Source organism: Dyadobacter sp. HNCC25DJ185 (assembly GCF_056895195.1).
The window spans coordinates 57,672-115,342 of record NZ_JBXHAR010000007.1 but is presented as its reverse complement, the minus strand read 5'-3'; the positions used below and the strand labels follow the sequence as shown (position 1 = coordinate 115,342).

Below are 57,671 nucleotides of genomic sequence, written 5' to 3'. Positions count from 1 at the left end.
TCTGTCCTGAATTTTTCAAAGTAAGTCGGATAGGACTGTTGAATTTCTTTCCGGAACAGGTCCAAATACAGGTTCACCGAAGTATTGATCTTCTGCATAGAAGTTTCCAGCGCCTTTCTATTCTCATTCGCGACACCCGTGTTTGCATCGATAACCTGAAAATAATGGTCGATATGCTCCCTCAGAAGCGGTTCACCGGCCCCTCCGGCAACATCTGAACGTTGAAGACTTTCTTCTTTAAAATGCTGCAAAAACGGATGAGCCTCATACTCAAGAAAATCTCTTACTTTCATTTCATCGGTATTTGTCGCTTCGTTGTTGATTTCCTCAAGCCATTTCCTGCATTTGAAAATCATCTCGTCCGCCAGGCCGAATCCAAGGTTTTGTTTCAGGATCGTAAAGGTTTCTATCAATAAATTGAACTGCAGGTTTAGATCTTGTCGTAATGCATTGTTTCTTTCAATCGTCGAATTCCGGATATCGATCGCCCCGTACAGCGGGTAAACATCTTTGAACTGGATATTTTCGATCTGGGCGCTTTGGGGGTTCTGGGCTTTATCTCTCAGATAATGCCAGGCGGTTTCCCGAAAGCGCCACTGAACAGCCGGCTGCAGTGAGGTAAACTTCTCCCTGATCACACTATCAATGCCGGAGGTAAACTCATCGACATAATTTTTGAAAATCTGGGCAAGAAGCGGAAGTGCCGCATCCAGTTTGGAGAGGGCCATTTCGTTAACCGCATTGGGTATTCTTGAAAACACCTCCAATAAGCCTACTACCTTTTTGTCATAAAAGACAGGCAGCAAGGCATAAGAACGCACACCGTCATTGTAAAGCAGCTTGGCGAAATCCTTTTTATATATCTCCTCCTGCTTAAGTTCGCGGATCACCAGGGGTTTGGGCGCCTGCAGATATTCATCGGCCATTCTCAGGTACATTTCCTCGGCCATACCGTTTTCAGTCGCGGCATTCATCAGTTTGCTGTACAACACATTGCTTTTATTAAAAACAAGCTTGTTGTTGACGCGCAAAACCGCCATCGTTCCGAATTCGAACTGAGGACTACCTATCAGCATCTTAAGCGAGTCTGTAACCTGGTGGAAATACGTTCCGGTGTCAAAAGATGCCCTGTCCAGAATGGTGTTCTTGATATTTTCAACGGCATGCTCAGCGGTAACGTCCACCAGTGTGATAACCGAGAATCCTTCGAACCTGAATAAAGACAAAGGGAGCATCGCTGCTACTTTATTGACGTCAAAAGATTCCAATATCGCTTCCAGATCCAGTTGGGGCAATACGTCTTTGGGGAATATTTCACAAAAGCGGGTATCAATGTTAAGCCTGTAAAATTTCTGCAGGCCTGATTTATCGTCTTTCAACGAGATAATCAGCTCATGTTTGCGCATGGGAGGCAGGTGATAGCACTTTTCAAGAATGAAAGAGTACAGCATCTGCAATTTCTCGTGCTTGGTGTTCGCCTCATCCTGCATAAGGTCACACCTTACGCAACCCGTTTTGTGATCAAGCAGAAGGTTGTAAAACCCGGAAGTGCCATAAAAGACCACCGGATTAACGGGTGAGCTCATCGCCCAGCAAACGTCTCTTTCGTCGGCAACGGGCGGCATCAGCATCCCGTAAATCAGGCTCAGCTCTTCTTTGTATTTGCTGATATCTTCCAGCGGAACGTTAGCACTGAACTCGGGATTGGCTTTCAGCCTGGCAAGGACCATTTCAAAAAATGTTCTTTTTACCGTTGTTTCCTGGTCCGTTTTCCTCTCGAGAAAGTCTATAAAACTTCTGAAAGAAATAGAAGTGTCTATCTGCTGGATACCGGCGGGTGACTCGCTTGTTACATCAATTGTAATCGGTTCCATGTTTTTTGTGGTTTGCAATATCAATTCTACCGAAACTGATGGTTCCATTTTCATTCACATTTTTAGAATAAATGGAAAGAATTCAGGAACAATAAGTTACAGTGCGGCCCCTTCAATACGGAGCAATTGAAATCAATGTTTTTTAATAAACTGCTAACGTTAAACGTCGAAATTGAATTCCTTAAACGGACTCCACTTTTTCTTCTTTCATCGTTGGCTTGATGATCATTCTGAGAGACTGGTCCTTGGTAAAATAGGCCACCATCCAGTTATACAGGGTTTTGAGCCTGTTACGGTAATTGATCAATGAAATAAGGTGAATGAAAAGCCATGCAAGCCAGGCAATTACGCCTTTAAAATGCAATTTGGGAGAAGGCATATCTACTACCGCCTTTGCTCTTCCAATAATCGCCATTGATCCCTTGTCGTGATAGGCAAAAGGGCGCAAAGGTTGGTGTTCCGCGATGAGCTCAAAATTCTTTGCAAGGTTTTTACCCTGCTGAATAGCCACCTGAGCTACCTGTGGATGACCATTCGGAAAGTTCTTATCGGTTAACTGCAGACAGGAATCGCCGATCGCATAAATATTGTAGGCACTGTTGACCTTGTTGTACGCATCTACGAGCAATCTTCTTCCGCGGCCATACGCTTCGGGCGGAATGCCTTCAAACACTTTCCCTGTCACGCCGGCGGCCCAGATCAGTGTTTTTGTCTCAATCGCGTCTCCTTCGGTGAAAATTACCTTATCGTCAGCAAAGTCAACAACGTGGGTATTGAGTTTGATTTTAACGCCAAGTTTCCGCAGCGCTTCGTAGGTATCTTGCTGCGACTTTACGCTCATGGGCGAGAGCAGGGCATCGCCGCCATCGACAAGGTAAATTTCGCTGCCTTTACCAGCCAGTTCGGGATATTCTTTACGCAGAATACCGTTCCGCATTTCTGCAAATATTCCGGAGATCTCCACGCCGGTAGGCCCGCCACCGGCGATTACGACCGTCAGGAGCTTTTTCACTTCATCCGGATCCGTGCAAATCGTAGCTTTTTCCATCTGCGATAACAGCTTGTTACGCATTCCGATCGCATCTTCAAGTGTCTTCATCGGAGTAGCATGACGTTTGACGTTCTCCATTCCAAAGAAATTGGTTTCTGCCCCGGTAGCAAAAACAAGAAAATCGTAACTCATCTCCCCGTTGGAAAGAATGATCTTATTTTCCTCGGGAACCACTTTCAGGAGTTCGCCCAAACGGAAATGAAAGTTTTCTTTGCCCGCAAAAAGCTTTCGGAAAGGATAGCTTATACTCGACGGCTCCAGAAAAGCGGTGGCGACCTGATAAATCAGCGGCGGGAAAAAGTTATAATTGTTCTTATCGACGAGTGTAACGTCAAACTTCTTACTCCTGGCGAGCCCAAGAGCAAGGTTCACACCTGCAAATCCTCCTCCAATGATGACGATGTTCATGATTTCCTGTTATGTGTTAGGGCGTTGAGTCCGCTTGTTGATGTTACAATCAGGAAAACCCTCACGTATACATCAGTGACCACTTCCAATAGCGTGCCAAATAAAAAGTGCCGCGCGGGTTAACGGAATTATAATCATTTAAGAAAGGTGAAATGGTGTTCAGGCAACGCTGTCTGTCATTTTGCCGGATTTTTTCAAGTACCTGACATAACCATAAATAACGCCCAGCACGATCACAATACTACCGAATAAAATCATCCTCTTATTACTTTCCGGAATGAGTTGCGGGTATTTGAAGATCAATAAGGCCGAAATCCCGATGAGCCAGACCAACAGCGTATTGTACTCTTTCAGCAACCAGCGTTTGTAATTAAAATGCATCCCGGTAAGTGTGTCAGAAAAGCCTGCAAAATTGATCAGCCACCTGCTGACCCTGCTGCAATAAACATCAAACTGTGCCCCAAACTTATTCCGGAGAAAATTTTCCTCCGCCAGTACAATCGCCTGATAGATGAACAGGAAAAACGGCATGACGACCGCCACATAGATCAGCGAATTGGCGAGAATCCCCACACCGAGCAGCATCAGGATATTACCCACATAGAGCGGGTTGCGGCAATGCCTGAAAATGCCCTCGGTAACCAGTTTTTCGGCATATACTTTCTTATCCTTGCCTCCCCGGATGATATAAGCCAGGCCAATGGTTATGCCCCGAATGATCTCTCCCGCAAAAGTGACCAGCAAACCCAGAATAACCGGGAACAGATAGTATTTTTCTCCAAACTTCCCTGGTGCAAAAAGCATGGGCGAAGGCACAAAAAGGAGCAGGTATAGAAAAATAAACAGGTTGTTCCTGTACTTGAAAAAGAAATTTCCGATTGCGATCATGATTTTTTATAAGCTATCATCCCTGAAAAATTATACCATTTGAAAAAGACCTCACAGTCCGTAAAGCCTGCTTCCTTTAACAAGAGCGTGTTTTCGGATAACTTGTATGGGATCAACACATTCTCCAGGGCTTCCCGCTTTTGGGAAATTTCCAGTTCGCTGTAATGGTTACGACGTTTGTAGTTATAATAATACTTTATGAAATCGCGATTAAATTGAGAATGCTCTGTCAAAACTTTCTCGGCGAGCAGCAGCACCCCGCCCGGATTCAATCCTTTGTAGATATTTCTCAAAAGCCGTTCACGAAAAAGCGGGCGGACAAACTGCAATGTCAGGCAAAGAATCACCACAGAAGCATTTGAAATGGGAAGTGCTTCCTGGTGCAGGTCCCCTACCCTTAAATCATAAGAACGTACAAAGCCCGCCTCTTTTAATTTCAGGTCACACTTGTCGAGCATTTCAGGAGACTCGTCAATTCCTACAAATTTAATATCAGGAGGAACGAGCTTATCCACTTCGATCATAGTGGTTCCGGTTGAGCAGCCCAGATCGTATACAAGCGATCCCTCTTTGGCATGGTCGGCAGCAATTTCCGCCAGCATTCGCTGAATTTCATCATAAAAGGGCACCGACCGACTAACCATGTCGTCGAAGACCTTTACTACCGTCGTCCCGAACTTAAAATCGGAAACCTTGGTAATCTCATCTCGGAAGACCTGGTCTTGATTGACATTTCCCGCATTCGCCATAAAGTAAAGAGTTAAAGTGAGTTTCAAGTGAGTTCATTTTTCAGGGCGTCTTTCGGTTGAACCAAAGATCCTATCCCAAATATCTGAACTTACCCCATAACCTTTACTAGGATCTGAATAATGATGTTGCATATGGTGCCTTTTTAGCTTCTTCCAGAACGGAGATTTGAAATTGGCGTGATGCAACGCATAGTGGCTCATATCGTAAAACAGGTACCCGGTCATAAATCCCGAGAAGAATGCTGCCACATGGATCTCGTCCATAAAAAGCGTAAAAAGAAAGTAAAAACCAGCCGAAAGCGGAATGCTCACTGACGGCGGCATGACCAGCCTTTTCGCATCATTGGGATAATCGTGATGCACACCGTGAAAGATGAAATGGATTCGCTCCATGAATTTCCCACGCGGATTGAAATGAAAAACAAACCTGTGCATAAAATACTCGGTAAAGGTCCACACAAAAAGCCCCCCAAGAACGGTAAGCAAAAACTCGTACCAGCTTAGCCCGTCGGCGGCAATAGCTTTCCAGGAAAAATACAGGATTACCGGTACGAAAATGAAGAGCGGCACGCTAAAGTGCACTTTGGATAGGGACTCAAGGAGGTCGCTTCTGAACATCCTGGAAGAGTCAGTTGAGTTGGAGACATATTTTTTAGGCATGTCACGATGGTTTTATTCTCTGAATAATTGTTTTTCCTGTTGCGGTTTCGGTTCCTTTTAATTCAATGTAAAGCACATTGGGAGACCAGAATGTACCTCCGTCGATCCGGATAAAAACCCGGGTGAGGATACATTCCTTTTTATCGATGTTGGCATAAACATGATATTCATTCTTACTGTCCTTGCGGAGATATAGCGGCATTTTCGAGTAAGCAACGGATCTGAGTTCGAAGGCTGCATTACCTGTTGCTTTGGAATTAATGCCATAAGCAAACTTCCGCTGCAGATAATTCAGTTCCCTCCTGACGCCCCCGTCAGTGTAACGAATCCAGAAGGTGTGAACGGGATCTTTTTCGATTAACTGGCCCCGTTCGTCCAGGTTAAGCTGATAACAAATTGTATTCGTATTCGGGTCACGCTGAATATAAAATAGCAATCCGGGAATGTTCCTCGGTATTGGGAAATCGTCGGGTTCGGTAACTGTACCCTTCGGATTTTTATCAGTGGAATAGCTTCCTGAATACGAAACAAGCGTCAGGCAAAATGCCATCAGCATGCTAAGCACGTATTTCATACTATTTAATAACTATAAATAAATTGCCTGGGCAATCATTTCTCTATCACATTCACCATTTTGGAGCACATCCTCCACCATTTCCGCATTCCCGGAAAACGGGCCTGACGACTGGATTTTCAAGGTGGCCATGGCAGCGCCAAACTCCCCCGCTTCCTGTGCATCTGCACCCTTCACCTTTTTACTTAAATACCCTGCCATATAAGTGTCCCCACAACCAGTTGCGTCGATCACCGCCGAAGGTTTGTAAGCCGGTATCCTGAAAAAATGACTGTCCTTGTAAACCAGCGAGCCTTTGCTTCCCAATGTGATAATGACCTCTTTCACCCCAAAACCAGCAAGGATTTCGGCCCCCTCGCGCACATCGCTCGTGCCGGTAACTACTTCCATTTCAAACTCGTTGGCTTTCAGTATGGATACATGGGGAAGCGCCTCTTTCTTGTCAGCCCAATCGGTATAAAAAACTTTCTGGTCCTTCACATACCGGAGATACCCCTGGATATCCAGCGAAACCAGGCCTTTTGAGGCCAGCGATTTCACCAGATCGACAGAGATGTCATCGGACAGCAACGGCCCGAGATGAAAGATCTTCGCTTCTATTGCAGGCATCTGGGAAACCGTGAACGGTGCAGCCTTATGCAAAACATTCTGCTCCCGGTGGTCCTGATTGGCGCTATAGATATTTTCGAAATAGACTGTATAAGGGCTATTCTGGGAAAAAACCTCGATTTTCTCATTCCTCAAATCCGTAACAATATGGTTCTCCTGCTCCGCCAGAGCGGTTACCAGCATATAGTTGACATCAAACTCCCGCAGCGCCTTCGAAAAATAAAACGAAGTGCCGCCTGGCATGTATTTGACAGAATGGGCCGTAACTACCTTATCCAGTGTAATATGGCCAATGGTACATATGTCGTACATCATCAATTAAATTTAATTTTATCACGGCACCTACCATGATAAAAGTTGACAACTAACCCAGACCCTTAATTACTTCCGTGATCCGGGTAAAATCGGTAATCTCAACATCCGCCTCCGAAACCTTGTACTGGACAGCGCTTTCATCCCACCCTTTTACATTCAGCCAAACTGCCTTACATCCAAGCCGTTTAGCCGGAACGATATCTTTGGAGTAAGAATCCCCGACTACCACACATTCCGCAGGAGAAAAGCCCAGTGCGTCAATTCCAAGCTGGTAAATTTGCGGATCAGGCTTCCGGACGCCCGCCACAGCAGATTCTACCACAGCCTGGAAATAACTTCCAATGCCAAAGTCCTGCAGCACCCGATTGATATTCCCATAAAAATTGGAAACCATAACGACAGGGTAATTTTTTGCGAGTTCCGCCAGGGCAGGAGTCGCGTTTTTCACGGTAGTGTGTGCGAAATCATTGCATTGGCGTGCAATGGCTTCAATCGCAGTATTGCTGACGTCAAAACCATTTTCTTTCAGAAAATGGAACTGCTGTTCGACCTTCAAAACCAGTACATCATAAAAAACGTGGTGCGGTTTAATGATCGGGTTCAACGCCAATGCTCTTTCACCAAATGTGTACGCTTTTGCAAACGTTTCCCTATCCACATTTACTTTACTATACTGGTAGCTTTCCCACAAAACGTTGGCCCAATGCAGCCCATTCGTATCAACCGTACCTCCGTAATCAAGTAAAACTCCTTTAATCATTTTAAAATGTGGCTGTTAGCTTTTTTGCTATTAGCTTTTTTATTTTTTTATATCAAACACCGGGAACCAAGAAATCAAGACCCAAAAGCTAGCAGCTAATCGCCATACACTGTCAACTACTCACTCACAGCCAAAACCGCTTCTGCTGCCGGCTTCACTTTCCTGTTGATCAACGCCAGGCCGATCATGATCCAGACTATTTCCCGGATACGCATCACCACCCCAATAAAAATTCCCTGGGCTGCGGCCAGCCCCACGCTCCTCAGCGCAAGTACCAATCCGCCCTCCCTCGTGCCCAACTGCATCGGGAAGAAAAAGATCAGGTTGGCAAAAAGGGACGAACCCGAGCTGACGATCAGCGATTGGGATAGTGTCATATCCATTCCGATCGCGTGCGCAGTGAAATAAATCTCCAGGCAACCGATGACCCTCGCAAAAAATTCGAAGAACAACGATTTATAAAAAACACCCCGTCTTTCCGCATACAGAACCCGTATCTGCTCGTCGACTTCATACAGCGTTTCTGCATTTTTCAGTGCAAATGCGCGGGCCTTTGTTTTGATAAAGGGGACTTTCTCGAGCAACCTGAACGTGCTTACCGTAAACCCTTTTTTATAAACATTGATAAACCAGTAACCTAAAACCAGCCCAGCAACCAACAACATCCCGCAACCAGCCAGCATAGTGCTGCTCAACGGCACAACCGCAACAATCAGAACAATGGATGCCAGCCAGAAAATAACATGTGAAAACATGTGCATCAGGCTATACAATAGCACGGACGATGTCGCTTTCTGTATACCAAGAACAGGTTTCAATTCCAGTATCCGGTACGGCTCCCCGCCCAACGCCACGAACGGCGTAATGTAATTGATCGCGTAACCCGAAATGGTCAACCTCAAAACCGACCAGAACGACAGGTTGCTTTCGGGTAGAGCAGGTTCCCTGATAATAGACTGGAAAGCAATCGCATTCAGAATATAAATCAATAGCCAGCTGCCAATCACCGGTAAAAACCAGATACCGGTACGCTGAATATCTCTCCAGATCACGGCAAGCCCTGTACCATAAACCATGTAGCCCAGGGAAACAATGCCAATTATCAGGAAAAGAGCTTTATATATTTTGGAATTCATTGGCTTCCTTTTTCAGAATCTTCTGGTAGAAATATTTGCTCACTTTCTCCTGGTTCACGATCATATAAATCAGGATCGGATTCAGGACAAACATGTCGAAAAAGAAATAGATCCACGATTGGTCCAGAAACAACCATAAAAACAGGAACAGCACACGCGTATTGAACTGTACAATATTGGTATACTTCATCAGTGGCTTGTTGTGAGCCCTGAAATCGGTAACCAGGTCCATGGGCAATCCAGCTTTGTAATGTTGTCTTACAGCTCCAAGTAATTTTTGCAGGTTGGGTGAAAAACTTTCCTGCAGCTTGGTATAGTTCAGGTAAGTCCGTGCGATGAATTTCATGCCGAAATGCTCCGACCAGCTTAGGCTATCATATTCTTGCTGCAAATCCCGGCTATTGTCCAGCTCGCTTCCAGAGGTACCTTTGATGAAAAACAGATGAACGTTGCGGTAATAGTCTGCCATGGCAGACTGCACCACGTGCGAAGCACCGGCCAAAACACCCGGTACCCAGATCCATGCACTCCACCCTTCCTGCTGGCTTCGCAAACAGATCGCGATATGAATGGCGATAAACCAGAAGTCTCCCGCTGCCCCGTCCAATATCCTTCCCAGACGACTCTTATCATTGGTCATCCGGGCCAATTGGCCGTCGGCGCTATCCAATGAGTTGGCAAAAACCAGCAGCAACATACCAATCACATTAATCCACAGTGCCTGGTAGTAAAACAAGATACCCGCTGCAACGCCAAAAAAGATGCTGATAATGGTAACCGGATTGGGCCTCAACCCAATTTTGGCACAAAACAAGGCAATCTGGTAACCTATTGGGCGATAAAACCAAATGTCGATCTGCTCCTCGGTATCATTGGATTTTAAAGAATTTTCAAACGACGTAGTGCTATCCATGAACTGTTGCTGTAAATTTTTGATAAATCAAACCAGCGATCTGGCTTGCGGCCTGGTCACGACAGGGGGCGAAACTCGGCCAGTCGTTCAGGTCAATGATCCGAAAAGTGCCGTCTTTTCCTACGATGGCATCGCCTCCGTAAATATCAATCCCAACTACGCTGGCCGCTTTGGTAGCTACATTCTTCAACTGCGATGTGTCAAACGAATAGTAAGCCGAGCTCCCGTTGATCTGCTCGTAATCAGCGTATTTATGATGGTTGTTATCGTACGGATAAAACCAAAAGAAAAAATCCGTACCCCTCACGCCGTAAAATTTCACCAGGTCGCCCATCAGGTGCTGGGAGATCACCGCGTCGGGAATGTCGCGTAAAGCGTATTCCCGCAAAATTTCCTTGGCCTCCTCTTTTGACCTGGCATAGGAAACATCTTCCTTATGGATCGCATGAAAATCCCCACGCTTGATCCAGTAACCTTTGCCCTTGATCTTGTTAAAAACTTCATCATCCTGGTAACTGGTCGGAACGATATAGCTATCGGCAACCGGGATATCGTTCAGGTTCAATGCATGGGTCAGGTTGGTACGGAAACAGTTTTCGATTCCAAATGCGGAGTTAACCACTTGTTTCCCTGCTTTTTCAAGAAGCTGCAATTTGCTTACAACCTGCTTCTGCCTCGCCATGGTAAATATTTGTTCCTGAGGGACCGACTCCATTGCCAAAAAATCATCCTCGCAACAAATCGTAACATGGCATCCCAATTTTTCCAGCTCCTTCGCTGTCATCTGGAAAATGGCATCATCGTTACCAATATGGTTTGGTGAAAACTTCTTGTTACGGTGTACGCCGAGTAATTCTAATTCATTCATGCAAGCTGCGGCCGGTTACTTTTTCCGGCCTTTATAGGTTTGGTGTCCGTTTGTTTCTTCTGTGTCAATAATGTCCCTAAGCCACTTCTTCCGGTCTCAGGAACATTTCTGCTGTCCGGATGTCGCTTACGTGATCGACATCCACGATTTTGGTAAAATGGTAAGCCCGTAGCTCCAATCTATTTGCCAGCAATTGCCGTTGAAAGTTCCGCATACGGCTCACTCCTGCCTCCACTGCCTGGCCAACGTTTTCAATCGCCTTTTTACGAAGACAATAAATTCCACCTGACACAAATGGAGTATGGGTGGTATTCTTGTCGGTAAAGGCTGTAATTACATTATCATGATCAACCGTTACAAACAATGGGCTTTCATCGTCAATGAAAGACGTAACCGCCATTTGGCCTTCCACCTGGGTATTTTGCTCAAATTCAGATAGGAAAGCACTGAACTCTTCTTCTTTGAAAACGGTGTCGGTGGTCGTAAGACAAACCGACTTGAGTTCCGGTTCTGACTTCAGAAGTTCATAGGCGCTGTGCAGCGAGCTGGGTGTCGACTTTCTGACTATTTCGATAGGAAACTCATCAGCCAGTTTCAACAAGTGCTCTTCCAGTTTCGGCGACTCCTCATTAATGATGATCATGATCTTCTCTGCATTGTTCCGCATAAAAATACCGATCAGCCTGTCGATCAGCATTTCGCCATGCAGGGTTACCATTGGTTTGGGAAGTGTAAAACCTTCCTTGGCCAATCGTGAACCTTCCCCCGCTGCTATGATCGCATAATTCATATCATTTTTTGTTTTCAGTCCTTCGATACTAAAAATCAAGCTTGAACCTCGCCCTCACGCCCCATTCCGAAACGTTTGGGTTATTGAGATAAGTAAACCTTTTTACAAGGTCCACACGCAACAGCTTAAAAATATTGGCTATACCCACGCTACCTTCGATGTAGGGCTGGCGGGACAGCGTGTAACTGATTGGTTTGCCCTGCTCATCCACCGGAAAACGGAACAATGAGGGGTTATAAGCCGGATTGTTCTCGTCACGCAAGCCTCCCATTAAGCCTTTGAAACTAAACACCTCCCTCAGCTTCAGTTTTTTCAGCAACGGGATTTTGTTGAAAAGGAACCCATTCATATAGTATTGCACATCCAGACTCGCATAATGGTCACTGACGAATTCCAGGAAGTTCATCAGGTTATACGAATTCAGCTGGTAAGCGTAAGTCTGGTTGGCGCGGTGCACGGTCAGCAATGGGAAGAGTATTTGGCTGCCGAAGGTGTAGCCGCCCTCCGTCGTTATGTCCGTATAGCCAAATTGTGAGAGGTAAAACCTTTTTGTAATATTGGCTGCCAGGTTGTGGTACCGGTTTTGACCTTCAAAAACGCCTTTCAAACCCGCGTTGTAACGCAATGTGAAAATCGGATATTTGTTGATGATCGGTGTGCGGTACAACTTTCCCTGATAAAATTTCTCGTTTGGCGCATAACGCAGCTCCAGGTTCGCCTCCGTATTATTGAGAACGCCCACATTCTGGTATACTCCATCTTCATTCGCCGTCTCATAGCGGAGAATACCAGCGGCAGTCTGCTTCCATTGCGTAAACCCAACTTTATAAGAGAGGTGGTTTTCAAACTCCCGGACGTATTCCAGCTTGTAAATGTCATTGTAGAGCCAGCGATTGTTATCACCCCTTTTGAAAGACAAAAGGAAATTATCTTCCTGTACAAACTGCAGTTCCTGGCCTGGGATCTTGGTGTCACGCTGGAAACTCGCCCGGATATAGTTCAACGGAAAATGATAGACCGACTTATTATTGAATGAATAGGTACCGCTCAGGAAATACTTCCATTTCTGGTCTTTGAAACCATAAGCTGCATAAGATTCGAAATAGACACGCTTGCTCAGCTCCGTTGTCGTTCTGCCACCAAAACGCAGCCGGAAGCCTTCAATCGGATTAAAGCTGTAAAATGTATTGAAAGGTCCGATCTCTACCTTGCCCAGGGACTTATAACCCGCCAGGAACAAAGTCGCGATATCCATCGTCCTGCGGAAAGAAGGAATGGTCTGAAGGGTATCGATATTTCTGTAAATATCCAGCTCGGTTTTTTCCAGGGGTATGTGCCTGGCACTGTCCCAGAAGGACTCACCTGCTTTCACTTCGGGATTATAGGCAATTTCCTGGTTCGGGCCTTTGTAAACGCTGTCTGGCCTGCTTTCATTGATTTTGTAGTCCTTAAAGTTAACCACCCGATGACCATATAAACCACCTCCTTTCTCACCCAAAGCAAATTCCATAGCCAGGGTCGTTTTGCTGGTATGATACCTGCCATCATTTCCTTTTTCAAATTCCAGACTCGCTTCCAGGTCGCGCATGAAATTGAGGTTGATATCTTTATTAACAGTCAGATAGGCGTTTTGAACACCATAGTTACCATCCAGCGTCACAAACAATTTCCCCTCAAAAAGCATGTCTGTCTTATTCCTTGGCACAAACCCAAGCTCAACAAGCCAAGGTGTGTTGGTTTTGATGGTATCCCGGATAAAGAATTTGTAAAAAGTCGGAGCAGTATTGGCAATTGGGCTCAGCAACATATTGGTGGCAATGGAAATGTCATTGTCGTAAATGTTGATGTCTTCATAAAGCCGGTTGAAATACTTGCTCAAACCATCATTATCGACAAATTTCGGATCAAATTCCGCCCTTCGGTTAGCCAACACCAGTTGCTTTTTGGTGGAAGGATTTTTCCGGTAATAGACCTGCGAAAGCTTTTCTTCGATGTAGGCGGGCAACATATTCTTGCCGCCCATCGCAGTGGAATCCTGTTGCTTGAACAAAAACTGGTAATTCTTGAAAATCCTTTTGTCCTTGAAATCGTCCGAAAGATTGCTCAACGCCATAGAGATCTTTTCGTATTGCTCATACTCCACGAAATCATTGGCGGCCATTTTGTTCTGGTTCTTATGCGCAATTACCTCGCGGATCAGCTGCACAGCAGGGTTGTCCCTATTCCGATAGCGACCTTTACCCTTGATCGTAACCTCCTTCAGCATAGACGCATCCACCGACATTTTAATGTCGATCACCTGTTCAATACCCGGTGTTATCGGTTTCTCTATACTCAGATAGCCTACATAAGTGAACTTGATGGTCGGATGATTTTCCTTTAGAGTCATCGCATATTTTCCATCAATATCTGAAACCGTGCCCATTGTGGTACCGGGGATCAGGATGGAGACGTAAGGCAGGGTTTCTCCTGACTTGGCATCTGTGACTTTTCCTTTAATTGTGGTATTTTGCGCTATGGCTGCTCCTGCGCCGATCTGTATCACACAGAGGATCAAGAAGATATTCGACCATATCGACTTATATTTTGTTTTCATTTTTCAGTTTCATAACGTGATAGTAACCCGTTTTGCTTGTCACATCATTTACGTGGAAAGTCCGGTGAATGATCAAAAGGGCATTTTTATTTCATAGCCATTTATTCTCTTTGTACCACAACAAGGTTTCTGCCAGCCCCTGGCTTAAATTATATTGTGGCTGGTATTGCAGATGAGTCCTCGCTGCGTCGATGCTACAGATCCAGTTTGGCGCTGTAAGCTCTTTCAATTTTTCGCTGTTCAAAACCGGTGTTGCAGACGAGAAAAAATAGATCAGATCCAGAAAACCGGCCATCAGTTTAACCAGGGCGACGGGGAGGTGCGTGCGAAAAAACTTTCTGCCACTGATCTCCCGGAAACGATCGGCCAACGCGTAGCGGTCATATGCATTGCCGTCCGAAATGTTGTAAACCTTCTTTCCCTCGCTGCTTTCCGTCAAGGCAGCCATTGTGGCTGCCACAAGATCCTTGACATACACAAAGCTCAACCGCTGAGGCCCTTTGCCTATGTAGGCATCGATCCCCTTATTCAGCGTTTTAAACAGGATAAAAAGATCCTTTTCCCCCGGGCCGTAGACCGCGGTCGGACGGATTATACTGAGCGGCAAGCCACTCACTTGTTCCAGGTATTGCTCGGCGAGTAATTTACTTTTGCCATACTCTGTGACCGGAAGCGGCAAAGTTTGCTCCGTAATCGGTTGTTCTTCGGCATAAGCCAACGGACCGATCGCCGCAAGGCTGCTCAAAAACACAAAGCGTCGCAGTGGAATATCGGACGACATTGCTGCCTGAGCGAGATGTAGTGTGTATTCGGCATTCACAAGGTTATAGGTAGCAGCATTTTTGGCTTTTGTTATCCCTGCTGCGTGGATAATGAACCCGTATTTCCCTTTTTCCAGTAATGCCTTTAAGGATTGTTCTGAACTAAAATCAGTATTCACAAACACCAGCGGCGCAACACCCAGCACACCATGTTTTTGAGGAGCGGCCTGTAATTTTTTTAAGTAGGTCAGGTCACTGCTCGGCCGCACCGCCGCATGCACTTCCATGCCTGCATTGAGCGCTGCCTCTACCAGATGATAACCGATGAATCCACTCGCGCCGGTGATGAATACCTTTTCTTTCATATCGGTTTTTCAAGCAATCTGTACCTTTTGTACAGTTTGCCGTTGATTTGCTCTATAGCATGATTCATCAGATAATTGTCCTCCAACATCCATGAACATTCACCACCGGTAATTTTGGTACCTTCGGTATTTTTAATGATCCGGCCGTAAAGGCAAGCTTCGATGCCCATTTTCCTGTAACCTTCCACAACACCCAAGGTAAGCACTCGCAGTCGTGTGATATTTTTCTTACCAAACAGCAACTTAAAGATTCCAGTGGGCAGCAGGCGGCCTTTCTTGATCTTGATCAGGATCTGATTGATATCAGGGATCCCCAGTATAAATCCAACCAGCTTTTCATCTTTTTCGGCAACCAGGCAAAACCTCGGGTCTAATATCATTTTAAGGTCCTTGGCCAGATAATCAAATTCCTTTTCTGTCATCGGTACGAAACCCAGATTTTTGTCCCAAGCTGAATTATATACTTCCCTGATCTTCACTACTTCGTTCTGAAAGTCTTTCAGATTTACCTGTCGGATATTAATTCCGCTCCGTTTTAACCTGCCTTCCAAGGCATCGATCATTTTAATGGACCGGTCGCTCGCAGTATTTGTATTGATTTCGTAAGCAAGCAAATCGGTCTTCTTTTTTAAACCATATGCTTCCAGCAGTTTTTGGTAATAAGGCGCATTATAGGGCATCATCGCCATAGGAGGCTTTTCAAACCCCTCGATCAACAACCCGCAGGTATCGTTTGTTGACAAATTCACAGGGCCGATCATGTGATCGGCACCTTTTGATTTTAACCACGCCTCGCTTTCCTTCAAAAGCAAAGTCACGGTTTCCAGGTCATTGATCGTATCAAAAAAGCCAAAAAAACCGTCCTTTTGACCCGTAAACTCGATATAGTTGGTATTCAGGATGGCCGCCACACGACCAGTGACTTTACCTCCTTCATACACCAGGAACAGCTTTACTTCCGAATGTTCATGAAAGGGATGCTTGCCAGGAGAAAGCATATCTTTTTGTGCAATGAACAGTTCGGGTACATAATTTTTATCGTTCTGATAAAGATCATGCGGAAAATCAATAAACGCCTTAAGTTCCTTGGGAGAGTTTACGTGTACTACCTGCTTCATAATTGCTGTCTTTCTCTGATGGCTTCCGGGCAAACTTCGCGGTAAATGCGGGACATTTTATCGACTGCTTCTTCTATCTGACTAAAAGTATGTGTAGCCATCAATGAAAAACGGATCAGCGACTGCTCGGGACGAACGCCGGGCGAAACGACCGGATTTACAAAAACCCCCTCGTCCTGAAGACGCTTGGTCATGATGAATGTTTTTTCATTATTCCTGATGTAAAGGGGCAAAATCGGACTCTCTGTGCGGCCCAGATCAAAACCGTTCACCAGAAGCAATTCTTTGGCATACCGGGTATTGGCCCAGAGCCGCTCCATGTGATGAGGTTCAGACTCGATGATATCAAGCGCTGCCAGTGTACTTCCCACCGAAGCGGGCGTCATACTTGCGCTGAACATCAGTGAACGTGCGCGATGTTTCATATAATCTATCACGGCAGCGTCCCCGGCGATAAATCCGCCTAATGAAGCCAGCGACTTGCTGAACGTCCCCATGATGAGATCCGTAGATTGTGTTAACCCAAAGAAAGAAGCTGTTCCTGCCCCTTTTTCACCGATAACACCTAAACTGTGGGCATCGTCAACGAGGACAGTCGCATCAAACTCTGCGGCGATCGCATTCAATTCGGGAAGGTTTACAATATCCCCCTCCATACTGAAAATACCGTCGGTAGCAATCAGCTTGTCCGCTTCTTCCGGAAGAAGGCTCAGCTTTTTGCGCAGGTCGTTCATGTCATTGTGGGCGTACTTGATGACCTTGGAAAACGATAGACGGCTGCCGTCTATGATCGAAGCATGGTCGCTTTCGTCCAGCACCAAGTAATCATTTCGTCCTGTGAGACATGACAATGCACCCAAATTGGCCTGGTAACCAGTACTGAAAAGAATTGCATCCTCCTTGCCTGTAAATTTGGCAAGCCGTGATTCCAATTCTTCATGGATATCCAGCGTGCCGTTCAAAAACCTCGAACCGGCGCAGCCTGTACCATATTTTTGCGCCGCCCTTTGGGAAGCTTCGATAATGTAGGGGTGGGAAGTGAGTCCCAGATAAGAATTCGATCCGAACATCAGGACCGGTTTCCCGTTAATAATGACCTCTGTGTCCTGTCCGGATTCAATAGGCCTGAAAAATGGATATACTCCTCTTGCTCTTGCCGCAGCCGCATCTGTAAACTCGGCAATACGATTGTTTAATTTTTTACCCATAGTTAATTAATGTCAGAATCAACAGCTTGTTTATTGGGGTGCCGGTTGGCCTCAGGCTGTGGCCCGATCAGAAGACATCAGGCGTATCAATTGGTATTGTAGTGGTTATTTTTCATGTTAAATACTTTTGGAATCGTGAGTTTTTAAGAAACCCCATAACAGGGCCACTAGTTCAAAAAATCATGCATTCATTTTGTATTTTACCGTTAAAAAGAAATTAAAAACCCCAACTCCTTTTTAGACCTAACAGGTAAAAATTGCCCTATAACCCAAAAAGGGTCCGGCCCGATGATTTGCTTGATTCTGAGTTGTCAAAAATTTGTTATTGGTATTAAAAAGCTGCTATTCAGACAAAGCTGATAACCACCCCATTACAAGTATTTTACGACGACCTTTTTAAATAGCTTAAAGAATCCAGCTTTTTGCAAAATAGCATGCCATCAAAAACCATGCATTCAACCAGATTAAAAATGGAAATTCACATTTTGCATTAAACGTGGATCAATATCGCCCTGAACCTTCCTACATCCAATCCCCATTTTTACTGGCGGTTCAACGATCTGATGAGCGACTTTTTTCCCTGTCTTATTCCGACACCAGTCAAATAAATGTTTATTTTAAATGTTTGTTTAACAATTCTTCAAAAAAAATCAGCTTTCCAGGATCAGGTAATTGCAGATCATCGCCTTTACATGCTCCTTATGACCCTCTGCAAACTCCTGAAAATCCTCATCCGACATATTAAATACCTGCTGATGAATTCCTTTGCCCAAAAACAGGAATTCGATACAACTCGTCATTAATGGCAAAATGTTTTCGATCCGGATCGGTCGCATGGTCCCATTTTTTATCCCCGCATCCAGTTGCTGGCTGAACACGGTTGACTTAAATTGCTTGTAAAGCGGAATTTTGATCAAAAGCCGCTCAGGCTCTTTGTGTATTTCATTCATGATGAAAATAACCAGGTCAGGCTCCTCTTTCATCATCTGATAGTTACTTTCGATAACCTCCGAAATCTTTGTTTTAATATCAACCGGCTTATTCAATATATCGATCACACTCTGGAAATAAAGTTCCATCAGATCTTTAAAGATCTCAATGAACAGCTTTTCTTTACTTCTGAAATAGTAGTTGGTCAAGGCAATATTCATGTCTGCTTCACGGGCAATGTCTCGGGAAGTTGTCCCATCAAAACCCTTTTTCAGAAAAACCCGCTTCGCTGCTTCCTTTATCTTATCTTCACTTTTTTCGGCGATGCACTTCACTTTGTCCAATGTTAGGTTACGTAATCTGGAATATTGCCATAAACAGGAATTACGATCCAAAGGTTGGCAATATATAGGAGACGAACAAACGTTTTAAATGATTAGTTTAAACAAACGTTTAAAATGTTCGTTTGATTTTAAATTGTAGCGAAATTATCCTATTTCCAGGAGGAAGGGAAAATGGTTAACGGCTTTCTTCCAGCATGTTCCATTCAGCGACATGGTCACCCTGCTTTTCAACCAGCCATACCTTACTGTCGGGGAAACTTCTAAGGTATTTTTTGCTTCTGGTGATACCCGCAACGCTGAACGCCGTAGCCAAGGCATCGGCAACTGTTCCATCAGGCGAAATGACAGTTGTCCTTACATGAAATAAGAGGCCTATACCGGTCCTGGGATCAACGATATGGGAGTATCTGACGCCCTTGTACTCCATGTACCGGTAGGTTGGGCCAGATGTTGCAAGCGCTACATTGGCCAATTCCATTGTTTTTAAAGAGTCGCTACCATTCGAAACGGTTATCTTCCAGCCTTTTGTGCCTGGGGGTGGGTTGGTCAGAACAATCTTACCACCTGCATCCATCATCGCAGAAGTAATTCCCATTACTTTTAACTCCTTGATGGCCTCCTCCGCTGCATACCCTTTGCCCAGCCCACCGATATCCAACCGCATTCCCTTCTGCCTGAGCAGGATGCTCTGCGAGGAAGGGTTCATTTTCATTTTGGAGTAACCTATCTTTTCTTTGGCAGCAGCAATTTCCTGAGGGGATGGAAATACCCCTTTTCGGGTCGCATGTCGCCACATCTGCACAAGCGGACCCATTGTGGCATCAAACGCGCCGCCGGTTTTGGCACTGATGTCCTGCGAAACAGCAAGAATGTCATACAAGTCCTTACTAACATGCACCCATTTCCCACTGCCCGATTGAGCCGAAAGCTGATTGATCTCGCTCCCGTCCCGATAATCGCTCATGATTTCATTGAGTTGTTCGACCCTGGCAAAAGCACGGTTAGCCGCCAGTTGCGCTAACGAATCATTGGAAGTATAAAAAACCAGCTTAAATGGCGATCCCATTAATCCTTTCTCGAACGTATACCGTTTGTCTTGCGCATGCAGGCATGGGTTGGAGACAGCGATGATCAGTAAGAAACAAGCTTTAAGGATAGGTTTTGCTCTGTTCATTCGGGCATTTTGACTGATTTGGGCCTGAAAATTACTTTATTTCACTCAAAAGGCGGCCATTTCTCTTTGTTTTGAATTCGCCTATCCCCTCAAAACGAACAAGGGTACGAACCTCCCGGCCCATACCCTTGCATACACTGCGGTATCTTACAAGTTGTTAACTATAATGGTCAAAAAAATTATTTTGATCTGTTACTTGAGGGTGCAAAGACATCGCATCCTTGATCATGCCTGCCCCAATGAATGGAAGTGATATGATCGTAGAAATAATCATTGCAATGAACAATATCGTCGCAAAGAAAAACTTCCCGCAGTAGTATACCATTTTAGGTAGGAAGCCCATATCCGAATCGTTTATGTGATAATTTTCATTAACAAAGTTAAATAAATAATTGTGCCAGCAAAACAAATAGTACCATTTAATTATTTATTTATATAATTCACAGGGGTTAGACGCCAGGGATTCTCCAATTTAGTAGAATTTATTCTAGCTAAAATAGTACAATTACAGGTTCACATATTTGACAGTACCAATTGCTTCGCGATAGGTTGTTTTCCCCGCAAATTTTCCTGCTTATCTTGCGATCGGACCTCATCCCTGACCATCCGATGAAAAGAAGATCTTTTATCCAGCTCGCCTCCATAGCAGGAATTTCCTCAGTTGCTTTCCCAACCATTTCCTGTAAGTCAAATAGCGGCAATAAAGGGGATGGAAAGTCGGATAACGTTTCGAATCTCCAGGAAATAACGATCGCGGAGATCAACAAAAGAATGTCGGAAGGGACACTGACGTCACGCAAGCTTACCGAGTTTTATATCGGTCAGATCGAAACGCTGGATAAAAAAGGGCCTCAATTGCACGCCGTCATCGAGGTAAACCCCGATGCGCTCTCTATTGCAGATGCATTGGATCAAGAAAGAAAGGATGGAAAACTACGTGGCCCGATGCATGGGGTCCCGGTTCTGATTAAGGACAACATCGACACTGCCGATAAAATGCAAACCACTGCCGGATCGCTTGCATTGGAAGGCAACATTGCTTCGGAGGACGCATTTCTAGTAAAAAGGCTACGGGAGGCCGGGGCAGTTATACTTGGAAAAACAAACCTGAGCGAATGGGCCAACTTTAGATCAACCAGATCGTCGAGCGGATGGAGCAGCCGCGGAGGGCAAACCCGAAACCCATATGTGCTGGACCGATCGCCTTGCGGATCCAGTTCAGGCTCGGGAGCGGCAGTGGCCGCAAACTTGTGCGCGGTGGCTGTCGGCACCGAAACCAACGGCTCGATTGCCTGCCCTGCTTCGATGACCGGGATTGTCGGGATCAAGCCGACCGTTGGCCTTGTGAGCCGTTCTGGGATTATTCCAATTTCTAAAACGCAGGATACCGCCGGGCCCTTTGGCAGAACGGTAGCAGATGCGGCGGTTTTGCTGGGCGCATTGGCCGGGTCAGATCCTCTGGACCCTGCCAGGCACCACAGTCAGGCGCCAATTCCAACCGACTTCACCAAGTTCCTGGACCCAAACGGCCTGACTGGAAAGCGTATAGGTATTGACAAAAAATTCCTGAAAGACCACGAAGGGATAGATGCTCTGCTCGCCAAAGCATTGGAACAGATGCGCAGCAAAGGTGCAGTGATTGTAGAGGTCGAATATATGAAAACGCAGCAAACCGATGGTGCCGAGTCCACTTTAATGCAGTACGAATTTAAAGATGGAGTGAACCATTACCTCTCCCGCTCCAATGCCAAAATCAGATCACTGGAGGGCTTGATCGCCTTTAATAAGAATAACGAAGGCAAAGCAATGCCCGACTTCAAGCAGGAATTATTTGAAATATCACAGGGGAAAGGTGATCTGCAAAGCCCTGAGTATACGGATGCGCTGGCAAAAGTCACGCATGTGGTAGAGTTACTTAATCAGCAATTCGAGGAAAATAAGCTGGACGCCCTTTGCGGGCCTGCGACTGGTGCGCCCTGGTGTATAGATCCTGTGAACGGGGACTTTTGGACAGGATACGGCGCGTATGGCCCTGCGGCCATTTCAGGATTCCCTTCGATCACCCTGCCAATGGGTAATCTCAAAGAATTGCCCATAGGTATCTCATTTCTGGGAAAAGCCTATGGCGAACCAGGGCTGATCAGTATTGCCTATTCCTATGAGCAGGTTTCAAAAAACCGCACTGCTCCGAAATTTCTGGAGTCTATAGGAAAAGCCTGACATACAATAGAGGGCGTTATCTTGACAGATACACTTCGTAGAAAGACCCCTTTTTACCTAGAAATTGATTGGCTTCCTGCTCTGAATAGATTGTCTTACCCATTTGGTAAAAATCCTCAAAGGCATTGTAAGGATAAGGAGAAAATTGGACCGCATCCGGAAACAGTGAATGTGTGATCAGGTTTTCGCGCAGCGCCCGCCCGATATGTGATACTGGCACGATCAGGCCAATTCCGAGGAACAGGATGATCGGGTAAGCCATTTTTAACCGGTACCATTGCGGCCTTTCTTTCACCCATTCAGAAAAACGGTGCAAGATGAATATCGACAGCAAAGTAAGAATTGGCGTGCTGCCGCGTAAAAACCAGTCATTCCATTTGCCCATCCTGATCAGCGAAATCACAACCAGGAGCGTCAGTAACGCGTGTATAATGTATCGATATTGACTTTTGTGCAGGCCAAGGATAACCACTAGTCCATACAGGACAGCCAAGTCTACCACGACACCAAAAAAATAGTGAAACGCAATCTCATTCAATGGGTTATACTGCCAGATAAATCCCATCACCACCGAGCTCGTTCCCGCCAGAAAATAGAAAAAAGTGGGAATAAAGAGCAGTCCGGGCACCATCACATTCATCATAGCCCGGGGCGTAAGCAATGATTTGAGGTGTTGATGGTAGCGGAACACTACCAGGATCGAGAAAATAACCACGAAAACGATGGATGGAAAAATGCCCCAGATAAAAATGGCAATGACGGCCAGGAAGCTCTTCTCGGGACGCCCGGAATAGCTGAAATCATGAAAAAGGATACATGAAACGATGATGACCGGAATCAATTGATTGGGGGCCCATTGCGTCTGATACAACACAGGCCAGATCTCCGTGAAAAATGGCGGTACGTAATAGTTTAACCCGATTACCTTCAGCAAAATGATTTTGATGACGTGACCTACACCGCCAAGAGATAAAAAGAATATAAAGGAAATATAGCTTTTATTGGTGAATATGAATATCCAGCATATGCCAAGGAACAGGCCAATGGAAGCCCATAAATATAGTGCAATGCCGGATGGTTCGCCCAGGCCCTTTGAAATCAGCGCAGGCACGAGGAAGAAACCGAAATAATGGCAGGCATACCGGCCGTTTTCTTTAAAAAGTATAGGCCACGACTGGTTGTAAAGCGTGTAATACTTTGAATTATGCGCCCAGTGATCAAAGGCCTGGAAACAGAAGCCGCCAATGCCTGAAAATGCGACGATCAGCAGCGAGATCAATGAAATCCTGATCAAATGGTTCGCCCCCAGCTCAGGTTTCCGGTTCTTTCCGTACTCGTAGCTTTGCACGTACATGAAGATCAACCCTGCCACCAACAAGATGGAAACCGGCATTCGAAACCAGCTCAGGGAAAAAATAATATTAGGCAGAAGCAAATAACCCAGACTGAGATTGCGCAGTAAAGTCGTTTTCATGCAACATAAATATTATGGAGGTAACTATCAACCAACAAATTTGTAGCGCAAATTTGTAATACTTATTTGACACACCATTGCACCTGATCGTTGCAAACACTCTTACAATTTACAACCTACGCTCTCAAAAATCCGGTAAATAATTCAGTGATTTACCCAACGGTGATCTGAAATACCTTGGTCGCATGGCCGATTTCTGCTAAAAAAATTGCTTTGAAAATCAGGTTGACCCATCCATACTTGCCCAGAAAGGCGTATATCAGCTAAAAGCTCTTATGAAATTCATCGGTCTGATGCTGCTAACATGGATTTTCTCAGATAGTAAAATCCCTAACTCAACAGTGGAGAGCCTGGATGTATCACACTATTCAGGAACCTGGTATTCACTTTATTCCATTCCGACATCCTATGATAATGGCAGCAGGGAAACGACCGGAAAATACATTTGGAATAAAGCCGGATACTTTGACGTCACCACTTCTTACAAGAAGCCTGGAAGTGATCAAATTCATTCGGTGCGGTCCAAAGTTTTCAAAAACGCCCGGGAAGGCGCGAAAATGAAATGTCAGTTTATCTGGCCGCTTAAAGTCGATTACTGGGTGATCGAACTCGCGCCGGATTATTCCTATGCGGTGGTAGGGCATCCCGAACATAAGCTGCTCTTTATTATGAGTAGAAAAAAATCAATGGACAAAAAGCTTTATTCTGAGATTGTTGCGCGTTGCAAAGAGCGGGGATACGACGTCGCAAAGCTTACTTCGCAGCATCACGGCCAAGAATAATCCGTGAAGGTTTAAGTATTCCCTTTACCGCTGCTTCTTTTCCTTCCTGAAAACAATCCCAATTTCATGGATCGCAGACAATTCGTTACCCAAAGCACGCTTACCTTTTGTGCATTACCCGGAATTTCATTTACAAAAACAGTTTCAAAATCGTCGGCGGAGCCCATGCCCGACTGGCTGAAAGCAATGGTCAGTCAAAACGATCTTGGTATCGAGTCGCTCCGTACGTTCCAGGTCAAGGAACAGGGAAATGCCGCTTTGGGAGGTTTAAAAGACGGATATGACATTTTAAATCCACATAGTACCGCGGCTTTGATCCAGTGGGGAGCTTGCGGACTGTTTTCACCCACATCCAAATTTTACAAGTCGGCCGATCTTCTGGCCGATATCAACCTGGCTGCATTGTACCTGATCAAAACACAGCATCCGGACGGGACAATTGATCTCTTGTCTACCAATTTCCATTCTACACCGGACACCGGCTTTCTTGTGAAAAGGCTTGCAATGGCTTACACTCTGATGGAACATTCGGGCACTCCGGGCGTGGACAAGGTCTTAACCAATCTCAAAACTTTTCTGATTCGGGCAGGCGACGCATTGAGCGTGGGAGGAATCCACACGCCCAATCACCGATGGGTGGTGTCTGCTGCGCTTACAAAACTCAATGAACTTTGGCCCAATCCCAAATATGTAGCCAGGATTATGCAGTGGTTGGGTGAGCACATTGATATGGATCAGGACGGACAGTTTAATGAAAAAAGCACATTCATCTATTCTTCGCTTACCGACCGTCTGCTGATTACGATCGCAAAAGGGATTAAAAAGCCCGAGCTGTTCGATTACGTCCGGAAAAACCTGAATATGACCATGTTTTATGTTCATCCCAACGGCGAGGTGGTAACCGATGCTTCGGGAAGGCAGGATAAGGCAGTTATCGGGACGCTAGAAAACTACTATTATCCCTATCGCTATTTGGCCATCAAAGATCAAAATGGCGAATATGCCGCCATGTGCAGGATGATTGAAAAAACCGCCGGCTCGAAAATGGGTGCGTTTCTGGATTACTTTCTTACGGATCCTTCCCTGTGGGCTAACCTACCTGCCGACAAACCTCTGCCGGTCCATTACGTAAAAACATTCCCGATTTCAGGACTGGTCAGGATCAGGAGGAACAATTGGGACAGTACATTAATCGCCAATAATCCGGTTTGGCTAACCTTCATGAAAGGTACTGCGGTATTGCAGGGTGTCCGTTTCGCTTCCTCCTTTTTTGGCAAAGGCCAGTTTCAATCCGAAAAACTGAATCAGAAAGGTGATACCTGGGAACTTACACAGAAACTGGAAGGCCCTTATTATCAGCCCTATCCGAAGGAAAACATTCCGGCTGACGGCGATTGGGAGAAGATGCCCAGGAACTACCGCCCACAAAGCGAAGTACAAGTCCTTGAAACAAAAATCTCAATCAAAGAAACCACTGACGGTATTGAGATTGAGATCACTACAGACGGTACAGAACGCGTCCCTGCTGCTCTCGAACTGATTTTCAGGCCTGGCGGCCAGCTAAAAGGCGTTACCAAAATTGAGAACACCAGGGATTCGTGGCTGCTGAAAGAGGGCACCGGAAGTTACAGCTTTGGGAACGATGCGATTTCTTTCGGGCCAGGGACAGCGCTCCACAAAAATGTTGCTCTGAGAGGGGCATTGCCCGCTATGGACGCTCCTACCGTTTTTATTACTGGCTTCACTCCTTTCAAGCATACCCTGCGATTACATTAGCTGTGATTGCGTCCGTTTCAAAAGTGTACCGCTAGTTTCTATCAAGCCATTCCAGGATGTAGTCGGCATCCTCTTTCCAGGTCGGAAGTCCGAGAACAAAGTGATTGCGGCCCGGAAACGCTTTGTATTCCAATACTGAACCGCTCTCTTTATACGCCTTAAAGTTACGGATGTTCAAGTGTGCAGGGATGATGTTGTCAGTATCTCCGGAAGTAAGCAAAAGCGGTGCGTGAGGTTTGGCGAAGTCTACATACGCAGCAGAAGTAAGGCCACCTCTCGCTACGGTTTTGGACTCAGGGATTGTATTTTCTTCGTATGATTTTTTCTGGTCTTCCAGCGACATTCCATTGGTGAAAGCATATTGCCAATCGGCCAGCGACATTAAGTAAGTCTTTTTCAACGAGGTGAATAATCCCAATACCTTCCAGCCAGCTTTCAGAAACGAAAATTCATAAGGAATAACGCCTTGGGGAGGAACGGAGTGTATTGCTACGCCAGCAGCTCCCAAGCCCCTGTTGATCAGTATTTGCGTAATCAATCCACCTAGTGAATGACCTATGATAATGGGTTTTTCGGGCAGGCTCTTGACAAAATTGGCATAGTGGTCGACCAGCTCAGTTAGCGTAAGGGCAGCGAGGTCGGTGTCATTGGGCTGTCTATTTCTCAACTCGGCGGCTGTACCGTTTTTATAAGGCCAGGCCGGTGCGTAGGTGATATATCCTTTGCTTTCAAAATAAGCTTTCCACTCGTCCCATCCACTGTTGCTTACGAACGCACCGGTTACGAATACGACGGTTTTTGTACCACTGGTTTTCATGATTTCTATTGTTAAAAGGTTTGAATTTTGGTTGTTTTTCTTTTTGAACACGACAAAATTCAGCAGTAACCGACACAATAATTTTAACCCAAGTTAAAATCGTCACTTACCCGTCATTCTTTTTCGGATGCGGCTTAAAGACGGCCCCTGAATGCCCAGATAGGACGCAATGTGGTATAAAGGGATGGTATTGAAAATGTTTGGATGCTTTTCGACAAGATCCAGGTAGCGTTGTTCAGGCGAAAGGAACATAAAATCCTCGGCGCGGGTCATTGCGATGTTGAAAGCAGTTTCGGCAACCAGTCTGCCAAATCGCTCCCATTGGTGAGACTCCTGGTAAAGTTGCTTTAAGTGATTCACGTGAATGTAGACGATTGTCGAATCGGCGAGCTATTGGGTGTAATAATTGCAGGGCGTTTGTGTGACGAAACTTTTATAGGCCACAATGACCTGGTTTGTTGAAAAGAAAAATACATTCTTTTCCTCAGCCGTTTCATCGTTCACATAATAAGTCCTGAAAACGCCATCAAGGATAAACCCGAGATGTTTGCAGACGTTCTTGTACTCATTGTAAAATTCTCCTTTTCCGTACTTTTTTTTCTGCCAATAGGGCAACGACATGGCAAAATCTCCCTCCTCAATTCCTGCAAATTCCTTTAAAGCGTAAGCGAGTATTTCTGCTTCTGTCATGAGGAGGTACGTTGGGATGGGTTATTTCAAAAATAGCAAAAAGCTGACAGCCAGTGGCATTAAAGTGACTTTTATTCGTTAAATTTGATCACCTCCCCTACGATAAATGCTCAGGATTTCAAAACTCAGTTCCTATGCTGAAAAAGACTGTTATCTTCCTGCTGGTATTTGTTTCCAATGCCTGTCTGGGGAACCAGATCCTCATTCCAATGGATCAGGCGCAAACCAACCATTTAAAAGCTTATGGCCTCGCCTATATCCTGCTGAAAGGAGAAATTGAGGTGGAATGGCTGCTTAATTACCGGGGCGGGAGTTTCAAGGTTCAGTACAGTAAGTCTATCGAAAACGAATGCAAGCTGAGGGCCATATCCTACGAGGTACTTTCCGAAGCTGCCAGCGCGCAAATCGTGAGCCAGATCGGCGACCCCAATGTAAACATGGATGTGGTAAAGCTTTTCAAAGCTGCGAAGATTGCCGTTTATTCTCCGATCAAAATCAGTCCGGCCGAGTTTGAAAATACGGACGCCGTTCTACTGGTCTTAAAATACGCCGAGATCCCATTTGACGTGATTTATGATGAAGAAATTCTCAAAGGCGATCTCCCCAAATATGATTGGCTGCATTTACATCACGAAGACTTTACCGGCCAGTTCGGCAAAAATCTGAGGAGGACCACACAACAGGACATTAAAGCGCAGGAAGCGATCGCCAATCGGTTTGGCTACGCAAAGGTTTCTAAAATGAAATTGGCAGTAGCCAAGGCCATCAAAGAATTCTGCGCCGGCGGCGGGTTTCTTTTCGCGATGTGTTCGGGCGCGGAGACGTTTGATATTGCGCTTGCGGCAGAAGGCGTCGACATTGTCGATAACCTGGATGGAGACGGCATTGATCCCGATGCTCAGTCTAAACTGGATTTCGAGAAGACATTTGCCTTCCAAAATTTCAAACTGGTGCTGGATGAGTATGAGGGAATGAATTTTTCTGACATCAATTCGGCTGCTGGGCGTTATAGGGGCTGGGGAGAAAATGACGCCTACTTTTCCCTGTTCGATTTTTCTGCCAAATGGGATGTAATCCCCGCCATGCTCGTTCAAAACCACGAGCACCTGATCCGGGAGTTTTTTGGACAAACTACCGCTTTTTCAAAATATACCGTTAAGCCCAGCGTGCTGGTCATGGGAACCAGCAGTGCCTCCGACCGCTACATCTATGGCGAACTCGGCCGCGGCCAATGGACCTTTTACGGCGGTCATGATCCCGAAGGACGTGGAGGAGGCGGTCGCCGGATGCCGACAGATTTGAATTTATATCCCAATTCACCAGGTTACCGCCTGATTTTGAACAATGTGTTGTTTCCTTCAGCACGGAAGAAAAAGCGGAAAACGTAAATCCAACCCCATATTTTAGTCTTTTCTCAATTTTGGGTAGCTTTACCCAAAACAACATACTATATGCCAGCGACCATCACCGATATTAATCAACTGGATCTTAACGGGACTTACACTTACGCGGATTATTTACTGTGGCAGTTTGAGGAACGTTTGGAGCTCATTAAGGGAAAAATATTCAATATGTCACCATCGCCATCGCGAAGGCATCAAACGATTTTGGGTAATCTGCACTTAGAGGTTGGTAATTTTTTCAAAGGACACTATTGCAATGTTTTCCTTGCCCCATTTGACGTTCGCTTACCCAAGAGAAATCAGGATGTCTCTGATGGAAAAATTTATACGGTGGTCCAACCAGACCTATGCGTTATTTGCGAGGAATCGAAACTTGACGAGCAAGGTTGCCTGGGCGCACCGGATCTGATCGTTGAAATACTATCGCCCGGCAATTCCCGTAAGGAAATGGATAATAAATTTGACCTTTATGAAGAAAGCGGGGTACGCGAATATTGGTTGGTTGAACCTGCGGAAAACGCCGTATTTGTTTATGTACTCAATGAATCAGGAAAATATATCGGGCTCCGTCCGTCAGTTAATATATTGAAATCCAGTATTTTTCCTGATCTCACAATAGACCTCGAGCAGGTTTTCCGGTAGAAACCTATTGAACTTAATCTAGATCAATCTCCATTTCAATATCAGCCCGCTTGAAATGCGTTGTTGACATGGGGACTTCCACAAATCCCAGCTTTCGGTACAAGTTGATCCCTGCCGCAGAACCCTTTCTGTTAGAGTTCAGCATGACCTTTTTCATTCCCATTGCGCGGGCCTTTTCCAAAGTGGCATGGCAAAGCAACTCCCCGATTTTCTTGCCGCGCATGGATTTGGAAACGCACATTTTGCTTAACTCAACTACTCCCGGAGCGATCGGTTTTATTGCGCAGGTCCCCACAGGCTCATCGCCGTACATGGCCATTAAGATAGCACCCCCTTTTTTCAAATAGTATCCTTCCGGATCGGACAATGTTTTTTGATCCTCTGGTTCAACTTCATAAACCTCTGATATCCAAGCATAATTCAGATCATAAAATGCCTGGGCATGTTCCCGTTTGTAATCGATGACGGTTATGGCAGGGTCGGTTGATGTTTCCTTCATTGCTAGTAATAAGTTTTAGATGCAATGATAAATAAATAATCACATCTACCCACCTGATTATTTAGCTGTTAAAGAGAATCGGCTTTTTATTGGCCAATCAGGTAGAATTCTACTTTACTATGAACGCCATTTTCGCCTGTGGAGTAACCGGTTTGACGAGCGATCATCTTGTTTTTTGAATCAAACAAGACCCATACAGGTATTGACTGCAAGTTATACTTTTTGTCAAGTACCGCGAGCGATGATTCTGTATCTGCAATGAATTGATCCCAAGGCATATTCTCTTGACGAACAGCCTTTTGCCACGCATCTTCATTCTTGTCGACTGATATACTCTTAATGCTGAGTCTTTTTCCATGCTTCGCATAAAGCGTCTTCAATTGTGGGATTTCCTGCCTGCATGGCCCGCACCAGCTTGCCCAGAAAACAACCAGATTGTATTCCGCGCCGGTATTCAGGACTTTCGAAGTCAATGTATTGTCAGGCTTCCGCAGTAAAATGTCGGCCGGAAAAGCATCTCCGGTTTTGTTTTGATAATTCAGATAACCCTGGATTTTCTTAAATGCGGAAGTTTCATGAACTGATTTGTCGAACATTGAAATCAATTGCGCCAATTCGCTTTCGGGGATCGTCTGCTTGGCCCATTCGAGCTGATCGATCAAATCCACCGAGAAAGGATATTTTTTGACCAAAGATGCATTTGCTTTACGAACCTCGGGAGCATTATTCTTATTGGTCTGGAAAGCATGACGCATGAAGGCGGCCTCCGTTTGCTTGTTAGGCCTGTCAATAACAAATTCAAAAATATCTCTGCCCTGAACCTTTAGCGTAGTATCCCTCGTCAGGTACACAGCGCCACGATCTGCATACATTGTACTCTCATAAACCTTTTTGAAATAAGGATTTTTATACCCAACCACTTGATAAGGCGATTTTAAATTGCCGGTAGCATACACCATACTGCACTTAAAAGGAATAAAGTCGGCCCCAGGCTTAATCCGAAACTGAAACTTGCCATTCCGGACCACCGTCGAATCGAGGAACTTGCGGGTACTGTTCTCTCCGAAATAAAGCTTCTTCCCTTCAATGCCCGAGTGATTACTGAGCAGATCTCCGGTGATAATGATTTCCTCATCTTCATTTAAAGGCTGACAAGAAAAATGAGAGGTAGCGATGAAGACCAGCATTACGGCCGCAATGCATTGGCGCCGTAGGTGAGTTGATATCCTTTCCATGCGTAGTTGAGTTGAGCTTCAAATAATTTTTTCAATAAATTATATGTCTTCTCAAATATAAACAGAAGAATAAAAACTATACTAAATTCTATATTAAATTAAATTATATATAATCTACAATCAGTCTTCCCGCCCGCTGAGACGCCCCTGAACCACCTACCCGCTCCTGCAAAATTTTGTAATCCGCTAATTGCTCCTGATGTTTTCTTCCTCCGGGTAAAATGCCTTTCAGCTCTTCCACCAACTGTTTTTCATTCAAATCATCCTGAATTAATTCCCGGACTACCTCTCGCTCCATGATCAGGTTCACAAGAGAAATGTAGGGAACGCGGATCAGTCTTTTGGCGACAGCATAAGAAAATCCGCTGGTTTTATAACACACGACTTCCGGCACGCTAAAAAGCGCGGTTTCCAGCGTGGCGGTTCCCGAAGTGACCAATGCTGCCCTCGCGACCGAAAGCAGGTCGTAGGTGCTCTCATACACAATGGCTGCCTGATGAGAAGCACTGTATTGTTCGTATAACGCGGCCGGCAGGTTATTCACACCCGCTATCACAAACTGATAATCGGGAAAATGAGGCTGAACGGTCAGCATTAAATCCAGCATTCCGATGATTTCCTGCTGTCGGCTCCCAGGTAGCAAAGCTATAATCGGTTTATCCGCAGGTAAATTGTTTTTCTTTCTGAAATCGGGATCGGCCTTAAAGTTCTCAATAGCATCCATCAGCGGATTTCCCACATAATCAACCTTGTAGTCAAATTTTTTATAGAAATCCACTTCGAAAGGGAAAATCACAAACATGTGGTCTACATTCTTTTTGATCTTCCATGCGCGTTTCCGGTTCCAAGCCCATACTTTGGGCGAAATGTAGTAAAAGACTTTCAATCCTTTGGATTTGGCGAAAGCCGCAATGCGCAGATTAAAACCGGGATAGTCGATCAGAACGAGCGCGTCGGGCTGGTAGGCTAGGATATCAGCCTTACATTTTTTAAGAAAACCGGAAATTTTGTGAAGATTAAGAACCACTTCCAGGAAACCCATGAAAGCGGTATCCTTATAATGTGTAACCAGCTCCATGCCCTCTGAATGCATCATTTCGCCTCCCCAACCCCTGAAAGCAGCGTTTGGATCGCTTTCCCGGATGCCTCTGATCAGATTGGAGCCATGTAAATCTCCCGAACGTTCTCCGGCAACCAGGTAGTACTTCATGTCTGAGCTGTTAGCTTTTAGCGAGCGGCCATTAGCCTTTATGAGTCTATTCTCCGTAATACTCTACGAAATTCTTTGGAGTTTCTATGAGCTTGATGTAATGAAGCTGTGCGTGGGAGGCTTCTGCAGTAATGGCTGGTGCAAGTATGTTCCAGATTTCCATCACTAAAATTTCGCAGGAAGCCATTTTATCTTTCATAAAATCCACGTCAAGGTTCAGGTTTTTATGATCGACTTTATCTATGATTTTTTCTTTTACAATATCGCCTAAAACTTTGAGATCAATGACAAAACCGGTGTCCGGATTGGGTCTGCCTTTTACGGTAACAATCAGCTCAAAATTATGCCCATGCCAGTTGTTATTGGCGCAGGGGCCAAATACTTCCTGGTTTTTCTCATCTGACCACGCCGGGTTAAAAAGCCGGTGTGCCGCATTGAAATGCTCTTTTCTTGTTACGTAAATCATAAAACTTATTCGCACTTATTAAATAGGGTACAAAATTACAGCTTGTATCCGTAGTTTTGCAGTTTAACAAGAAGACACTGGAAAAAATCCCATTAACTATATATTATCTCCCATGATTATCGTAACAGGTGCCGCCGGATTCATTGGCAGCGGATTGATCAGCCGTCTGAATGCAGATGGTTTTAAAAATATCATTGCGGTTGACGATTTCTCGAAAATTGAAAAGGCCGAAAACCTGGAAGGCAAGACGATCAAGGAAAAGGTAGAGCGCGATCAGCTCTTCGATTGGCTTGATAAAAACTATAAAGATGTTGAATTCATATTCCATATTGGCGCCAGAACAGATACGACAGAATTTGACAAAGCAATTTTTGACGAGTTGAATGTCAACTATTCAAAATCGATCTGGCAGAAATGCGTTGCCTACCAAATTCCGCTGGTATATGCTTCGTCGGCTGCAACTTATGGTTTGGGTGAAAATGGCTATGACGATAACGAGTCTACTCTGGATCAACTCAAACCGTTAAACCCGTACGGCGACTCCAAAAACGAGTTTGATATTTGGGCGCTGGAGCAGGAAAAGAAACCCTTTTTCTGGGTAGGTCTGAAATTTTTCAACGTTTACGGACCAAACGAATACCACAAAGGCAGAATGGCGTCGGTTATTTTTCATGCATTCAACCAGATCAAGAAAACCGAAAAAATGAAGCTGTTCCGCTCGCATAACCCCGACTTTAAAGACGGTGAGCAAATGCGCGATTTTATCTATGTGAAAGACCTGATCGACGTGTGCATTTTCTTCATGCACCACAGAAAAGATTCGGGGATCTATAACCTGGGAAGCGGGCAGGCGCGTACTTTCAAAGATCTGGTTACCAATACCTTTAAATCCATGAACAAGGTAGCGGACATCTCGTATATAGATACACCGGAAGATATTCGCGACAAATACCAATATTTTACAGAAGCCAATATGACGAAGTTGCGCTCGATAGGGTACGAAAAGCCATTTACGACGCTGGAAGAAGGCGTTGAAGATTATGTGAAGAATTACCTGGCTTCAGGGAGTTATCTTTAGTGTTTCGCCTGCCCAAACTATGAGGGGCTTTTTCATCCTGATCGGATTGGAGAAAACGCAATCCCCTCCAAAGTATTTAGTGGCGGAGGGATCAGACGCTTCGCGGATCTGTAGAAAGGGATCAACACGCACGGATTTAGGGACAACAACACTTTAGTCCGCAATTTTCCGTATTTTTAAACCCCGATTAAACTCAATCCCATTTCTCTGTGTTAACCTAGCGACGAAACACAGTGTGATCATTTAATACTATGAGCAAAGAAGAAGAATTGTTGGAGGAAATCACCAGTTCGGAATACAAATACGGCTTTGTAACTGATATTGAAGCAGATGAGGCCCCCGCCGGGCTGAATGATGATATTGTCAGGTTTATTTCTGCCAAGAAAAATGAACCAGAATGGATGCTTGCATGGCGTTTGAAGGCGTATCATTTGTGGCTGACCATGAATGAGCCAAAATGGCCTAATGTGCATTATCCCAAAATAGATTTTCAGGCAATCAAATATTATTCGGCTCCAAAGAAAAAGAAGGCTGTTGAGAGTATAGAAGATATCGACCCTGAACTGCGTAACACTTTCGAAAGGCTCGGGATTTCTTTGAATGAACAAAAAAGGATTTCAGGAATTGCAGTCGATGCGGTAATGGATTCGGAGTCCGTTTTCACCACCTTTAAAGGTACGCTGAAAGAAAAAGGCATCATATTCTGCTCGATCAGCGAAGCAATACGCGAACATCCGGAGCTTGTTAAGAAATACCTCGGCTCAGTTGTCCCTCCGAAAGATAATTTCTACGCAGCCTTGAATTCGGCGGTATTTTCCGACGGATCATTTGTATACATTCCGAAGGGAGTTCGTTGCCCGATGGAACTTTCCACCTATTTCAGGATTAATGCTGCAGGAACCGGTCAGTTTGAGCGTACCCTGATCATTGCCGACGAAGATGCACAGGTAAGCTACCTGGAGGGCTGTACAGCGCCAATGCGTGATGAAAATCAGTTGCATGCTGCGGTGGTCGAAATTTTCGCTCACGCAAACGGCAATGTGAAATATTCCACCGTTCAGAACTGGTATCCGGGGGATAAAGAAGGAAAAGGCGGAATTTACAATTTCGTAACCAAACGCGGCCTTTGCGACGGTGCAGGCTCAAAGATATCCTGGACACAGGTAGAAACGGGTTCTGCCATTACCTGGAAATACCCCTCAGTGATCCTGAAAGGGGACAACTCAATCGGAGAATTTTATTCCGTTGCTGTAACCAATAACATGCAACAAGCGGATACTGGCACCAAAATGGTCCATATTGGCAAGAACACCAAGAGCAGGATCGTCTCAAAAGGTATCTCCGCCGGAAAAAGCCAGAACTCATACAGAGGATTGGTACAGGTTTTCAAGAAAGCTGAAAAAGCCCGGAACTTCTCGCAGTGCGATTCACTCCTGCTGGGAGATAAATGTGGCGCACACACTTTTCCTTACATTGAAGTAAGCAATCCTTCCGCCACTGTGGAACACGAGGCGACAACTTCAAAGATCGGAGAAGATATCCTCTTTTATTGTAACCAACGGGGTATTCCAACCGAGCAAGCCGTAGCTTTGATCGTGAACGGTTACGCCAAAGAGGTACTCAATCAGCTCCCTATGGAGTTCGCCGTAGAGGCTCAAAAGTTACTTGAAATCAGCCTGGAGGGTAGCGTTGGATAGCCTCTGGCAGCCGCTTATTACAGTTTTATATCAGAAAAGCCTTTGACTAGTCAAAGGCTTTTTGTATTTTATTGATCCATCAGCGTTAAACCTTCATGACCCACGTTCCACAATTAATTGTCGACCTTTCTTTGATCCTCACAATGGCGGGTATTATTACCCTTATTTTCAGGAAACTGAAACAGCCCATTGTGCTTGGTTACATCCTGGCCGGGTTGCTTGTCGGACCTAATTTCAATCTCTTTCCAACCATTACCGACATCAAGACCATTGAGATCTGGGCGGAAATTGGGGTTATCTTTTTACTTTTCAATCTGGGTCTCGAATTTAGTTTCAAGAAATTGGTGAAAGTCGGCAACACGGCTGCCATAACAGGTCTTTTCGAGGTTGGTATGATGCTGATCACCGGGTTTGCTGCCGGACAGCTTTTGGGCTGGAGCAAAACCGACAGTCTTTTTCTTGGGGGTATCATTGCCATCTCTTCAACCACCATCATCTTTCGTGCATTCGAAGAGTTGGGCATCAAAACCCAGAAATTTACCCGGGTCGTACTCGGGATCCTGGTGATAGAAGATCTTACCGCTGTATTGCTCATGGTTTTACTATCGACACTATCTATTAGTCAGCGGTTTGAAGGGTTTGAGCTCCTGCAGTCCATTGCCAAGTTATTCTTTTTTCTTACCCTCTGGTTTTTGGGAGGGATTTTTGTGTTCCCGACTTTATTGAGGCGTTACCGGAAATTAATGAATGACGAGAGTGTATTGATTACTTCTGTAGCCTTATGCTTCGGAATGGTATTTCTGGTAACCCAGGCCGGATTCTCGGCGGCACTTGGTGCGTTCATCATGGGCTCAATCCTGGCTGAGACAACACATGCTGAAAAAATAGAACACCTGTTAAAGCCTGTTAAAGACTTGTTTGGTGCGGTATTCTTCATTTCAGTAGGTATGCTGATCAATCCAAGTTTATTGGTCCAATATGCTATTCCTACTGCCATACTCGTGCTGGTCGTGATCGTGGGTAAAACAACATTCGTTACCCTGGGAGCCGTTATCTCAGGCCAACCCCTGAAAAAGTCCCTGCAATCCGGAATGAGCCTGTCACAGATCGGTGAATTTTCATTCATCATTGCCAATCTTGGACTTGCCCTGAAAGTGACCAGTGACTTTCTGTACCCGATCGCCGTGGGAGTATCCGTCATCACAACATTTACGACACCTTACATGATGAAGGCATCCGAACCATTGTACGATTGGTTTGAAAAGCGCTTGCCGGAAAAATGGAGGCTCTATCTCAACAGGTATAGTACCAGTACCGAAACAATTGCTCAAACCACACATTGGAACGACATCCTGAAATCATATGCACAGACGGTGGTATTAAACTCTGTGGTCGTGATAGGCGTCGTCCTGGCAGCTTCCAGACAGCTTGCGGATGCTTTACATACCCGGATCCCGGAAACTTTCATCACCAATTCGGTCTTGTTCGGCATTACTTTCCTCCTTATATCACCCTTTTTATGGGCCCTGGTTTTCAAAAGGTCCAATCGTAAAGCCTATTCATCGATCTGGCTCAGCAGGAAATATAGCCGCGGCCCGTTGCTCCTGCTCGAGCTGTCCCGCGTCCTTATTGCCATTTTATTGATGGGTTTTCTCTTGAATTCTTTTTTTGCTACTCCCACCGCGCTGGGTGTCGCCGGTTGCATTATGCTCCTGGGATTTGCTATTTTCTATCAAAGGCTTCAGGTATTTTATAATAGAATTGAGGACCGGTTCCTTCAAAATCTAAATGCCAGACAATTGGAGGGCAGCGGCAAATCCAAAAAAATATTGTTGCCCTGGGATGCCCATTTTGCCTTTCTGGAAGTAAGCGCAGACTCAAACCTAATTGGGAAAACCTTGCAGGAATTGAAAATACGGGAAACCTTTGGGATCAATGTCGTGCTGATCGAAAGGGGCAGTAAAACTATTCATTTACCGCGCCCCACCGAAGTGCTCTACCCATGCGACCGGATTGAGGTAATTGGCACCGACGATCAACTCGACACTTTTCGCGGGCACGTCGAGATCAGCACAAATGGCGACATGTATATGGCCCATGAAGACAGCATTGTTCTCGAGCGCATTGAAGTACGGAACGAATATAACATTCGTGGCAAAACTATCAGAAACAGTCAGATACGCGAAAAAACGCAAGGGATGATCGTAGGGCTAGAACGTAACGGGGAGCGCATCCTGAATCCTGATTCCTCTATGGTGATTGAAAATCTGGACGTATTATGGATCGCCGGCGATCGTGACCTCATTAAGGAGTTTATCAGTAATAAAACAGCCGGCAGCAGTGAAGAGGTACAATCGATTATAGCTTAAAGCAAACCCTGCAATCCGCCGGTATGAACAGCCGCAATAATAGTCCCTTTTTCGAAATGTTGCTTTTTAATCAGGTCAAAAAGGCCAAAAAACATTTTTGCAGTGTAGACCTGTTCTAATTGAATATCGAAATCACTGTTAAAGCGGTTGATAAAGTTCATTAGCTCCGGGGTCCACTTGGCGTAACCACCAAAATGATATTCCGTGAACAGCTTCAGACTTCCTCTCTCAGTTTGATCGATCAACAGGTCATTGACATCGGTTTCGAGGAACTCTCCCCCTTTTAGCGCGGAAAAGGCCAGTACATTACCGCCTCCCGACATAATGCCCGCAGCAGTCCCACCGGTCCCGGCAGCTACTGCATAATAGTCGGGCCGCCGTCCCAATTGCATTTCGACCTCGGCAACCATCTCGGTAACACCTTTTAAACCCTGGCTGGATGTCCCGCCTTCGTTGATGATGAAGGGGAAATTGAATTTTTTAGCCAGCTCATACAAATATGCGATCGAATTGCGCCGCCGGTATTCTTCCCTGGATACAAAAAAGAGCGTCATACCCTGCTCCCTGCAAAACCTGAGCGTGTCCGTTTCGTTTTGCTCATGCTCTTCTCCTCTGACAATACCTATGGTTTCAAAACCCATTGCCTTACCGGCGGCCGATGTGGCATATAAATGATTGGAATAAGCCCCTCCGAACGTCAAAATTACCTTCTGATTGGTTTCCTTGGCTTCCAGTAAGTTGTACTTCAGTTTTCGCCATTTGTTTCCTGAAACTATGGGATGGATCAGGTCATCCCTTTTGACGTATAGATTCACTTCCGCCTTTTCGAGAATTTCGTGATTTAGCCGCTCTAGCGAAGTAGGTAAGGAAGGGGTAAGTAAATCCATCAATTTTAATAATTTTGTTGAGTATATCCAGAATTAAAATGTCCGAAGATAGCGTTGAGATTACCTCCGAAGAAGATGATTTGTTTGAACACTATCGAATTGTGGCTGACAAAGGCCAGAGCCTGATCAGACTGGACAAATACTTAAACCTGCATGTTGCCAATGCTTCCAGAACAAAAATACAAAACGGAATTGAAGCTGAAGCAGTAAAAGTAAATGGATTACCTTCAAAAGCGAGTTACAAGGTAAAACCACTCGACATTATTACGCTTTCTCTACCACAGCCTCCGAGGGACACCGAAATCATCCCGGAAAATCTCACGTTGGACATTGTTTACGAGGATAATGTACTGCTGATCGTCAACAAACCTGTAGGAATGGTAGTCCATCCGGCATTTGGCAATTGGACAGGAACTTTGATCAACGGCTTGGTATATCACTTCCAGCAGTTACCTACAGGACGAAACGGTGAAGGCCGCCCAGGCCTCGTACACCGGATCGACAAGGACACATCCGGGTTGCTTGTGATTGCTAAAACAGAGTTTGCAATGTCATTTCTTGCCAAACAATTCTCCGACCACACGATTGAGAGGACATATTATGCGCTAATCTGGGGCGTACCAAAACAGGAGAAAGGAACCATTACGGGGAATATCGGCCGAAGTGCTAAGGACCGACGCGTTATGGAAATCTTCACAGACGGCAGCCAGGGCAAACACGCAGTTACCCATTACGAAGTGATTAAGCCGATGCGATACGTGTCCCTGATCAGGTGTAACCTGGAAACGGGCCGGACGCATCAGATACGCGCACATATGAAGCATATCGGCCATCCTATCTTCAATGACGTTACATATGGAGGCGACAAAATCCTGCGCAGTGTCACGAGCAGCCAATATAAGACAATGGTCGAAAGTTGCTTTAATTTACTTCCGGGACAGGCCCTTCATGCCAAGTCCCTGGGCTTTACCCATCCCGGTACAAAGCAATGGATACAGTTTGATACGGAGCTCCCCGAAAATTTTCAGGCGATCATTGAAAAGTGGGAAAACTATGTAAACTCTCATTAGGAAGTAGTATATTTTACATCCAGACACGTTTTAACGATAAATATTTCATATGACGATCTCCACCCGGCAAGGTACAGCAGCAGATATACCAGCGATCTTTGAATTGGTAAAAGAACTGGCCGTTTACGAAAGGGCATTGAACCAGGTTACTAATAACGTTGAAAAAATGACCCGCGACTACAATGAAAAGCTTTACGATTTCTTTGTAGCCGAATCGGATTCAAAGATCATCGGATTGTCCCTGTATTATTTCAGATACTCGACGTGGAAGGGAAAAAGGCTTTATATGGAAGATATTATCGTGACCGAAGCAATGCGTGGCAATGGCATCGGAAAAATTCTATTTGATGCGACAGTTGCTGCAGCCAAACAGACAGGATGCACCGGAATGCTTTGGCAGGTATTAGACTGGAATACTTCCGCAGTGGGATTTTACCGAAAATACGGCACCAATTTCGACAACGAATGGATCAATTGCAGCCTCGATTTCTAAGATTTCAGCAAATCAGGCCGGCGTTCCCGCGTCCGTTTTATGGATTGCTCGTAACGCCATTCTTCTATCTTTGCCTCGTGGCCTGACATCAGGATTTCAGGGACCTTGTTGCCTTCATAGTCAGCGGGCCTGGTATACACCGGAGGCGCGAGTAAACTGTCCTGAAAAGAGTCTGTAAGTGCCGACGTTTCGTCGTTCAGTACCCCTGGAAGTAACCGGATAATTGCGTCCGATAATACGGCTGCGGCCAGCTCCCCACCAGAAAGCACATAGTCGCCAATGCTGATTTCTTTGGTTATGAAAAGATCCCTCACCCTCTGGTCCACACCCTTATAATGCCCGCAAAGCATGATCAGGTTACCCTTCAATGATAGCTGGTTGACCATCCTCTGCTGCATCAACTCCCCGTCTGGTGTCAAATAGATCACCTCATCATAATTCCGCTCGTTCTGTAGAGTACGAATGCATTGAGCAATCGGTTCGATTTGCAAAACCATTCCGGCCCCGCCTCCAAAGGCATAATCATCAATCGTTCTGTGCTTATTGGTCGAATAATCACGGATGTCATGAACGATTACTTCCACAAAACCTCCCTGCTGAGCCCGTTTCAAAATAGAATGTGCAAAGAAACTACCCAGCAGATTGGGAACGCAGGTTAGGATATCAATCCGCATCATCAGGTATATTTTCGGTATCAGAATCGTTGCTCAGATACACTTCTAGCAACCCGTCAGGCAGATTGACGAACAGGTGCTTTTTCTCTTTATCTGCCTTCAAAACAATATCACGAGCGGTTGGAATCAAAACTTCCGAGTCCTGATATTCCATTGCAATAAGGTCTTGTCCGTTCAATGAATATACTTCTCTTACTACACCTAATTCGCCTTTCACCTCGTCTATGACTGTAAATCCCTTAATTTCATGGTAATAAAATTCTTCATCACCTAGCTCCTGCAACTCTTCAAGAGGCAAATACAATGAACTTCCTACCAATACTTGCGCTTTTTCAATTGTATTGACATCCTCAAAGCGCACAATTGCGTTGTTCTGCTTTTGCAAATTGATGTCTTCCACAAAGTAAGGCACCAATTCCCCTTTGATCTCTACATACACCGATTCCAGATCGTCGTAATCGTCAGGATAGTCGACATCCAAATAGATCACCACGTTACCGGCAGTACCGTGGGTACGAACAATATAGCCCAGCAAATAGCAATTATCCTGTGTCACTTTGAAATATAAATATGGTCAAAAACAGTATGAGTCTGTACGGAACACCGACAGACCCATAAAAGATATTAATATTTTAAATTATTCGGCAGACTCTTCCGCAGGAGCGTCTGTCTCGGTTGCATCAGTTATTTCTTCAGCAACCTCTGTTTCTGCTACTTCCTCAGCAGGAGGCGTATTTTTCTTCGCGATTGCATCTGCACGATCCTGGTTCACCTTGCGTTCAGCATCCAGCTTAGCTTGTTTTTCAGCGTCCTTTTTCTGAGTCAGACTATCAGCTGCCGTTGCCTTACGACCGTCTTTCGATCCCTTCCAATCATCAAAACGAGCATCTGCTACTTCTTGGGTAATCGCTCCTTTGATCACACCAACCTGCAAATGTTTTTTTAACAAGACACCTTCATGTTGCAAAATAGAACGCGCTGTATCAGTTGGTTGTGCACCTTTCAAAAGCCAATCAACCGCTTTGTCGGATTCCAGAACGATGGAAGCCGGATTTGTACCTGGGTTATAAATACCCAATTTTTCGATGAAGCGACCATCACGTGGTGCTCTGGCATCTGCGACTACGATATCGTAAATCGCTTTCTTCTTGCGTCCGCGACGCGCTAATCTGATTTTAACTGCCATTTTAGATTTTTTGCAGGGAGCTCGTCCCTTGATTAAACAGGGTGCAAAGGTACTTAATTTATTTTTTACACTTAATACTTAGGCATAAAAAAAGGAGGTAAATACTTACCTCCCTCTCTTTAACTCTTTGAGCTCTTATTATCTGCGGAAACCGGCAGGGTAAGTCGAGCGGATTGTATTGTTTGGAAGCACTTTAATCTCAACACGACGGTTGGATTGCAACCCTTCCACTGTGGTATTTTCTGCAATCGGGCGATACTCTCCGTAGTATTCTACAATGATACGGCTTGGGTCAGTAAGACCAGCGCGAACCAGGAATCTTTTCGCTGCATCAACCCTGCGGCGTGAAAGCGCTACGTTATATGCATCAGAAGCACGGGCATCTGTATGACCCACAAGAACGATGCGGCAATTGGTACGCATGTTCAATAATTCAACCACTTTGGCCAAAGTCTCTTTCGATGCATTGCGGATAATCGCTTTGTCAGTATCAAATTCGATATTGCTGAAAAGAGCCTCGCACTCGTCTTTCGGCAGATTGTTTTTGATTGCGTCTCTGATAATTTTATCAAGATCTAATGCCACACCACCACCGGAAACTACGCTTCCAATCGGGGTATTTGGTTCTTTGTCAAAAAGATCTGCAACACCATCGCCGTCAGAATCGGTATAAAGACGTGGATCAACCGGCTTAGGCATATTGGCTTTTGCAATTGAATCTGCATCGTCCATCGTTGGGTTGTAAGGAACCGGGATAAGTGCCTCAGGATTGGCCCATCGCAGGTGGTAACGCCCTTTTGAAGCATCGTATTTGCCATCTTTAGACATCACCGCATTTTTACCTAGCTTGTAAGTTAAAGCAATCGAAGCCATTCCCCATCCGTCGTTTTTGGATTCACCTTTAACAAATGTCCAAATACCTTGTTGCGTCCGGTAATCGCTCAAATCACCCACCGTTGCATCCATTTTCTCTGTATTCACATAGTTATAAGTGAAATCAAGGCCCAAATCGAAACGTGGTGTCAGCTCATAATGGATAGCTAAACCAGCTGGTATCACCCATTCTCTAGTGTAAGTAGATCCGTTGCGTTCCCATTTACCGGCAGTTTTAGAACTTCCGTCTGTGTTCGTCGATACTTCCCATTTAGTTCCAAACCACTGGCTAGCAGGATTGGTGTTAGTCGCTGTAAGATCGGTGTGGTAATAAATGATACCAGCTCCAAGATGCGCATCAACTTTCCATCTTCTTAACTTTTTATAGCCAAAAAGAAGGCGATTCACATTAAGAGTTCCATCGATCGTAGCCTGCACAAAAGACGGGCTGTTGAAGAAAACATCATAAGTTTCACCAGTAAGAGAGCTGAACTGGTTTTTCTTGGATCCCTGAAGTTGTCCATTAAACCCGGTTAGTTGAATACCGAAAAGAGGGGACAATTGTTTATTGATCGAAAGACCCCAGCCACCTGTAAGTTTTTCGTTGTCACCACGTTTAAAGTCATATTCTTTAATATCACCGAAGAATTTTGTAATCCCCCCGTAACCTGTGATGGACCAGGTATTCATTTTGTTAGGCCCGTCATACGTTCTGTTTTGAGCATACGTATTAAGACTTAGCAGGGAGAAAAAAATCAAAGCAACGTAAAGGTTCTTTTTCTTCATGGGAAACACGCGTTATGTGACTCAATATAGCACTTATTATTTAACTTAAAATCAGAAAAAGGAGTAAGCCTGTAAGCCGGGTTCTGTTTTCTTGCAAATCTGCAAGAACTCCTACCATTTATCCAGGATCCCAGTCACCTGAAATCTCTAACGATCTACCCGTGTTAACGTTCGGAAGAACGGGGACGAGTAGCCCCACAAATTAACACCTATTTGATCTTTCAGCCCGTAAGGTTTACCGTGCCCCGCCGGTTACCCGGACGGGCGGTGGGCTCTTACTCCACCATTTCACCCTTACCTTGATATATAAAAAACATGCCAAGGCGGTATCATTTCTGTGGCACTGGCTGTCAATAAATCGTCGCCAATCTATTGCCTTCCTGTTAGGAAGTACGGTACTCTGCGCTGCCCGGACTTTCCTCCCCGGCGAAACCGCGGCGGTAGGACAGCTTAAACCTTTCCTCTGTGCACAAAGCTAAGAAATACTTTCTTTCCAACAGCAGTCAATATACTATAAAAACTAAAAAAATATAGTAACTGCACTGATTATTATGCAAATTTTAAACTAAATTCCTTTCAACCCATCGACCCTTAAATTTACTTTACCATTAGCAAATACAACTGAATAAAGGTGTTTTGGAGTCAAATAAACTTTGTCTGGCGCAATATCAGACAGTGTTCCTTTGAGGGTGATCCCCTCGGTAATTTTATAATTTGCCAAAGCTTTCTGAATCGTTTTTTTTGCCTCGGTTATTTGGTCTCCCACAGGAAAAACCATTCTTTTTTCCATCATCCTGCTGAACTGTCCCTGTAGAAGCCATCCGGCTGTCCTGACTATAGTATTTCGGGTATCCAAGTCATAATCAAGTCCTTTAAGCGATAATTGCTGGGTAACTGGATCATAGTAAGGAACCCCTTTCAAATAGATATCTCCTGTAATATTTCCCTTCAGACCCGCCTTGATAACGAGCCTGTCGTTCTGTCCATACATTTCAACCGAAGTAACTTCCACGTTATATTTCCCTCCCAAAAACGAAAATTTCTCCCCCGCAAATTTTGCAGTAGCAAGTCTGGCCGCGTCTTCGTAGGAAACCAGACTTATCAATCCGATTTTGAAGTCTTCTGTAACCTTATCGACGATCTGAAGATCAGGCAGTTTTTGTATCCCGGATATCGCAGGTTTGGTAACTGATGTGATCGTCTGTGTATAACCCTTAAAACCAATGACCGATCGCAGAACATTGTTTTTCGCCAATAATGGTGTCATAACAACGGCATTGGGAGTAACAACCAGCCAGGTATTGTATTCAGGCGACAATAGTACTGGCTGTCGTGCAATGTTCCAGGCAAGCTCTGCATTCTTTTTGAGTTCCAGATTATTGGCAACCTCCTCGTCAATCGCGTCAGTAATTTTATCGAAGTTCTTGTTTAGCAAACGACTAGCCATGCTTTTAATCGGAATGCTTATGCCAGCGACCTTGACGCTGGGTTCGCTGATCCAGTCGTAGCTGTCCACATAAGTTTCAGATTTGACTTGCCAATTAGGCGAAATACCTATTTTAGAAATCAGCCGAATGCGTATTGAAAATTCGGTATCCTTGTAGCCCGACATCGTGAGGCCCAGCGGACTAATCTTATAACCTGCGCTTACCCAAATTTTCAAGGGGACCTCGAAAAGAAACGAGGAATCGATGGCAACGACCTTTATCGGGCTTATTTTCCAAACTTTTGCTTTGAGGTTATCATTGTTATCGTCCTCATAACTATTGTCTTCGTAAATCAGGCCTTTTATGCGGGTATTGATCTGATTTTCCAGTTCCGATACTGGTATTTCTACCGGGATATTCAGTATCGACAGATGTTTTTCGTTCTGTATTTCCTTATCCGAATACTTATATTCTTCCATAGGCGCTTTGGGGGATGAGGTACTTTTTGAACGACATTGCCATTGGCTCAACGCGATAGCTGAAACAATCAGCAGGTAAAAACATTTAATGAGCGGCTTATTTGATCTTGACGAGGGTTGCACCGTATCCGAATTTTTCTTTGAGAGCGTCTTTAAAATAATGAACATGTTGATTTTTACCTAGTCGCCGGTGAAGTTCGTTCTTCAATACCCCGCTTCCGGCACCATGAATAAACGTTATTTCCTCCATCCCATTGGCAATAGCTTTCTCCAGATTGCTTTCAAAAGCATCGAGCTGTGTTTTCAGGATTGCATCATTGGAAAGTTTTGAGGGATCTTTTCCCAGCTTTTCGATGTGGAGATCAATCACCTGGTCCGGTTTCGAGACCTTATTCTGTTCGGCGAGTCCGCCACCCAGCATACTCGTTTTTAGTACATTGGAAAGATTATCCGGGCTGACAGACTCGTCGGTTTTCAAGTTTTCTTCATCCAGTTGATATACAAAAGCCTCCTTGTCCAATAGTGGGGCCTTCTTTTTATTTTTATAAAAAGATTGCGCTCTGCATTTTATCCTTCTGGTCAGCGCTTGCGGCAGGGTATATACACCCTCCCTGTAATACAGCATTTTAAAGTCGAAAACGGGCCAGGTTTCGAAGTCTTTGATCAGTATCTCGGTAAGTTTATGGGATGACCTGGGTTGAAGCGTACCCGCTGCGAGACCGGTGCTTTTCAGGTCAGTCGACGCGACCGCCGTGAAAGGTAAAATCCAGTCCGAATTATTGATCACATGCACGGTAAGGGCGCGATCATTCACTGCAATAAATGCCAGGTAAATTCCTTTTTCCGCAAACGGTAGTTGTCTTGGGGCAATCGTATCGCGCTGTGCACCAATCTTTTTTGTATCTGGTTCTTTAACCATACGCTGAGATTCAACCGGCGAGATGGTCACAATCTCATTGCGGAGCACAGGTATGCGAAATCCATCCTCAATCTCAATCTCGACTACATTCCCGGGCAAAAAGGCATAAATAATCCCTTCTTCGCGTCCATGGACCAGTCTCACTTTATCTCCAATATTCATGGCTTTTATCAATTATTTTCTAAAAATAAAACGGCTTAAAGTCAATTCCCTTTTTGCTGATCTGTAAAGCAGGAGCAGGGATCTTAATGGAATTGGCCAGAAACCCAATGGTGCGAACAAATTTACTTCTCGTTTTGATCTTGGTCAGGTCAATATCAAGCGAAAAATAATATTGCCGGTAGGGCCGGTAACCCATTGCTATGCTTTTGTCCTTTTCGGCGCTCACCATATCATGTATCCCATAACCGATGGAAAAACAGAGCCATGCGGGCCATTTGCTTCCTTTAAAAAAAGATCCCGGACTCGCTGAAAGCCAATAAGTTTGACCATTATAATCTTTTAGCCAGCTTTCGTAACGGTTGCTGCCCAGTAATTCAGGCCTCACGCGGGAAAGAGACGTATAATGAAAAGAGTATTTAGGCTGGATCTTTATTTCATCCCAAAGCGCCACCTGCCCCAGAAAAATCGTCGAGCCCAGGATATTACCCACCATATCTCCGGGTGAAAAGCCGTAATCGGGCGAAAAACCGTCCAGGATTTCGATCGGGGTTTGAAATATGATCCCCGAAATCGCTCCATAGACCAGCATTTGCCTCTTCGAAATTCCTGTTTTTTTATAAAGTGCTGCTGTATGGCGGGCAATTTGATAGGATGTGTAAACGTGCCCCATTTTGTCCATTTGAAGCCACTCACTGGTATCATCCTTGATCGTGAAGTGAGTAAGCTTGTTTTTGTACCAGGATTTGCTCAATCCATAAATGCTCCCAAGGTAAAGTACAGACTGTGCCGCAAACATTCCGCGCAGCAACTTATAGTCGGGATGGACTTGTTGAATCGAATCATTTCGCACCGAATCGGCGGTCATCAAGGGCTCTTGAGCCAGGGAAGCAAGCGGATTGGAAAGAATCAGGCAAATGAAAAAATGGCCGAAAAATACCGGCTGCAATGATTTACTAATATCCGCCATGGTATTTCCTTAATCCCCATTCGGCGCCCATCAGCACGACCAACAGAAAAAATAGCCATTTTATATAAATCAGTTCGACCATTTCTTCGCTGCTGTCGAGGCGGTCAGCCGGTCGGTCGGCAATCAATTTATTGACAAAGCTTGCTAGCGTAGTTGGTGCGAGAAATGCACCGCCCGACCTGCCAGCCAGCTCCCTGAGCATCCCGAAATCGGCCGTGGTGTTATTAGCTTCCAGATCCACGTTTCGGATCACAAACTGACCACCGACTCTTTCCGGCCCGCCACGTAATGTAGCCGATGCATGATAGCGGTATACTCCTTCAGCAAGCCCGCTTGCACTGAACCTGGGCGATTCCTTGGTATGGGTGTAAGTGAACTGCCGAACCTTACCTTTCTCGTCAGTCAGACTTAATGTTATTTCCTGACCAAAAACAGGTTCATAAATATCATTGTAAATCTCTGTCTGGAAAACAACCTGTTCACCAGCCTCAAACTCATTACGGATCGGGTAAACCCGGAATTTACGTTTATCCTCCCGGACAGAGAGTATCTGGATTAGCTTCTGAAAAAGATTATCCACTACGTCCTGCTTGCTGGTCTGGGCAAATTCCTCCTGGCGCCATTGCCACAATCCCTCCCCGGCAAGCACAGCTACTTTTTGTTCACCACTTGTATTCAAAACGAGCAACGGCTTATTCGTGTTTAGGGTGCCAACCTTTTGATATAAAATGGTTTCGGTGCCCGGCGAAAGGTTATATTCACCAAACGGGACCGACAAAGGCGGCAGCCTTTCCAATAACCGAAGACTCTCCGGATCAAAGTTAAGTGACTGAAATAAAGGATTATATCTCGCTGTAACCTTATCAACCTGGTTGTTGGAGGTATTGATCGATAACGACCTATTCAGCGTGCTGGCCAAAGGAACTGCTGACTGGTTGCCCAAAATGAAGAACAAGGGAACTTTGGAATCAACGAATTTTCTGACCTGAGGATTCCCTAAACCAAGCACATTGGGGATCTGGTGCAGAATGACCAGATCGTATGGCCTGGTGCTGGCAGGAGGATTATTTGAAATAGACAGGATGTTGATATCCAATTCGTAACGATCATTGGCTTCGACAATGCTGCGAATACTTTTGATATCAGGATGCGGCGCCAGTGCCATCAGCAATATCTTTTGCCTTCCATCAATAATGTCAATGTAAACATCCTTTCTGTTATTCCTGCTGGACGTCTCCCCAGATACGCCGCCCAATTCCAGAGTATAGTGCTGAACACCTTTTTGATTGGACGATGCTTTGAATTCAAATACCTTGAAATAGTCGGGTCGATCGATCACGACCGTCTGGCTTTGGATTACTTTTCCATTCTGCTTCAATGAAACCGTTGTCGACTTGCCAGCCAATCCGTTTGCCACAATTTCTGCTCTGATCGGGAATTCGTTTTCCAGGTATGCGATCCGGTTACTGATCACATCTTTGATCCGTATATCAAGATCGGGCACGGAGTCGCCGACTGCCAATGTATTGATTTTGAAAGGAAAACGGTTATACGCCGGAGAAATTCCCTGGTTTACAATTCCGTCTGAAAGCAAAATCACATCTGTCAGGTTTCTTCCTTCAAAATTGGTCTTAATCGTTTGCAGCATGCCTGAGAGGTCCGTTTTGTTCTGATCAAACCTGACAGAATCCGCAGCTTTTGGATTTGCACTTTTGTCCAGGGTAGCCAGACTTACTTCGAATCCCGCCTCAGCAAGTTCTGCAGAGGCACTGGAAACCTGTTTCATGAGTTCCTTTCCGTACTTGCCGACTGACTCCGAATTATCGATCGCAAATACCACCTTCGCTTTGTCGACGGTTGTTTCCGTTTTCCTTACCAATGGGCTCAGCAGCAAAAAGCAGATCAAAGCCACCGTAATAGCCCTTATTCCAGCAAGCAGGTAATTCAATCTTCTTCCCCAGGAGGGTTCGGGCTGATAAAGTAAAAAAGCGTAAGTGCCGCCTGCGACCAGACAGAAGATGATAAACCAGTAAGGAGTTTGAAAAATAAGTTCGGACCGCATGTATTGGGAATCGCTAGCTGGCAGCGATACAATATACAATGAAAACTGCCAGCTATTTACAAACGAAGAAAAACACTAGGTTAACATACCGCCGTCCACCTGAATAACCTGCCCGGTAATATAACGCGACAGGTCAGATGCGAGAAAAACACAGGCGTCGGCCACTTCTTCGGGCTGCCCTCCCCTTTTCATGGGTATCGATTGCTTCCATTCCTCCACGGCTTTGGACTCTACTGCGCCGGTCATTTCTGTTTCTATAAAACCCGGGGCGACTGCATTCGAGCGTATGTTCCTGGAACCCAGTTCGAGGGCAATAGATTTGGTAAAACCGATGATCCCGGCCTTTGATGCCGCGTAGTTGGACTGCCCGGCGTTGCCACGGATACCCACCACAGATGTAATGTTGATAATCGACCCGCTTTTTGCCCGGATCATACTTTTAGTAGCAGCTTTGGTCAGATTGAAAACCGATTTGAGGTTGATATTGATTACCGTGTCCCACTGTTCCTCACTCATACGCATCAGCAGCCCGTCGCGGGTAACCCCTGCATTGTTGACCAGCACATCGAGCTTTCCGAAATCAGCAAGGACATCTGTGATGAGTTGGTCGGCTGCCTGGAAATCGGATGCATCCGAACGATAACCCTTGGCCCTTACGCCAAACGCTTCCAACTCCTTCGCCAATGCTTCCCCTTTTTCAACACTGGATAAATAAGTAAACGCAACATCAGCGCCTTCCTCTGCAAGCCTCAGCGCAATTGAACGGCCAATGCCCCGGGAAGCGCCGGTTACCAGCGCTACCTTATTTTCTACTATTTTCATAAATAAAATTATTCTGTCAAAATGAATTATGAGCGGCAAAAATAGAATATTGGCGAGAGACCGTCAAAAAACAAAGTAGAGAAACTGTGCCGTTACTTTTTCTTGAAATCAATATTATCTTTGAAAATCACTATAAACATCACCCCCAATCGGTAACACAATGAACAATGTAAACGCCCAGAAAACCTCCGCGGCATTTATCGCCGCATCCTGGATCGCACTCGGGACAGGTATGCTCGGTTTTATCATCGGACTATGGAGGTCCGAAATGCTATTAAGTGAAAAAGGCTACTATTTTACTGTGCTCATGTACGGCTTGTTCGCCGCAGTTTCTGTTCAGAAAAGCGTGAGGGACAGGCTTGAAGGCATTGCTGTTACCGCAATCTACTATGGTATCAGCTGGTTTTCTGTGATCCTTGCCATCGTTTTACTGGTGGTTGGATTATGGAATGCGACACTGCTGCCGAGTGAAAAAGGCTTTTACGCATTTGCCTACCTGCTGGGCATTTTCGGTGCGATCGCGGTGCAGAAAAATACCCGTGATATGCAGAATTTCGAAGCTGGCCCCGGTTTTTCCAAACCTTCTGACATGTGAGACTGTTACTGAAAGACAGTATCGTTCATTAAACATATATTGAATGTCAGAATCAATTAAAACCGCCTTGATAACCGGCGGATCGAAGGGTATCGGCTATGGAATTGCCGAGGTGCTCATAAAAGATGGAATTCGGGTCGCCGTGACCAGCCGCTCGAAAGAAAACGCTGATCGGGCCGCTGCCAGGCTCAATCAGATCCGTGAAGGTTTTGCAATTGGGATCGAATCGGATGTAAGGAATTTAAGCTCGCAGGAGAAATCGGTCGCCGCCGTTGTGGGGCAATGGGGCCGGCTGGACTATTTCATCGCCAATGCCGGCGTAGGCCACTTCGCGCCCATCCAGGAACTGACTGCCGAATTGTGGCAGGAAACGATAGACATTAATCTTACAGGTGTCTTTTTCAGCGCCAAAGCGTCGCTGGCAGCCCTGACTGAATCAAAAGGGTATTTCATTACCATTTCCAGTCTGGCCGGAACCAATTTCTTTCCGGGCGGAACTGCATATAATGCGAGCAAATTCGGCCTTGTCGGATTTTCACAGGCTATGATGATGGATGTCAGGAACGCGGGGGTTAAGGTAACGACCATCATGCCCGGGTCTGTGGCTACCGAGTTCAGCAACCACCAGCCTTCTGAAAAAGATGCCTGGAAAATCCAGCCGGAAGACATCGGACATATTGTGGCCGATCTGATCAAACTTCCCGCCCGGACGCTTCCAAGCAAAATTGAGGTGCGGCCATCTATGCCTCCCAAGTAACTCCAGAGTGAAGCCAGGCCGGGATAAGGATCGACCTGGCTTCACACCTTATACCATCTCGGGAATATAAAAAACCCGAAGAGTAACGCCATACCCGCGAGCAGCAAAAGTGGTACTTTATACAATATTAGGAGCGTCAGCCCCACAAAGCCGAATAGGAAAGCCCCCATGGAATCTTCCTGTAACCCGTCGTTTTTGTAGAAAAACAAATGCGACAATATCAGTAAGGCCAGCCCTAGGCCGTAAAGCTGGGCTATTTCAAAAATAGTCAGTGAAACGTTTCGCATAGCCGCGAATGTTTCGGGCAAAATAATAATCGCATGAAACGCCAGTGTCCTGCCAAATCTTTTCGCATGGGACACCGGCAATGACCTTCCCCACAGCCAGGTCTCGCTTTCCCATTTGAAGAATTCGTATGAAATGCCCAGGTTAAGCATGTAAGCCAGCGACAGGCCCACCGCTGGCAGGCGTATATCGTACTGATCCGTGCTATAATAGAGCATCGTTCCCACAGAAACCAGTATGGCGCCCAGCTTACCGGCAAGCAAGGTAATCCCCCTTTCCCTGAACAACCATTCAAAAGCCCAGTACAGCCATGATACCGGCCGCGGGAAAGGCCATTTGAAAAATGATCTGCTGGTTTTGGCAACATATAAGACCGGGTTGCGGACACGCCATTCGGCCACAACGGCAATAGCAAACGAAAGGATGAAATAGAAAGGGAAAACCGGCCAGAGCCGATCTGCGATCCCGTCTTGGATTGAGATCGCAATCAGATAAGCACCGTAAAAAAGGATGGGCTGTAAAAAGCCAAGTGCAAGGATCAAAAATCTGATAATCCGTCTTTGCGGTGACCAGGTGCTCACATGATAGATGAATGTATATTCCGGCAGCTTCCAGGTTTGCACCAAAAATTGTGAGCATAACAGCGAGTAAGCCAGCCACATCCCAAACAGATAAGCCATCCCGTAGGACCCGGTCAGGAAAAACACGGCAAAAGCATGATGTTCCGCACCGCTTAAAAACCCAAAAACAATTCCAAGGAACACAAAAAACATCCCGGCCCTCTGTCTGAAAAATGCCGACACGGTCGACAACATCAATGTTTTCATGGCTTTGTCATGTCAACCAGGGTTCTGTTTTTCAGCGAATAAGTCTTCGTTACTGCCAGTCCATCCCGCTGGAACAGCTGGTGGGAAGAGAGCAGGAATGTTACCCCGGAATCGTATTGTGTCCTGATCAGATGAAATAGGGCACTTTGTGCGTCCAGATCGATGGTAATAAGTGGTTCGTCCAGAATAATAAGCGATGGGTTTCCCAGAAATGCGACGGCCAGAGAGACCTTCTTGACCATCCCACTTGAACAGCTGCCAAAAGGGCTTTTAAGGTAATTGATCCCCAGTGTCTCAATCAGCATTTCAGTTTGGCCGGCCGGTGCACGTTTAGCTTCCGCAACAAAGCGAATCAAGTCAAAAGGGGTCAGGAAAGAAGGATAAAGAGGTTCTGCCTCGCCCAGATTAAGTCTCAGCCGGTAGTCTACGGGGTGTTTTTTGAGATCGAAACGGCCGTTGAGGACAACAGTCCCGGTATAAGGCAGCATTCCTGATAAGGTCCTGAAAAGTGTGGATTTGCCAGCTCCATTTTCTCCTTGTATCCAGTAAATACCGTGTTCAATCTCGAAGGACGCAATCGACAAAATTTCCCGGTCACCATATTTCTGGTGTAAGTCCCGAATTTCCAGAATCATCTATAACTCATTAAACTAGTGAAGGAATAAGCCAGGTACCGATCGTATGTTATTCCCAAATAGGATGCAAACAAAATATAAAATTCCCATATAAAGTTTACTTATCTAATTGGTCTGACAAAATTTTGTATTTTCATTGGCCTGCAAGTCCATGGAATGTATATTTGAAAAATTTTTTAATTATCTCTGATATTTTTAAAAAAACTTACAAACATTCATCAGGTTTCTGCTCTTTATCTTTAATAAAATCTACCGTTATGAAATCCAACCGCCGGTCCTTCTTACGCTTGTCAGCCTTTGCGCTTCCATTAACCCGTATCAATCAGCTTTTTGCAAAAAACAACGACGTTAATAAGCCATTGGTCGTTTCAACCTGGGATAGCGGTCAGATCGCCAACGGGGCGGCTTGGCCGGTTCTGGAAAAGGGCGGAAAAGCATTGGATGCGGTGGAGCAGGCTGCCATTGCCATCGAAAACGATATCAATTGCTGTGTGGGCCTTGGAGGTAACCCGGACCGTGACGGGCACGTCACGCTGGACGCCTGCCTCATGGATGATAAGTTTAATTGCGGGTCTGTTGCTTTCGTAGAGAGGGTCAAGCATCCGGTCTCGCTGGCCCGCAAACTGATGGAGACCACGCCTCACGTATTTATGGCTGGAGAGGGCGCACAGCAGTTCGCAGTGGCAAACGGCTTTGGGCTTGAGTCGGGCGCACTTTCGCCAGGTGCTGAAAAGGCATACAAAGAGTGGCTCAAAAAAGCTGATTATAAACCGGTTATCAATATCGAACGCCAGCAGTCTCACCCCAAAGGACATGGACCATTCGCCCCCAACCGATTGGAAGACGGCTCCTTTAATCACGACACCATGGGTACCATCGCTATCGATGCATCAGGCAATCTTTCAGGAATGTGTACGACGAGCGGCATGGGATTCAAAATGCGGGGAAGGATCGGCGACTCCCCCATCATTGGCTCAGGCCTATATGTAGACAATGAAGTGGGCGCTGCAACCGGCTCGGGCCAGGGCGAAGAAGTGATCCGGATTTGCGGGACCCACACCATTGTGGAACTCATGCGAAACGGTCTTTCACCTATGGAGGCCTGTAAAAAAGCGATTGAACGCATTATTAAAATCAATCCTGAAAAAGCAAAAACATTCCAGGTTGGATTTATTGCAATCAATAAGCAAGGTGAAATAGGTGCCTATTCGATTCAAAAAGGCTTTAATTATACCGTTACCGAACAGGGCGGTAAAGGCAAAGTGATCAATGCCAGCAGCCATTTTGCCTGAACAAGCAAGAAGGAGTCTCTATAAAACACGTAACAATCTCAAAATAATGAAATTAAGATCAGCGGCAGTTCTTTTAACAGGGCTGCTTTGGGCGGGCTTGTCACGCGCCCAACAACATTCGGAACAGGACCACTCTAAATACATTGCGCCGAGCGATCCGCTGGTTCAGCAAAAACTGAGCAAATGGCAGGATATCAAGTTTGGATTATTAATGCATTGGGGAACGTATAGCCAATGGGGGATCGTAGAATCCTGGTCGCTATGCCCTGAGGACGAAGGCTGGTGCGAAAGAAAAGGCCCCCATTCCCACGACTGGTTCGAATACAAAAAGGCTTACGAAGAAATCCCAAAAACATTTAACCCCGTAAAGTTTAACCCCGAAAGATGGGCGCTCGCCGCCAAGAACGCCGGTATGAAATATGTGGTGTTTACCACCAAACATCACGACGGCTTTGCCATGTTCGACTCCAAGTACACCGATTATAAAATCACCAATACGCCTTTCAAGTCCAATCCAAAGAGCAATGTGACTAAAGAAGTGCTTGCGGCGTTTCGCAACCAGGGTTTTATGACCGGCACTTATTTCTCCAAACCCGACTGGCATACAGAATCTTATTGGTGGAAATATTTCCCGCCGAAAGACCGTAACGTTTCCTACGATCCTAAAAAGCGCCCAGAGCTCTGGAAGCAGTTCAAAGACTTCACCTACAATCAGATAGAGGAGCTGATGTCCGATTACGGCAGCGTCGATATTCTGTGGCTCGACGGTGGTTGGGTAAGGCCATTCAGTACGATCGACCCAAATATCAGCTGGCAAAAAACGATACCGTACGATCAGGATATTGATATGGCAAGAATTGCTAAAATGGCAAGGACCCATCAACCGGGCCTGTTGGTAGTGGATCGCACCGTTACCGGCGAATTTGAAAACTACGTAACGCCAGAACAGTCCATCCCCGACCACTATATGCCGATACCCTGGGAATCCTGCATGACGATGGGCGATTCGTGGTCTTACATTCCCAAGGAGAATTTCAAATCAACTCAAAAGCTGGTACATACCCTGGTGGATATTGTTGCGAAAAATGGCAATCTGTTGCTAAATGTAGCCCCGGGACCCGACGGCGAATGGCACGAAGAGGCGTATCAGCGTCTTGAAGAAATCGGAAAATGGATCAGCGTGAATGGCATAGGCATTTATGACACCAAACCTTTGGCACCATATCGCCAGGGGAAATGGGCTTATACCAAAAAAGGGACTACAACTTACGCATTTTACCTCGCAGAAGCCGGAGAAAAATTGGCTGCAAGCATGAAACCAGAAGGCTTGACACTCGCTCCGAATGCAAAGATCACGTTTGCGGGAAATAAGAAAATCCTGAAAGTAAAAGACGGGGCCATTGAAGTAACTGCGAAAACCGCCGCGGAAATCGGGCAGCAGCCGGCTTATCTGTTTGTGATTAATTAAGTTTTGGCAGGAAAGAATTGGCAGACATTGCTGCGGGCCACGATCCGCAGCAATACAATATTCGGATGTAAGTATTCGATCCCAATCCGCCAATCGCCGCGCGGATGCTGAAATAGTTTTCCCCTGCTTCCTGATTATCCATTTTTCGTCATCCGCCCCTGAAGTTTCAGCTTCTCACTTTTTCTATGACTCCAGTATTAGTTTCATTTCCGCATCTGTCCAGTTGCCGCTTTGTTTTTAATACGAACAACGTCGGAGTGGGAATTCCAATTTTCTCGGCCAGGAAAGAATTCTGATAACCCGGTTTGTTGACCAGCGCACCGACGTTTTTTTCAGTTCCATATAATTCTCGACGATATCTTGAACATAATCCTGAATTCGAGTGAACGTCGATACCATTTCAGGTTTAAGGATTAAAATCAAAGTTTTTGTTAGGCCTTTCGCCAGGCCCGGCAAACGAATCCGTCGTTGGTATTTTCCTTGAACATACACATTAAAAATTAGTGTACTGTTCCAAAAAAACCGATCTTCACTTTTGAATATTCAGAACTTACTA

52 protein-coding genes and 1 other RNA gene (1 of these 53 only partly in view) are annotated in these 57,671 nt (G+C 45.3%); 14 read left to right on the top strand and 39 right to left on the bottom strand.

The genetic code is table 11. From position 1 onward, the window contains the following. The 18 genes from AC1XUF_RS20510 to AC1XUF_RS20425 all read right to left on the bottom strand — a co-directional run. Nucleotides 1-1,874, bottom strand: the 5' portion of a protein-coding gene (locus AC1XUF_RS20510) for a GAF domain-containing protein (RefSeq protein ID WP_483343699.1). The gene continues 511 nt to the left of window position 1, outside the view; only the first 1,874 of its 2,385 coding nucleotides appear in the window; its start codon is at nucleotides 1,872-1,874; its stop codon lies beyond the left edge, outside the window. Nucleotides 1,875-2,055: 181 nt separating this feature from the next. Continuing rightward, nucleotides 2,056-3,333 (bottom strand): NAD(P)/FAD-dependent oxidoreductase, encoded by a 1,278-nt coding sequence (locus tag AC1XUF_RS20505; RefSeq protein ID WP_483343698.1) that lies wholly within the window; start codon nucleotides 3,331-3,333, stop codon nucleotides 2,056-2,058. A gap of 159 nt (nucleotides 3,334-3,492) precedes the next feature. Then, complete coding sequence (locus tag AC1XUF_RS20500) at nucleotides 3,493-4,221, bottom strand: methyltransferase family protein (protein WP_483343697.1); 729 nt, start codon at nucleotides 4,219-4,221, stop codon at nucleotides 3,493-3,495. Then, entirely contained in the window at nucleotides 4,218-4,997 is a 780-nt protein-coding gene (cmoA, locus tag AC1XUF_RS20495) for a carboxy-S-adenosyl-L-methionine synthase CmoA (RefSeq protein WP_483343696.1), read from the bottom strand. The genes AC1XUF_RS20500 and cmoA overlap by 4 nt, the downstream gene beginning before the upstream one ends. Before the next feature lie 6 nt (nucleotides 4,998-5,003). Beyond that, a complete protein-coding gene (locus AC1XUF_RS20490; RefSeq protein ID WP_483343695.1) occupies nucleotides 5,004-5,630 on the bottom strand; it encodes a sterol desaturase family protein in 627 nt (208 codons plus the stop codon). Between the two features lies 1 nt (nucleotide 5,631). Next, a complete protein-coding gene (locus tag AC1XUF_RS20485) occupies nucleotides 5,632-6,204 on the bottom strand; it encodes a DUF4833 domain-containing protein (protein WP_483343694.1) in 573 nt (190 codons plus the stop codon). 12 nt (nucleotides 6,205-6,216) lie between these two features. Beyond that, nucleotides 6,217-7,128: a PfkB family carbohydrate kinase gene (locus AC1XUF_RS20480; protein WP_483343693.1), complete on the bottom strand. Its 912-nt coding sequence runs from the start codon at nucleotides 7,126-7,128 to the stop codon at nucleotides 6,217-6,219. A gap of 49 nt (nucleotides 7,129-7,177) precedes the next feature. Further along, nucleotides 7,178-7,888, bottom strand: coding sequence for an HAD family hydrolase (locus AC1XUF_RS20475; protein ID WP_483343692.1), 711 nt, complete (start codon nucleotides 7,886-7,888; stop codon nucleotides 7,178-7,180). Nucleotides 7,889-8,004: 116 nt separating this feature from the next. After that, nucleotides 8,005-9,024 (bottom strand): lysylphosphatidylglycerol synthase transmembrane domain-containing protein, encoded by a 1,020-nt coding sequence (locus AC1XUF_RS20470; protein ID WP_483343691.1) that lies wholly within the window; start codon nucleotides 9,022-9,024, stop codon nucleotides 8,005-8,007. After that, on the bottom strand, nucleotides 9,005-9,937 hold the full coding sequence (locus AC1XUF_RS20465) for a CDP-alcohol phosphatidyltransferase family protein (protein WP_483343690.1): 933 nt from the start codon (nucleotides 9,935-9,937) through the stop codon (nucleotides 9,005-9,007). Before AC1XUF_RS20465 ends, AC1XUF_RS20470 begins: the two co-directional genes overlap by 20 nt. Next, nucleotides 9,930-10,805: a hypothetical protein gene (locus AC1XUF_RS20460; RefSeq protein WP_483343689.1), complete on the bottom strand. Its 876-nt coding sequence runs from the start codon at nucleotides 10,803-10,805 to the stop codon at nucleotides 9,930-9,932. The genes AC1XUF_RS20465 and AC1XUF_RS20460 overlap by 8 nt, the downstream gene beginning before the upstream one ends. A 76-nt stretch (nucleotides 10,806-10,881) precedes the next feature. Beyond that, nucleotides 10,882-11,595 carry a nucleotidyltransferase family protein gene (locus AC1XUF_RS20455; RefSeq protein ID WP_483343688.1) on the bottom strand — a complete coding sequence of 238 codons (714 nt, stop codon included), beginning with the start codon at nucleotides 11,593-11,595 and terminating at the stop codon, nucleotides 10,882-10,884. Between the two features lie 28 nt (nucleotides 11,596-11,623). Then, nucleotides 11,624-14,191, bottom strand: a complete 2,568-nt coding sequence (locus AC1XUF_RS20450) for a DUF5686 and carboxypeptidase-like regulatory domain-containing protein (protein ID WP_483343687.1) — start codon at nucleotides 14,189-14,191, stop codon at nucleotides 11,624-11,626. Nucleotides 14,192-14,282: 91 nt separating this feature from the next. Beyond that, a complete protein-coding gene (locus AC1XUF_RS20445; RefSeq protein WP_483343686.1) occupies nucleotides 14,283-15,317 on the bottom strand; it encodes an NAD-dependent epimerase/dehydratase family protein in 1,035 nt (344 codons plus the stop codon). After that, a complete protein-coding gene (locus AC1XUF_RS20440) occupies nucleotides 15,314-16,435 on the bottom strand; it encodes a hypothetical protein (RefSeq protein ID WP_483343685.1) in 1,122 nt (373 codons plus the stop codon). The genes AC1XUF_RS20445 and AC1XUF_RS20440 overlap by 4 nt, the downstream gene beginning before the upstream one ends. After that, the gene (gene spt, locus AC1XUF_RS20435; RefSeq protein WP_483343684.1) at nucleotides 16,432-17,643 is read right to left on the bottom strand and encodes a serine palmitoyltransferase; all 1,212 of its coding nucleotides are present in this window, start codon (nucleotides 17,641-17,643) and stop codon (nucleotides 16,432-16,434) included. Before spt ends, AC1XUF_RS20440 begins: the two co-directional genes overlap by 4 nt. A 650-nt stretch (nucleotides 17,644-18,293) precedes the next feature. Beyond that, nucleotides 18,294-18,908, bottom strand: coding sequence for a TetR/AcrR family transcriptional regulator (locus AC1XUF_RS20430; RefSeq protein ID WP_483343683.1), 615 nt, complete (start codon nucleotides 18,906-18,908; stop codon nucleotides 18,294-18,296). A 184-nt stretch (nucleotides 18,909-19,092) separates the two neighbouring features. Further along, nucleotides 19,093-20,091, bottom strand: coding sequence for an FAD:protein FMN transferase (locus AC1XUF_RS20425; protein WP_483343682.1), 999 nt, complete (start codon nucleotides 20,089-20,091; stop codon nucleotides 19,093-19,095). 609 nt (nucleotides 20,092-20,700) lie between these two features. On the opposite strand from AC1XUF_RS20425, the gene AC1XUF_RS20420 reads away from it, so the two are divergent. Then, nucleotides 20,701-22,311 (top strand): amidase, encoded by a 1,611-nt coding sequence (locus tag AC1XUF_RS20420; RefSeq protein WP_483343681.1) that lies wholly within the window; start codon nucleotides 20,701-20,703, stop codon nucleotides 22,309-22,311. A 16-nt stretch (nucleotides 22,312-22,327) separates the two neighbouring features. Here AC1XUF_RS20420 and AC1XUF_RS20415 read toward each other — a convergent pair whose 3' ends face one another. Beyond that, nucleotides 22,328-23,785: a hypothetical protein gene (locus AC1XUF_RS20415; RefSeq protein ID WP_483343680.1), complete on the bottom strand. Its 1,458-nt coding sequence runs from the start codon at nucleotides 23,783-23,785 to the stop codon at nucleotides 22,328-22,330. A 275-nt stretch (nucleotides 23,786-24,060) separates the two neighbouring features. Between AC1XUF_RS20415 and AC1XUF_RS20410 the strand changes: the two genes are divergently transcribed. Together AC1XUF_RS20410 and AC1XUF_RS20405 are read left to right on the top strand one after the other, a co-directional pair. Then, the gene (locus tag AC1XUF_RS20410; protein ID WP_483343679.1) at nucleotides 24,061-24,567 is read left to right on the top strand and encodes a lipocalin family protein; all 507 of its coding nucleotides are present in this window, start codon (nucleotides 24,061-24,063) and stop codon (nucleotides 24,565-24,567) included. Between the two features lie 66 nt (nucleotides 24,568-24,633). After that, nucleotides 24,634-26,343 carry a hypothetical protein gene (locus tag AC1XUF_RS20405; protein ID WP_483343678.1) on the top strand — a complete coding sequence of 570 codons (1,710 nt, stop codon included), beginning with the start codon at nucleotides 24,634-24,636 and terminating at the stop codon, nucleotides 26,341-26,343. Nucleotides 26,344-26,374: 31 nt separating this feature from the next. On the opposite strand, the gene AC1XUF_RS20400 is transcribed toward AC1XUF_RS20405, so the two are convergent. The 3 genes from AC1XUF_RS20400 to AC1XUF_RS20390 form a co-directional block, all read right to left on the bottom strand. Then, complete coding sequence (locus AC1XUF_RS20400) at nucleotides 26,375-27,160, bottom strand: alpha/beta hydrolase (RefSeq protein WP_483343677.1); 786 nt, start codon at nucleotides 27,158-27,160, stop codon at nucleotides 26,375-26,377. 102 nt (nucleotides 27,161-27,262) lie between these two features. Then, nucleotides 27,263-27,520, bottom strand: coding sequence for a cyclic nucleotide-binding domain-containing protein (locus AC1XUF_RS20395; RefSeq protein WP_483343676.1), 258 nt, complete (start codon nucleotides 27,518-27,520; stop codon nucleotides 27,263-27,265). A 30-nt stretch (nucleotides 27,521-27,550) separates the two neighbouring features. Further along, nucleotides 27,551-27,850: a cyclic nucleotide-binding domain-containing protein gene (locus tag AC1XUF_RS20390; protein WP_483343675.1), complete on the bottom strand. Its 300-nt coding sequence runs from the start codon at nucleotides 27,848-27,850 to the stop codon at nucleotides 27,551-27,553. A gap of 134 nt (nucleotides 27,851-27,984) precedes the next feature. Here AC1XUF_RS20390 and AC1XUF_RS20385 point away from each other — a divergent pair, with 134 nt between their 5' ends. Together AC1XUF_RS20385 and AC1XUF_RS20380 are read left to right on the top strand one after the other, a co-directional pair. Continuing rightward, nucleotides 27,985-29,238 (top strand): asparagine synthetase B, encoded by a 1,254-nt coding sequence (locus tag AC1XUF_RS20385; protein ID WP_483343674.1) that lies wholly within the window; start codon nucleotides 27,985-27,987, stop codon nucleotides 29,236-29,238. Between the two features lie 63 nt (nucleotides 29,239-29,301). After that, nucleotides 29,302-29,895, top strand: coding sequence for a Uma2 family endonuclease (locus AC1XUF_RS20380; protein ID WP_483343673.1), 594 nt, complete (start codon nucleotides 29,302-29,304; stop codon nucleotides 29,893-29,895). A gap of 13 nt (nucleotides 29,896-29,908) precedes the next feature. Here the strand turns inward: AC1XUF_RS20380 and AC1XUF_RS20375 are convergent, their stop codons facing one another. The 4 genes from AC1XUF_RS20375 to AC1XUF_RS20360 form a co-directional block, all read right to left on the bottom strand. Beyond that, on the bottom strand, nucleotides 29,909-30,394 hold the full coding sequence (locus AC1XUF_RS20375; protein ID WP_483343672.1) for a GNAT family N-acetyltransferase: 486 nt from the start codon (nucleotides 30,392-30,394) through the stop codon (nucleotides 29,909-29,911). Between the two features lie 86 nt (nucleotides 30,395-30,480). Next, nucleotides 30,481-31,629 (bottom strand): thioredoxin-like domain-containing protein, encoded by a 1,149-nt coding sequence (locus tag AC1XUF_RS20370; RefSeq protein ID WP_483343671.1) that lies wholly within the window; start codon nucleotides 31,627-31,629, stop codon nucleotides 30,481-30,483. A 103-nt stretch (nucleotides 31,630-31,732) separates the two neighbouring features. After that, nucleotides 31,733-32,839 (bottom strand): lipid-A-disaccharide synthase, encoded by a 1,107-nt coding sequence (lpxB, locus tag AC1XUF_RS20365; protein ID WP_483343670.1) that lies wholly within the window; start codon nucleotides 32,837-32,839, stop codon nucleotides 31,733-31,735. Between the two features lie 46 nt (nucleotides 32,840-32,885). Beyond that, on the bottom strand, nucleotides 32,886-33,305 hold the full coding sequence (locus AC1XUF_RS20360) for a 6-pyruvoyl trahydropterin synthase family protein (RefSeq protein WP_483343669.1): 420 nt from the start codon (nucleotides 33,303-33,305) through the stop codon (nucleotides 32,886-32,888). A 112-nt stretch (nucleotides 33,306-33,417) separates the two neighbouring features. Between AC1XUF_RS20360 and rfaD the strand changes: the two genes are divergently transcribed. The 3 genes from rfaD to AC1XUF_RS20345 all read left to right on the top strand — a co-directional run bounded on the left by rfaD (nucleotide 33,418) and on the right by AC1XUF_RS20345 (nucleotide 38,449). Beyond that, the gene (gene rfaD, locus AC1XUF_RS20355) at nucleotides 33,418-34,383 is read left to right on the top strand and encodes an ADP-glyceromanno-heptose 6-epimerase (RefSeq protein ID WP_483343668.1); all 966 of its coding nucleotides are present in this window, start codon (nucleotides 33,418-33,420) and stop codon (nucleotides 34,381-34,383) included. Nucleotides 34,384-34,634: 251 nt separating this feature from the next. Then, the gene (gene sufB / locus AC1XUF_RS20350) at nucleotides 34,635-36,080 is read left to right on the top strand and encodes a Fe-S cluster assembly protein SufB (protein WP_483343667.1); all 1,446 of its coding nucleotides are present in this window, start codon (nucleotides 34,635-34,637) and stop codon (nucleotides 36,078-36,080) included. A gap of 95 nt (nucleotides 36,081-36,175) precedes the next feature. Next, nucleotides 36,176-38,449, top strand: coding sequence for a monovalent cation:proton antiporter family protein (locus AC1XUF_RS20345; RefSeq protein WP_483343666.1), 2,274 nt, complete (start codon nucleotides 36,176-36,178; stop codon nucleotides 38,447-38,449). Here the strand turns inward: AC1XUF_RS20345 and AC1XUF_RS20340 are convergent. Further along, nucleotides 38,446-39,336 carry a 1-aminocyclopropane-1-carboxylate deaminase/D-cysteine desulfhydrase gene (locus AC1XUF_RS20340; protein ID WP_483343665.1) on the bottom strand — a complete coding sequence of 297 codons (891 nt, stop codon included), beginning with the start codon at nucleotides 39,334-39,336 and terminating at the stop codon, nucleotides 38,446-38,448. The genes AC1XUF_RS20345 and AC1XUF_RS20340 overlap by 4 nt on opposite strands. A gap of 38 nt (nucleotides 39,337-39,374) precedes the next feature. On the opposite strand from AC1XUF_RS20340, the gene AC1XUF_RS20335 reads away from it, so the two are divergent. Together AC1XUF_RS20335 and AC1XUF_RS20330 are read left to right on the top strand one after the other, a co-directional pair. Continuing rightward, nucleotides 39,375-40,406 (top strand): RluA family pseudouridine synthase, encoded by a 1,032-nt coding sequence (locus tag AC1XUF_RS20335; protein WP_483343664.1) that lies wholly within the window; start codon nucleotides 39,375-39,377, stop codon nucleotides 40,404-40,406. 49 nt (nucleotides 40,407-40,455) lie between these two features. After that, nucleotides 40,456-40,899 (top strand): GNAT family N-acetyltransferase, encoded by a 444-nt coding sequence (locus AC1XUF_RS20330; RefSeq protein ID WP_483343663.1) that lies wholly within the window; start codon nucleotides 40,456-40,458, stop codon nucleotides 40,897-40,899. On the opposite strand, the gene trmD is transcribed toward AC1XUF_RS20330, so the two are convergent. The 10 genes from trmD to fabG form a co-directional block, all read right to left on the bottom strand. Next, nucleotides 40,896-41,573, bottom strand: coding sequence for a tRNA (guanosine(37)-N1)-methyltransferase TrmD (gene trmD, locus AC1XUF_RS20325; protein ID WP_483344038.1), 678 nt, complete (start codon nucleotides 41,571-41,573; stop codon nucleotides 40,896-40,898). The two genes, AC1XUF_RS20330 and trmD, sit on opposite strands and share 4 nt — an antisense overlap. Continuing rightward, complete coding sequence (gene rimM, locus AC1XUF_RS20320; protein ID WP_483343662.1) at nucleotides 41,563-42,129, bottom strand: ribosome maturation factor RimM; 567 nt, start codon at nucleotides 42,127-42,129, stop codon at nucleotides 41,563-41,565. Before rimM ends, trmD begins: the two co-directional genes overlap by 11 nt. Nucleotides 42,130-42,210: 81 nt before the next feature. Beyond that, on the bottom strand, nucleotides 42,211-42,759 hold the full coding sequence (locus AC1XUF_RS20315) for a 30S ribosomal protein S16 (protein WP_483343661.1): 549 nt from the start codon (nucleotides 42,757-42,759) through the stop codon (nucleotides 42,211-42,213). Nucleotides 42,760-42,897: 138 nt separating this feature from the next. Then, nucleotides 42,898-44,418, bottom strand: coding sequence for an OmpA family protein (locus AC1XUF_RS20310; RefSeq protein ID WP_483343660.1), 1,521 nt, complete (start codon nucleotides 44,416-44,418; stop codon nucleotides 42,898-42,900). Nucleotides 44,419-44,474: 56 nt separating this feature from the next. Beyond that, nucleotides 44,475-44,875: RNase P RNA component class A (rnpB, locus tag AC1XUF_RS20305), an RNA gene on the bottom strand. A gap of 108 nt (nucleotides 44,876-44,983) precedes the next feature. Further along, the gene (locus AC1XUF_RS20300) at nucleotides 44,984-46,324 is read right to left on the bottom strand and encodes a DUF4403 family protein (protein WP_483343659.1); all 1,341 of its coding nucleotides are present in this window, start codon (nucleotides 46,322-46,324) and stop codon (nucleotides 44,984-44,986) included. 97 nt (nucleotides 46,325-46,421) lie between these two features. Continuing rightward, complete coding sequence (locus AC1XUF_RS20295) at nucleotides 46,422-47,405, bottom strand: Smr/MutS family protein (RefSeq protein ID WP_483343658.1); 984 nt, start codon at nucleotides 47,403-47,405, stop codon at nucleotides 46,422-46,424. A gap of 19 nt (nucleotides 47,406-47,424) precedes the next feature. Next, nucleotides 47,425-48,372, bottom strand: a complete 948-nt coding sequence (locus tag AC1XUF_RS20290; protein ID WP_483343657.1) for a DUF2279 domain-containing protein — start codon at nucleotides 48,370-48,372, stop codon at nucleotides 47,425-47,427. Next, entirely contained in the window at nucleotides 48,359-50,434 is a 2,076-nt protein-coding gene (locus AC1XUF_RS20285; protein WP_483343656.1) for a VWA domain-containing protein, read from the bottom strand. Before AC1XUF_RS20285 ends, AC1XUF_RS20290 begins: the two co-directional genes overlap by 14 nt. Before the next feature lie 75 nt (nucleotides 50,435-50,509). Continuing rightward, nucleotides 50,510-51,256 (bottom strand): 3-oxoacyl-[acyl-carrier-protein] reductase, encoded by a 747-nt coding sequence (gene fabG / locus AC1XUF_RS20280; RefSeq protein ID WP_483343655.1) that lies wholly within the window; start codon nucleotides 51,254-51,256, stop codon nucleotides 50,510-50,512. A gap of 160 nt (nucleotides 51,257-51,416) precedes the next feature. Here fabG and yiaA point away from each other — a divergent pair, with 160 nt between their 5' ends. Both yiaA and AC1XUF_RS20270 read left to right on the top strand, forming a co-directional pair. After that, nucleotides 51,417-51,851, top strand: coding sequence for an inner membrane protein YiaA (gene yiaA / locus AC1XUF_RS20275; RefSeq protein ID WP_483343654.1), 435 nt, complete (start codon nucleotides 51,417-51,419; stop codon nucleotides 51,849-51,851). A 43-nt stretch (nucleotides 51,852-51,894) separates the two neighbouring features. Then, nucleotides 51,895-52,608 (top strand): SDR family oxidoreductase, encoded by a 714-nt coding sequence (locus AC1XUF_RS20270; protein ID WP_483343653.1) that lies wholly within the window; start codon nucleotides 51,895-51,897, stop codon nucleotides 52,606-52,608. Nucleotides 52,609-52,649: 41 nt separating this feature from the next. Here AC1XUF_RS20270 and AC1XUF_RS20265 read toward each other — a convergent pair whose 3' ends face one another. Both AC1XUF_RS20265 and AC1XUF_RS20260 read right to left on the bottom strand, forming a co-directional pair. Next, entirely contained in the window at nucleotides 52,650-53,720 is a 1,071-nt protein-coding gene (locus tag AC1XUF_RS20265) for a hypothetical protein (protein WP_483343652.1), read from the bottom strand. Continuing rightward, nucleotides 53,717-54,355 carry an ABC transporter ATP-binding protein gene (locus tag AC1XUF_RS20260; protein ID WP_483343651.1) on the bottom strand — a complete coding sequence of 213 codons (639 nt, stop codon included), beginning with the start codon at nucleotides 54,353-54,355 and terminating at the stop codon, nucleotides 53,717-53,719. Before AC1XUF_RS20260 ends, AC1XUF_RS20265 begins: the two co-directional genes overlap by 4 nt. Nucleotides 54,356-54,612: 257 nt before the next feature. Here AC1XUF_RS20260 and AC1XUF_RS20255 point away from each other — a divergent pair, with 257 nt between their 5' ends. Together AC1XUF_RS20255 and AC1XUF_RS20250 are read left to right on the top strand one after the other, a co-directional pair. Beyond that, the gene (locus AC1XUF_RS20255) at nucleotides 54,613-55,647 is read left to right on the top strand and encodes an isoaspartyl peptidase/L-asparaginase family protein (RefSeq protein WP_483343650.1); all 1,035 of its coding nucleotides are present in this window, start codon (nucleotides 54,613-54,615) and stop codon (nucleotides 55,645-55,647) included. A gap of 46 nt (nucleotides 55,648-55,693) precedes the next feature. Next, complete coding sequence (locus AC1XUF_RS20250) at nucleotides 55,694-57,115, top strand: alpha-L-fucosidase (protein ID WP_483343649.1); 1,422 nt, start codon at nucleotides 55,694-55,696, stop codon at nucleotides 57,113-57,115. Nucleotides 57,116-57,671 lie beyond the last annotated feature (556 nt).

Bases quoted from the DNA above. Each gene is read 5' to 3' on its own strand.
- AC1XUF_RS20370 (WP_483343671.1), bottom strand. From the start codon at position 31,629: ATGGAAAGGATATCAACTCACCTACGGCGCCAATGCATTGCGGCCGTA.
- AC1XUF_RS20450 (WP_483343687.1), bottom strand. From the start codon at position 14,191: ATGAAAACAAAATATAAGTCGATATGGTCGAATATCTTCTTGATCCTC.
- AC1XUF_RS20315 (WP_483343661.1), bottom strand. From the start codon at position 42,759: ATGGCAGTTAAAATCAGATTAGCGCGTCGCGGACGCAAGAAGAAAGCG.
- AC1XUF_RS20340 (WP_483343665.1), bottom strand. From the start codon at position 39,336: ATGGATTTACTTACCCCTTCCTTACCTACTTCGCTAGAGCGGCTAAAT.
- fabG (WP_483343655.1), bottom strand. From the start codon at position 51,256: ATGAAAATAGTAGAAAATAAGGTAGCGCTGGTAACCGGCGCTTCCCGG.
- yiaA (WP_483343654.1), top strand. From the start codon at position 51,417: ATGAACAATGTAAACGCCCAGAAAACCTCCGCGGCATTTATCGCCGCA.
- AC1XUF_RS20405 (WP_483343678.1), top strand. From the start codon at position 24,634: ATGGATCGCAGACAATTCGTTACCCAAAGCACGCTTACCTTTTGTGCA.
- lpxB (WP_483343670.1), bottom strand. From the start codon at position 32,839: ATGAAGTACTACCTGGTTGCCGGAGAACGTTCGGGAGATTTACATGGC.
- AC1XUF_RS20265 (WP_483343652.1), bottom strand. From the start codon at position 53,720: ATGAAAACATTGATGTTGTCGACCGTGTCGGCATTTTTCAGACAGAGG.
- AC1XUF_RS20310 (WP_483343660.1), bottom strand. From the start codon at position 44,418: ATGAAGAAAAAGAACCTTTACGTTGCTTTGATTTTTTTCTCCCTGCTA.
- AC1XUF_RS20425 (WP_483343682.1), bottom strand. From the start codon at position 20,091: ATGAACAGAGCAAAACCTATCCTTAAAGCTTGTTTCTTACTGATCATC.
- AC1XUF_RS20300 (WP_483343659.1), bottom strand. From the start codon at position 46,324: ATGGAAGAATATAAGTATTCGGATAAGGAAATACAGAACGAAAAACAT.
- AC1XUF_RS20460 (WP_483343689.1), bottom strand. From the start codon at position 10,805: ATGAATGAATTAGAATTACTCGGCGTACACCGTAACAAGAAGTTTTCA.
- AC1XUF_RS20295 (WP_483343658.1), bottom strand. From the start codon at position 47,405: ATGAATATTGGAGATAAAGTGAGACTGGTCCATGGACGCGAAGAAGGG.
- AC1XUF_RS20455 (WP_483343688.1), bottom strand. From the start codon at position 11,595: ATGAATTATGCGATCATAGCAGCGGGGGAAGGTTCACGATTGGCCAAG.
- AC1XUF_RS20380 (WP_483343673.1), top strand. From the start codon at position 29,302: ATGCCAGCGACCATCACCGATATTAATCAACTGGATCTTAACGGGACT.
- AC1XUF_RS20260 (WP_483343651.1), bottom strand. From the start codon at position 54,355: ATGATTCTGGAAATTCGGGACTTACACCAGAAATATGGTGACCGGGAA.
- AC1XUF_RS20255 (WP_483343650.1), top strand. From the start codon at position 54,613: ATGAAATCCAACCGCCGGTCCTTCTTACGCTTGTCAGCCTTTGCGCTT.
- AC1XUF_RS20270 (WP_483343653.1), top strand. From the start codon at position 51,895: ATGTCAGAATCAATTAAAACCGCCTTGATAACCGGCGGATCGAAGGGT.
- AC1XUF_RS20410 (WP_483343679.1), top strand. From the start codon at position 24,061: ATGAAATTCATCGGTCTGATGCTGCTAACATGGATTTTCTCAGATAGT.
- AC1XUF_RS20390 (WP_483343675.1), bottom strand. From the start codon at position 27,850: ATGACAGAAGCAGAAATACTCGCTTACGCTTTAAAGGAATTTGCAGGA.
- AC1XUF_RS20415 (WP_483343680.1), bottom strand. From the start codon at position 23,785: ATGAAAACGACTTTACTGCGCAATCTCAGTCTGGGTTATTTGCTTCTG.
- trmD (WP_483344038.1), bottom strand. From the start codon at position 41,573: ATGCGGATTGATATCCTAACCTGCGTTCCCAATCTGCTGGGTAGTTTC.
- AC1XUF_RS20465 (WP_483343690.1), bottom strand. From the start codon at position 9,937: ATGGATAGCACTACGTCGTTTGAAAATTCTTTAAAATCCAATGATACC.
- AC1XUF_RS20360 (WP_483343669.1), bottom strand. From the start codon at position 33,305: ATGATTTACGTAACAAGAAAAGAGCATTTCAATGCGGCACACCGGCTT.
- sufB (WP_483343667.1), top strand. From the start codon at position 34,635: ATGAGCAAAGAAGAAGAATTGTTGGAGGAAATCACCAGTTCGGAATAC.
- AC1XUF_RS20475 (WP_483343692.1), bottom strand. From the start codon at position 7,888: ATGATTAAAGGAGTTTTACTTGATTACGGAGGTACGGTTGATACGAAT.
- AC1XUF_RS20345 (WP_483343666.1), top strand. From the start codon at position 36,176: ATGACCCACGTTCCACAATTAATTGTCGACCTTTCTTTGATCCTCACA.
- rfaD (WP_483343668.1), top strand. From the start codon at position 33,418: ATGATTATCGTAACAGGTGCCGCCGGATTCATTGGCAGCGGATTGATC.
- AC1XUF_RS20500 (WP_483343697.1), bottom strand. From the start codon at position 4,221: ATGATCGCAATCGGAAATTTCTTTTTCAAGTACAGGAACAACCTGTTT.
- AC1XUF_RS20470 (WP_483343691.1), bottom strand. From the start codon at position 9,024: ATGAATTCCAAAATATATAAAGCTCTTTTCCTGATAATTGGCATTGTT.
- AC1XUF_RS20485 (WP_483343694.1), bottom strand. From the start codon at position 6,204: ATGAAATACGTGCTTAGCATGCTGATGGCATTTTGCCTGACGCTTGTT.
- spt (WP_483343684.1), bottom strand. From the start codon at position 17,643: ATGGGTAAAAAATTAAACAATCGTATTGCCGAGTTTACAGATGCGGCT.
- AC1XUF_RS20490 (WP_483343695.1), bottom strand. From the start codon at position 5,630: ATGCCTAAAAAATATGTCTCCAACTCAACTGACTCTTCCAGGATGTTC.
- AC1XUF_RS20290 (WP_483343657.1), bottom strand. From the start codon at position 48,372: ATGGCGGATATTAGTAAATCATTGCAGCCGGTATTTTTCGGCCATTTT.
- AC1XUF_RS20400 (WP_483343677.1), bottom strand. From the start codon at position 27,160: ATGAAAACCAGTGGTACAAAAACCGTCGTATTCGTAACCGGTGCGTTC.
- AC1XUF_RS20250 (WP_483343649.1), top strand. From the start codon at position 55,694: ATGAAATTAAGATCAGCGGCAGTTCTTTTAACAGGGCTGCTTTGGGCG.
- AC1XUF_RS20330 (WP_483343663.1), top strand. From the start codon at position 40,456: ATGACGATCTCCACCCGGCAAGGTACAGCAGCAGATATACCAGCGATC.
- AC1XUF_RS20335 (WP_483343664.1), top strand. From the start codon at position 39,375: ATGTCCGAAGATAGCGTTGAGATTACCTCCGAAGAAGATGATTTGTTT.
- AC1XUF_RS20480 (WP_483343693.1), bottom strand. From the start codon at position 7,128: ATGATGTACGACATATGTACCATTGGCCATATTACACTGGATAAGGTA.
- AC1XUF_RS20440 (WP_483343685.1), bottom strand. From the start codon at position 16,435: ATGAAGCAGGTAGTACACGTAAACTCTCCCAAGGAACTTAAGGCGTTT.
- AC1XUF_RS20385 (WP_483343674.1), top strand. From the start codon at position 27,985: ATGCTGAAAAAGACTGTTATCTTCCTGCTGGTATTTGTTTCCAATGCC.
- AC1XUF_RS20505 (WP_483343698.1), bottom strand. From the start codon at position 3,333: ATGAACATCGTCATCATTGGAGGAGGATTTGCAGGTGTGAACCTTGCT.
- AC1XUF_RS20375 (WP_483343672.1), bottom strand. From the start codon at position 30,394: ATGAAGGAAACATCAACCGACCCTGCCATAACCGTCATCGATTACAAA.
- AC1XUF_RS20285 (WP_483343656.1), bottom strand. From the start codon at position 50,434: ATGCGGTCCGAACTTATTTTTCAAACTCCTTACTGGTTTATCATCTTC.
- AC1XUF_RS20445 (WP_483343686.1), bottom strand. From the start codon at position 15,317: ATGAAAGAAAAGGTATTCATCACCGGCGCGAGTGGATTCATCGGTTAT.
- AC1XUF_RS20420 (WP_483343681.1), top strand. From the start codon at position 20,701: ATGAAAAGAAGATCTTTTATCCAGCTCGCCTCCATAGCAGGAATTTCC.